At 70.5% G+C, this 54,683-nt stretch carries 54 protein-coding genes and 2 pseudogenes (2 of these 56 only partly in view); 30 read left to right on the top strand and 26 right to left on the bottom strand.

What is annotated here, in order from left to right; all coding sequences use genetic code 11:
- Window positions 1–98 carry the start of a response regulator transcription factor gene (locus tag ABFX55_RS40390; RefSeq protein ID WP_346128623.1) on the bottom strand. 586 nt of this gene lie to the left of the window's left edge, so 98 of the gene's 684 nt are visible here — the first part of the coding sequence; the start codon lies at window positions 96–98; its stop codon lies off the left edge, out of view.
- A 145-nt stretch (window positions 99–243) separates the two neighbouring features.
- Here ABFX55_RS40390 and ABFX55_RS40385 point away from each other — a divergent pair, with 145 nt between their 5' ends.
- From ABFX55_RS40385 to ABFX55_RS40375, 3 genes are read left to right on the top strand one after another with little or no spacing between them, the layout of a single operon-like run.
- A complete protein-coding gene (locus tag ABFX55_RS40385; protein ID WP_346128621.1) occupies window positions 244–1,281 on the top strand; it encodes a tripartite tricarboxylate transporter substrate-binding protein in 1,038 nt (345 codons plus the stop codon).
- Between the two features lie 19 nt (window positions 1,282–1,300).
- Complete coding sequence (locus ABFX55_RS40380) at window positions 1,301–1,744, top strand: tripartite tricarboxylate transporter TctB family protein (RefSeq protein ID WP_346128620.1); 444 nt, start codon at window positions 1,301–1,303, stop codon at window positions 1,742–1,744.
- 20 nt (window positions 1,745–1,764) lie between these two features.
- Window positions 1,765–3,270: a tripartite tricarboxylate transporter permease gene (locus ABFX55_RS40375; protein ID WP_346128618.1), complete on the top strand. Its 1,506-nt coding sequence runs from the start codon at window positions 1,765–1,767 to the stop codon at window positions 3,268–3,270.
- 3 nt (window positions 3,271–3,273) lie between these two features.
- Here the strand turns inward: ABFX55_RS40375 and ABFX55_RS40370 are convergent, their stop codons facing one another.
- From ABFX55_RS40370 to ABFX55_RS40355, 4 genes are read right to left on the bottom strand one after another with little or no spacing between them, the layout of a single operon-like run.
- The gene (locus ABFX55_RS40370; RefSeq protein ID WP_346131388.1) at window positions 3,274–3,750 is read right to left on the bottom strand and encodes an SRPBCC family protein; all 477 of its coding nucleotides are present in this window, start codon (window positions 3,748–3,750) and stop codon (window positions 3,274–3,276) included.
- Entirely contained in the window at window positions 3,747–4,340 is a 594-nt protein-coding gene (locus tag ABFX55_RS40365) for a TIGR03086 family metal-binding protein (protein ID WP_346128616.1), read from the bottom strand. Before ABFX55_RS40365 ends, ABFX55_RS40370 begins: the two co-directional genes overlap by 4 nt.
- Window positions 4,333–4,674 (bottom strand): ArsR/SmtB family transcription factor, encoded by a 342-nt coding sequence (locus ABFX55_RS40360; protein WP_346128615.1) that lies wholly within the window; start codon window positions 4,672–4,674, stop codon window positions 4,333–4,335. Before ABFX55_RS40360 ends, ABFX55_RS40365 begins: the two co-directional genes overlap by 8 nt.
- A 32-nt stretch (window positions 4,675–4,706) precedes the next feature.
- Window positions 4,707–5,804 carry a hypothetical protein gene (locus ABFX55_RS40355; protein ID WP_346128613.1) on the bottom strand — a complete coding sequence of 366 codons (1,098 nt, stop codon included), beginning with the start codon at window positions 5,802–5,804 and terminating at the stop codon, window positions 4,707–4,709.
- A gap of 319 nt (window positions 5,805–6,123) precedes the next feature.
- Here ABFX55_RS40355 and ABFX55_RS40350 point away from each other — a divergent pair, with 319 nt between their 5' ends.
- Window positions 6,124–6,750 (top strand): PepSY domain-containing protein, encoded by a 627-nt coding sequence (locus ABFX55_RS40350; protein WP_346128611.1) that lies wholly within the window; start codon window positions 6,124–6,126, stop codon window positions 6,748–6,750.
- Window positions 6,751–6,798: 48 nt separating this feature from the next.
- Here ABFX55_RS40350 and ABFX55_RS40345 read toward each other — a convergent pair whose 3' ends face one another.
- From ABFX55_RS40345 to ABFX55_RS40325, 5 genes are all read right to left on the bottom strand, one after another.
- Window positions 6,799–7,575, bottom strand: coding sequence for a MauE/DoxX family redox-associated membrane protein (locus ABFX55_RS40345; protein WP_346128610.1), 777 nt, complete (start codon window positions 7,573–7,575; stop codon window positions 6,799–6,801).
- 9 nt (window positions 7,576–7,584) lie between these two features.
- Window positions 7,585–8,181, bottom strand: a complete 597-nt coding sequence (locus ABFX55_RS40340; RefSeq protein WP_346128608.1) for a cell wall protein — start codon at window positions 8,179–8,181, stop codon at window positions 7,585–7,587.
- Window positions 8,182–8,191: 10 nt separating this feature from the next.
- Window positions 8,192–8,497, bottom strand: a complete 306-nt coding sequence (locus ABFX55_RS40335) for an RlpA-like double-psi beta-barrel domain-containing protein (protein ID WP_346128606.1) — start codon at window positions 8,495–8,497, stop codon at window positions 8,192–8,194.
- A gap of 258 nt (window positions 8,498–8,755) precedes the next feature.
- Window positions 8,756–9,970, bottom strand: a complete 1,215-nt coding sequence (locus ABFX55_RS40330) for a hypothetical protein (protein WP_346128605.1) — start codon at window positions 9,968–9,970, stop codon at window positions 8,756–8,758.
- A gap of 7 nt (window positions 9,971–9,977) precedes the next feature.
- The gene (locus ABFX55_RS40325) at window positions 9,978–13,586 is read right to left on the bottom strand and encodes an outer membrane protein assembly factor BamB family protein (protein WP_346128603.1); all 3,609 of its coding nucleotides are present in this window, start codon (window positions 13,584–13,586) and stop codon (window positions 9,978–9,980) included.
- Window positions 13,587–13,826: 240 nt separating this feature from the next.
- On the opposite strand from ABFX55_RS40325, the gene ABFX55_RS40320 reads away from it, so the two are divergent.
- Entirely contained in the window at window positions 13,827–16,076 is a 2,250-nt protein-coding gene (locus ABFX55_RS40320; RefSeq protein ID WP_379479064.1) for an MMPL family transporter, read from the top strand.
- On the opposite strand, the pseudogene ABFX55_RS40315 reads toward ABFX55_RS40320, so the two are convergent.
- A pseudogene (locus ABFX55_RS40315) lies at window positions 16,054–16,770 on the bottom strand (SRPBCC family protein); the annotation flags it as partial. The gene ABFX55_RS40320 and the pseudogene ABFX55_RS40315 overlap by 23 nt on opposite strands.
- 4 nt (window positions 16,771–16,774) lie before the next feature.
- Window positions 16,775–17,332 carry a helix-turn-helix domain-containing protein gene (locus ABFX55_RS40310; protein WP_346128599.1) on the bottom strand — a complete coding sequence of 186 codons (558 nt, stop codon included), beginning with the start codon at window positions 17,330–17,332 and terminating at the stop codon, window positions 16,775–16,777.
- A 51-nt stretch (window positions 17,333–17,383) separates the two neighbouring features.
- On the opposite strand from ABFX55_RS40310, the gene ABFX55_RS40305 reads away from it, so the two are divergent.
- Window positions 17,384–18,160 (top strand): NAD-dependent epimerase/dehydratase family protein, encoded by a 777-nt coding sequence (locus tag ABFX55_RS40305; protein WP_346128597.1) that lies wholly within the window; start codon window positions 17,384–17,386, stop codon window positions 18,158–18,160.
- A 63-nt stretch (window positions 18,161–18,223) separates the two neighbouring features.
- Window positions 18,224–18,415 (top strand): hypothetical protein, encoded by a 192-nt coding sequence (locus ABFX55_RS40300; RefSeq protein WP_346128595.1) that lies wholly within the window; start codon window positions 18,224–18,226, stop codon window positions 18,413–18,415.
- Between the two features lie 9 nt (window positions 18,416–18,424).
- Here the strand turns inward: ABFX55_RS40300 and ABFX55_RS40295 are convergent, their stop codons facing one another.
- Window positions 18,425–19,468: a serine hydrolase domain-containing protein gene (locus ABFX55_RS40295; RefSeq protein ID WP_346128593.1), complete on the bottom strand. Its 1,044-nt coding sequence runs from the start codon at window positions 19,466–19,468 to the stop codon at window positions 18,425–18,427.
- A gap of 214 nt (window positions 19,469–19,682) precedes the next feature.
- Between ABFX55_RS40295 and ABFX55_RS40290 the strand changes: the two genes are divergently transcribed.
- Together ABFX55_RS40290 and ABFX55_RS40285 are read left to right on the top strand one after the other, a co-directional pair.
- The gene (locus ABFX55_RS40290; RefSeq protein ID WP_346128592.1) at window positions 19,683–20,432 is read left to right on the top strand and encodes a bestrophin-like domain; all 750 of its coding nucleotides are present in this window, start codon (window positions 19,683–19,685) and stop codon (window positions 20,430–20,432) included.
- The gene (locus ABFX55_RS40285; protein ID WP_346128591.1) at window positions 20,429–21,361 is read left to right on the top strand and encodes a hypothetical protein; all 933 of its coding nucleotides are present in this window, start codon (window positions 20,429–20,431) and stop codon (window positions 21,359–21,361) included. The genes ABFX55_RS40290 and ABFX55_RS40285 overlap by 4 nt, the downstream gene beginning before the upstream one ends.
- Here the strand turns inward: ABFX55_RS40285 and ABFX55_RS40280 are convergent.
- Complete coding sequence (locus tag ABFX55_RS40280; RefSeq protein WP_346128590.1) at window positions 21,354–22,271, bottom strand: zinc-binding dehydrogenase; 918 nt, start codon at window positions 22,269–22,271, stop codon at window positions 21,354–21,356. The two genes, ABFX55_RS40285 and ABFX55_RS40280, sit on opposite strands and share 8 nt — an antisense overlap.
- 80 nt (window positions 22,272–22,351) lie before the next feature.
- Here ABFX55_RS40280 and ABFX55_RS40275 point away from each other — a divergent pair, with 80 nt between their 5' ends.
- The 5 genes from ABFX55_RS40275 to ABFX55_RS40255 all read left to right on the top strand — a co-directional run bounded on the left by ABFX55_RS40275 (window position 22,352) and on the right by ABFX55_RS40255 (window position 27,337).
- Window positions 22,352–23,428, top strand: a complete 1,077-nt coding sequence (locus ABFX55_RS40275; RefSeq protein ID WP_346128589.1) for a winged helix DNA-binding domain-containing protein — start codon at window positions 22,352–22,354, stop codon at window positions 23,426–23,428.
- A 154-nt stretch (window positions 23,429–23,582) separates the two neighbouring features.
- Window positions 23,583–24,725: an amidohydrolase family protein gene (locus tag ABFX55_RS40270; protein ID WP_346128588.1), complete on the top strand. Its 1,143-nt coding sequence runs from the start codon at window positions 23,583–23,585 to the stop codon at window positions 24,723–24,725.
- A gap of 26 nt (window positions 24,726–24,751) precedes the next feature.
- Window positions 24,752–25,249 carry an isochorismatase family protein gene (locus ABFX55_RS40265; RefSeq protein WP_346128587.1) on the top strand — a complete coding sequence of 166 codons (498 nt, stop codon included), beginning with the start codon at window positions 24,752–24,754 and terminating at the stop codon, window positions 25,247–25,249.
- Between the two features lie 29 nt (window positions 25,250–25,278).
- Window positions 25,279–26,076: an alpha/beta fold hydrolase gene (locus ABFX55_RS40260; RefSeq protein ID WP_346128586.1), complete on the top strand. Its 798-nt coding sequence runs from the start codon at window positions 25,279–25,281 to the stop codon at window positions 26,074–26,076.
- Window positions 26,077–26,176: 100 nt separating this feature from the next.
- Window positions 26,177–27,337 carry a low temperature requirement protein A gene (locus tag ABFX55_RS40255; RefSeq protein WP_346128585.1) on the top strand — a complete coding sequence of 387 codons (1,161 nt, stop codon included), beginning with the start codon at window positions 26,177–26,179 and terminating at the stop codon, window positions 27,335–27,337.
- An 8-nt stretch (window positions 27,338–27,345) separates the two neighbouring features.
- Here the strand turns inward: ABFX55_RS40255 and ABFX55_RS40250 are convergent, their stop codons facing one another.
- Entirely contained in the window at window positions 27,346–28,233 is an 888-nt protein-coding gene (locus tag ABFX55_RS40250) for a phosphotransferase enzyme family protein (protein WP_346128584.1), read from the bottom strand.
- A gap of 164 nt (window positions 28,234–28,397) precedes the next feature.
- On the opposite strand from ABFX55_RS40250, the gene ABFX55_RS40245 reads away from it, so the two are divergent.
- Window positions 28,398–29,432: a fatty acid desaturase family protein gene (locus tag ABFX55_RS40245; protein ID WP_346128583.1), complete on the top strand. Its 1,035-nt coding sequence runs from the start codon at window positions 28,398–28,400 to the stop codon at window positions 29,430–29,432.
- Here ABFX55_RS40245 and ABFX55_RS40240 read toward each other — a convergent pair.
- Both ABFX55_RS40240 and ABFX55_RS40235 read right to left on the bottom strand, forming a co-directional pair.
- On the bottom strand, window positions 29,406–29,618 hold the full coding sequence (locus tag ABFX55_RS40240) for a hypothetical protein (RefSeq protein WP_183654814.1): 213 nt from the start codon (window positions 29,616–29,618) through the stop codon (window positions 29,406–29,408). The two genes, ABFX55_RS40245 and ABFX55_RS40240, sit on opposite strands and share 27 nt — an antisense overlap.
- Window positions 29,615–30,784: an MFS transporter gene (locus ABFX55_RS40235; RefSeq protein WP_346128581.1), complete on the bottom strand. Its 1,170-nt coding sequence runs from the start codon at window positions 30,782–30,784 to the stop codon at window positions 29,615–29,617. The genes ABFX55_RS40240 and ABFX55_RS40235 overlap by 4 nt, the downstream gene beginning before the upstream one ends.
- A gap of 45 nt (window positions 30,785–30,829) precedes the next feature.
- On the opposite strand from ABFX55_RS40235, the gene ABFX55_RS40230 reads away from it, so the two are divergent.
- From ABFX55_RS40230 to ABFX55_RS40195, 8 genes are all read left to right on the top strand, one after another.
- Complete coding sequence (locus ABFX55_RS40230) at window positions 30,830–34,357, top strand: nitrate reductase subunit alpha (protein WP_346128580.1); 3,528 nt, start codon at window positions 30,830–30,832, stop codon at window positions 34,355–34,357.
- Window positions 34,357–35,937, top strand: coding sequence for a nitrate reductase subunit beta (gene narH / locus ABFX55_RS40225; RefSeq protein WP_346128578.1), 1,581 nt, complete (start codon window positions 34,357–34,359; stop codon window positions 35,935–35,937). Before ABFX55_RS40230 ends, narH begins: the two co-directional genes overlap by 1 nt.
- Window positions 35,934–36,488 (top strand): nitrate reductase molybdenum cofactor assembly chaperone, encoded by a 555-nt coding sequence (gene narJ, locus ABFX55_RS40220; RefSeq protein ID WP_346128576.1) that lies wholly within the window; start codon window positions 35,934–35,936, stop codon window positions 36,486–36,488. The genes narH and narJ overlap by 4 nt, the downstream gene beginning before the upstream one ends.
- On the top strand, window positions 36,485–37,174 hold the full coding sequence (narI, locus tag ABFX55_RS40215) for a respiratory nitrate reductase subunit gamma (RefSeq protein ID WP_346128575.1): 690 nt from the start codon (window positions 36,485–36,487) through the stop codon (window positions 37,172–37,174). Before narJ ends, narI begins: the two co-directional genes overlap by 4 nt.
- Window positions 37,171–38,259, top strand: a complete 1,089-nt coding sequence (locus tag ABFX55_RS40210) for a sensor histidine kinase (RefSeq protein WP_346128573.1) — start codon at window positions 37,171–37,173, stop codon at window positions 38,257–38,259. The genes narI and ABFX55_RS40210 overlap by 4 nt, the downstream gene beginning before the upstream one ends.
- Entirely contained in the window at window positions 38,256–38,924 is a 669-nt protein-coding gene (locus ABFX55_RS40205) for a response regulator (RefSeq protein WP_346128572.1), read from the top strand. The genes ABFX55_RS40210 and ABFX55_RS40205 overlap by 4 nt, the downstream gene beginning before the upstream one ends.
- A 65-nt stretch (window positions 38,925–38,989) precedes the next feature.
- The gene (locus ABFX55_RS40200) at window positions 38,990–40,240 is read left to right on the top strand and encodes a cytochrome ubiquinol oxidase subunit I (protein WP_346128570.1); all 1,251 of its coding nucleotides are present in this window, start codon (window positions 38,990–38,992) and stop codon (window positions 40,238–40,240) included.
- A gap of 9 nt (window positions 40,241–40,249) precedes the next feature.
- On the top strand, window positions 40,250–40,987 hold the full coding sequence (locus ABFX55_RS40195) for a cytochrome d ubiquinol oxidase subunit II (protein WP_346128568.1): 738 nt from the start codon (window positions 40,250–40,252) through the stop codon (window positions 40,985–40,987).
- A gap of 172 nt (window positions 40,988–41,159) precedes the next feature.
- Here the strand turns inward: ABFX55_RS40195 and ABFX55_RS40190 are convergent, their stop codons facing one another.
- Window positions 41,160–41,840 carry an alpha/beta fold hydrolase gene (locus ABFX55_RS40190; RefSeq protein ID WP_346128567.1) on the bottom strand — a complete coding sequence of 227 codons (681 nt, stop codon included), beginning with the start codon at window positions 41,838–41,840 and terminating at the stop codon, window positions 41,160–41,162.
- Window positions 41,837–42,553, bottom strand: coding sequence for an SDR family NAD(P)-dependent oxidoreductase (locus ABFX55_RS40185; RefSeq protein ID WP_346128566.1), 717 nt, complete (start codon window positions 42,551–42,553; stop codon window positions 41,837–41,839). Before ABFX55_RS40185 ends, ABFX55_RS40190 begins: the two co-directional genes overlap by 4 nt.
- A 64-nt stretch (window positions 42,554–42,617) precedes the next feature.
- Between ABFX55_RS40185 and ABFX55_RS40180 the strand changes: the two genes are divergently transcribed.
- Entirely contained in the window at window positions 42,618–43,181 is a 564-nt protein-coding gene (locus ABFX55_RS40180; protein WP_346128564.1) for a TetR/AcrR family transcriptional regulator, read from the top strand.
- Here ABFX55_RS40180 and ABFX55_RS40175 read toward each other — a convergent pair.
- Window positions 43,168–44,829: an alpha-amylase family protein gene (locus tag ABFX55_RS40175; protein ID WP_346128562.1), complete on the bottom strand. Its 1,662-nt coding sequence runs from the start codon at window positions 44,827–44,829 to the stop codon at window positions 43,168–43,170. The genes ABFX55_RS40180 and ABFX55_RS40175 overlap by 14 nt on opposite strands.
- 37 nt (window positions 44,830–44,866) lie before the next feature.
- Between ABFX55_RS40175 and ABFX55_RS40170 the strand changes: the two genes are divergently transcribed.
- Genes ABFX55_RS40170 through ABFX55_RS40160 form a run of 3 tightly spaced genes read left to right on the top strand, consistent with a single transcriptional unit; the run spans window position 44,867 to window position 48,285 of the window.
- A complete protein-coding gene (locus ABFX55_RS40170) occupies window positions 44,867–45,217 on the top strand; it encodes a hypothetical protein (RefSeq protein ID WP_346128560.1) in 351 nt (116 codons plus the stop codon).
- 18 nt (window positions 45,218–45,235) lie between these two features.
- Complete coding sequence (secD, locus tag ABFX55_RS40165) at window positions 45,236–47,461, top strand: protein translocase subunit SecD (protein WP_346128558.1); 2,226 nt, start codon at window positions 45,236–45,238, stop codon at window positions 47,459–47,461.
- A gap of 56 nt (window positions 47,462–47,517) precedes the next feature.
- Entirely contained in the window at window positions 47,518–48,285 is a 768-nt protein-coding gene (locus tag ABFX55_RS40160) for an MEDS domain-containing protein (protein WP_346128557.1), read from the top strand.
- On the opposite strand, the gene ABFX55_RS40155 is transcribed toward ABFX55_RS40160, so the two are convergent.
- The 5 genes from ABFX55_RS40155 to ABFX55_RS40135 all read right to left on the bottom strand — a co-directional run bounded on the left by ABFX55_RS40155 (window position 48,282) and on the right by ABFX55_RS40135 (window position 52,396).
- Window positions 48,282–48,656 (bottom strand): response regulator, encoded by a 375-nt coding sequence (locus tag ABFX55_RS40155; RefSeq protein ID WP_346128555.1) that lies wholly within the window; start codon window positions 48,654–48,656, stop codon window positions 48,282–48,284. The genes ABFX55_RS40160 and ABFX55_RS40155 overlap by 4 nt on opposite strands.
- Entirely contained in the window at window positions 48,653–50,089 is a 1,437-nt protein-coding gene (locus ABFX55_RS40150) for a PAS domain-containing sensor histidine kinase (protein WP_346128553.1), read from the bottom strand. Before ABFX55_RS40150 ends, ABFX55_RS40155 begins: the two co-directional genes overlap by 4 nt.
- A 46-nt stretch (window positions 50,090–50,135) precedes the next feature.
- Window positions 50,136–50,543 carry an ATP-binding protein gene (locus ABFX55_RS40145; RefSeq protein ID WP_346128551.1) on the bottom strand — a complete coding sequence of 136 codons (408 nt, stop codon included), beginning with the start codon at window positions 50,541–50,543 and terminating at the stop codon, window positions 50,136–50,138.
- A gap of 71 nt (window positions 50,544–50,614) precedes the next feature.
- On the bottom strand, window positions 50,615–51,253 hold the full coding sequence (locus ABFX55_RS40140; RefSeq protein ID WP_346128549.1) for a response regulator: 639 nt from the start codon (window positions 51,251–51,253) through the stop codon (window positions 50,615–50,617).
- Between the two features lie 381 nt (window positions 51,254–51,634).
- Complete coding sequence (locus ABFX55_RS40135; RefSeq protein WP_346128547.1) at window positions 51,635–52,396, bottom strand: tyrosine-protein phosphatase; 762 nt, start codon at window positions 52,394–52,396, stop codon at window positions 51,635–51,637.
- A 111-nt stretch (window positions 52,397–52,507) separates the two neighbouring features.
- Here ABFX55_RS40135 and ABFX55_RS40130 point away from each other — a divergent pair, with 111 nt between their 5' ends.
- The 3 genes and pseudogenes from ABFX55_RS40130 (at window position 52,508) to ABFX55_RS40120 (ending at window position 53,975) form a co-directional block, all read left to right on the top strand.
- On the top strand, window positions 52,508–52,705 hold the full coding sequence (locus ABFX55_RS40130) for an EF-hand domain-containing protein (RefSeq protein WP_346128545.1): 198 nt from the start codon (window positions 52,508–52,510) through the stop codon (window positions 52,703–52,705).
- 72 nt (window positions 52,706–52,777) lie between these two features.
- Window positions 52,778–53,242: pseudogene (locus ABFX55_RS50155) on the top strand (PucR-like N-terminal domain-containing protein); the annotation flags it as partial.
- Window positions 53,243–53,660: 418 nt separating this feature from the next.
- Window positions 53,661–53,975, top strand: a complete 315-nt coding sequence (locus ABFX55_RS40120) for a helix-turn-helix domain-containing protein (protein ID WP_346128541.1) — start codon at window positions 53,661–53,663, stop codon at window positions 53,973–53,975.
- Here ABFX55_RS40120 and ccrA read toward each other — a convergent pair.
- Window positions 53,970–54,683 carry the 3' portion of a crotonyl-CoA carboxylase/reductase gene (gene ccrA / locus ABFX55_RS40115; RefSeq protein WP_346128539.1) on the bottom strand. Its footprint extends 597 nt past the window's final position, so 714 of the gene's 1,311 nt are visible here — the last part of the coding sequence; the start codon falls outside the window, past its right edge; the stop codon is at window positions 53,970–53,972. The two genes, ABFX55_RS40120 and ccrA, sit on opposite strands and share 6 nt — an antisense overlap.

The raw sequence follows: 54,683 nt of genomic DNA, 5'->3' as shown, positions 1-54,683 counted from the left end.
GCCGTGGCGATGCGGTGGACCTCGAAGCCCGCCTGCGCCAGGACGGTCACCAGACCCCGCGCCACGCGGTCGTCATCCTCGATGATGGTGATCCGCATACCGGCGGATTGTACGGCCCGGTTCCACGCTCGCGGCAGTCCTTCAGTTCTTGGGATTACTCTGACACTATCCGCGTCCCTTCCGGCCGAGACTGAGATCGAGCACTCACCGACGCAGCGCATGCGCTGACGAGGAGGCCGCGATATGAGAACGACCAGCAGGTACCGGGCCGCCGCGGGGATGATCGCCGCGATCGGCGTCGTTTCGCTCCTCGCCGCCTGTTCCGGCAACGGAGGCACCACCGGCACAGGCGCCACCGGGGGGAGCGACGCCGGAGGCTACCCGGACCAGAACATCACGATCGTCGTGCCGTTCAGCGCGGGCGGCCCGACGGACACCGTCACCCGAATGATCGCCGAGCCGATGGCCGCCAAGCTGGGCGGCAAGATCGTCGTCCAGAACGTCGAGGGAGCCGGCGGCACGGTCGGCGCCGGCGAGGTCGCGCGGGCCAAGCCCGATGGCTACACCGTGCTCATGCACCACATCGGCATGTCGACGGCGCCCGCCCTGTACAAGGACCTGGGCTACAAGCCGCTCGAGAGTTTCCAGACGGTCGGGCTCGTCACCGAGGTGCCGATGACGGTCGTCGCCCGCAAGGACTTCGCGCCCGCGACGCTCCAGGATCTCGTGACCTACGTGAAGGCGAACGCCGACAAGGTCACGCTGGCCAACGCCGGCATCGGCGCCGCGTCCCACCTGTGCGGCCTGCTGTTCCAGACGGCTGCCGGTGTCAAGCTCCAGGAGGTCCCGTACGAGGGCACCGGCCCCGCGCTGACCGACCTCGTCGGCGGCCAGGTCGACTTCATGTGCGACCAGACGACCAACACCAGCGGCCAGATCTCCGCAGGTGAGGTGAAGGCGTACGCGGTCACCACGCCGGAGCGGGTGAAGAGCCTGCCTGATGTACCCACCACGACCGAGGCCGGGCTGCCCAAGCTCCAGGTCAGCGTGTGGCACGGTCTCTACGTTCCGGCCGGCACGCCGCAGGAGGTCGTCCAGAAGCTGTCCGAGGCGCTGAAGGTCGCACTGGCCGACCAGAAGGTCATCGACCAGATGGCCAAGCTCGGCACCGCGCCGGTCCCGGCCGAGGACGCGACCCCGCAGGCGCACCGGGCCAAGCTCGAAGAGCAGCTCGGCACCTGGGCGAAGGTCATCGCCGACTCCGGTGTCAAGGTTTCCTGAGGTGGAGCGCCGCCGGTCCTTGCCTGACGTCCTCGCTGGAGCGATCTTCGTCCTGATCGGTGGCGCGTTCGTGGTGGGGTCGCTCGGCTACGAGCTGGGCACCCCACTGCGGATGGGCCCCGGCGCCTTCCCGCTGCTGGTCGGCGCGATCGTGGCCGTGCTGGGCCTGGCGATCGTCGTCAAGGGACTCATCGCCGGCGAGGTGGTCGCGTTCGGGCCGATCCCCTGGCGCGCGGTCGTCTTCATCGTGCTCGCGCTCCTGTTCTTCGGATTCACCGTCCGGGGCCTCGGATTCGTGCCGACGTCGGCGGTGACCGCCCTGCTCACCACCCTGGCCAGCTCGCGCGTACGGCCTCTCATGGCCGTGGCCGTGACCGCAGGGCTGACCGTGGCCAGCACGCTCATCTTCGTCGTCGGACTACAGCTGCGGATCCCTCTCTGGGGCCCGTGGCTGGGGTTCTGACGCGGCATCCGGAATGAGGCATGGAACTTCTCGACAACCTCGCGCTGGGCTTCTCCACCGCCCTCATGGTCCAGAACGTCCTCTACTGCTTCGTGGGAGTGCTGCTCGGGACGGCGGTCGGGGTGCTGCCCGGCATCGGTCCGACGGCGACGGTGGCGATGCTGCTGCCGATCACGTTCAGCTTCGAGCCGGTGACGGCGCTGATCATGCTGGCCGGCATCTATTACGGCGCACAGTACGGCGGCTCGACCACCGCCATCCTGATCAACCTGCCCGGTGAGTCGTCGGCGGCGGTCACCGCGCTGGACGGGCACGAGATGGCCCGGCAGGGCCGGGCCGGCGCGGCGCTGGCGACCGCCGCGGTCGGGTCCTTCATCGCCGGTACGGTGGCCACCGTCGTCCTGGCCGTCGCGGCCCCACCGCTGGCCCGCGTCGCGTTGAAGTTCGGCCCTGCCGAATACTTCTCGCTGGTGCTGCTCGGCCTGATCGTGTCGATCGCGCTGGCGCGTGGCTCGGCGCTCAAGGCGCTGGCGATGATCGTGCTCGGCGTCCTGCTCGGCACGGTCGGCCAGGACATCTACACCGGCACGCCCCGGTTCGTGTTCGACCAGCGGGAGCTGTACGGCGGCATCGACTTCGTGTCGGTCGCCGTCGGCATGTTCGGGGTGGCCGAGATCCTGCGCAACCTGGAGAACGAGCAGACCCGCACGGCGATCGTCAGCAGAGTCAAGAACCTCTGGCCGACCCGCGAGGACCGGCGCCGGATCGTCGGCCCGATCCTGCGGGGCACCGGTCTCGGCGCCGCCCTCGGCGTCCTGCCCGGCGGTGGCCACGTGCTGGCCTCGTTCACCTCGTACGCCGTGGAGAAGCGGATCTCGAAGCGGCCGCAGGAGTTCGGACGCGGCGCGATCGAGGGCGTCGCGGGCCCCGAGTCGGCGAACAACGCCGCCGCGCAGACGTCGTTCATCCCGCTGCTCACCCTTGGCCTGCCCGCCCACCCGGTCATGGCGTTGATGGTCGGCGCGTTCATCGTCCACGGCATCACCCCAGGCCCGAACGTCATCACCGACGAACCGGCGCTGTTCTGGGGGCTGATCGCGTCGATGTGGATCGGCAACGTGCTGCTCGTGCTGCTGAACCTGCCGCTGATCGGCGTCTGGGTGCGCATGCTGCGCATCCCGTACCAGGTGCTGTTCCCGATGATCATCCTGTTCGCCGCGATCGGCACGTACTCCCTGGGGTTCAACGCGTACGACGTCTACGCGATCGTGTTCTTCGGGCTCCTGGGCTACATCCTGATCAAGTGCGGCTGCGAGCCGGCGCCACTGCTGCTCGGCTTCGTCCTCGGACCCCTGCTCGAGGAGAACCTGCGGCGGGCGCTCATCATCTCCCGCGGCGACCCGTCGGTCTTCCTGACCCGGCCGATCTCCGCGGTGCTCCTGACCCTGGCCGTGGCGGCGCTCGTCGCCGCCGCCCTCCCGACGATTCGCAGGCGTCGCGAGGTCGTGTTCTCGGAGGAGGACTAGGAATCAGGCAAGGGTCAGGAGGAACTCGTCGAGGCGTTCGTATCCCTCGCGGACCCCGCGCTCCATGGGGGACGCGATCACCAGGTCACGCACCTGCTTCGAGGGGAACAGCTGCGTCGTGGTGAGGGTCGTCGTGCCGTCCTGCTCGGCGAAGTCGTGGCTGACCGACGCCTCGCCCGGATACCAGTGGTCGTCGAAGGACTCGGTGTAGGACAGCATGGAGGGTGTGACGATGTCGCGGTAGACGCCGCCTGAGGCCATGACCGCTCCGCCGGGCCCATGCCAGACGAACCGCCAGGCGCCGCCCACCCGCAGGTCGATCCGCGCTTCGACGAGGTCCCAGCCGCGCGCGCCGTACCACCGTCTGATCAGCTCCGGCCTGGTCCAGGCGGCGAAGACCAGGTGGCGTGGGGCGTCGAACGACCGGGTCATGACGATGGCGCGGTCCGACGGCGTGGCGACGGTCAGCGCCGCGGTCATGGGCGCCACCGCGGATCCCTGCCGATGAAGGCGAGCAGCTTGTCCTGCGGGGAGGCGTCCTCCTCGGCCTTCACCTCGGGGCCGAACACCTCGACGTCCGGCCCGAACGCGCCCGGCGTGCGGAACTTCTCCACCAGCTCGGCGGGCAGCGCCTTCATGGCCGCCCAGGCTCGCTCGACGTCTTCGGGGTCGATCGTGTCGTCCTGGCCCGTGGCGCGGGCGAGGTCCCAGCCGTGCAGCGGGAGGTCCTCACTGACGACCTGGTCGATGTGCTGCTCGGCGGTCACCCGGCCGGAGGGTGTGTCGCACTCCTGGCCCGCGAGCGCGGGGTCGTCCAGGATCGCCTCCACGTCCGCGCGGGCGGCCCGGAATGCGGCCAGCGGGTCCTCGTCCACCGATGGCGCGGGGCTGAGGGAGCGACCGAGCGGGCGCAGCATGACGGCGTGCATGTCGAGGATGTGCCGCACCACCTGCCTGGCCGTCCACTTCTCACAGGGGGACGGGTTCGCCCACTGGTCCGGGCGCACGGCCACGACCTTGCGCTCGAACGCGTCGGCTCGCCGCCGGTAGCGGTCGGCTGTCTCACTCATGACGGGTGTCCTCTTCCTTGAGCTCGCTCAGGAGCGTGTCGAGGTTGTCGTAACGGTCAGCCCAGAAGCTCCGGTAGCCCTCCAGCCAGTCGGTGGCCTCCTTGAGCGCGGCGGTCTCCAGCCTGCAGGGCCGTCGTTGCCTGTCCCGACCGCGAGAGATGAGCCCGGCGCGCTCCAGGACCTTGAGATGTTTGGAGATCGCCGGCTGCGTCATGTCGAACGGCGCCGCCAGCTCCGTCACCGTGGCCTCGCCGGCCTTGAGCCGCGCCAGGATCGCGCGGCGCGTCGGGTCCGCGAGGGCGGCGAAGGTGACGTCAAGGGCATCCACACTCACATAACCGATTGTTAATATAACCAGCCGGCATGTCAAGCGTCCCGGGCCGGCCGCCACAGATGCAGGGACGTACGGTCCTCGGAGACCGTGTACCAGGTGCCGTCCCCCGCTGAGCGGGGAGGCCCCGAGACGGCGAGGGGGTAGGAGATCTCGCCGCGCAAGGCCATCCCCTGCACGTCGACGAGCCAGTGGCGGGCCGTGCCGGACCCGGCGTCGCACTCGGAGGTGCCGACGACGACGGTGTCCTCGTCCACGAAGGCCGCCTCGTGGTCCCAGTAGATCCTGTCGCCGCCGGTGTCCCCCGGGTGCGGCGTCACCGTGCCCTGGGCGTCCAGTTCCCGCAGGGCCACCCCGTCGTCCACCCGGTGCAGCGAGAGGGTCTCCTGCTCGAGGGGGACGGTCAGGAGGTGTCGGCCGGAGGGGCTCACGGCCAGCAGGATCCGCTCGATGTCGAGCTGTTCGGTGGTCAGTCGCTGCCCGTCCCAGCGACCCCACAGCACGGGCGAGCCTTCCTCGCCCTCGCCGACGCTCAGTCCCATCTGCGCGGGGTCCGGGTGCGGAGTGTGCTCGGAGCTGGAGGCCACGGTCATGGTGTTCGCGCGTCCCAGGACCCTGCCGTCGGCGGCGTCCAGGACGAGCCATAGTTCCTGGTCGTCCTCCGTCTCCCCGTTGTCAGCCAACGGGCCGCGGACGTGCGCCCAGACGAGCTTGCCGTCCGCGGAGAAGGCGGCCGATCCGTTGTCGGCGGACCAGTGGCCCTCGTCGTCAGCGTATTCGGCGAACGACGTGTGCGTGTGGGGGTGCTCGCCCTCCCAGCAGCCGTGCCGTACCCCCCAGCGCGTCGCCCCGGTCGCCTCCACGCAGCGCACCGCGTGCACGCCGGCGAACACCGCGGCCTCACCCTCCGGCGAGACGGTCACCGATCCGAAGCGGCGCGGCCATGGGGCAGGGAAGCGCGCCTCCGTGAGCCGCCTGCCTGCGGTGGCGACGTCCAGATCGAGGGCGACCAGTTCGGTGTCACCGCGCTGGACGAGCAGCCTGCGTCCGGGCCAGTGCAGCACCTGGGGAGCGTCCGCGGCCGCCAGGTCCAGCGGTGCGGCGACGGTGGCGACAAGACGAGCGACGGTCACGAAACCCTCCGGCGCGTGGAGCGCGAGACAGGGAGCTTGAACGCGTCCACCATACGGAGGAAGATCGGCGGCACCGGGTGCGACGACGCGACCCCGGCTTCACTCCAGTGCGGGACATGCCGGACCACATATCGTCCTGGATCCCTTGGATGCGAATGTCGCAGGAATTGATCAGGCGTCGCACATTCGCCCCCGCCCAGGCTCGCCAGAAGTCCCGGAGTGAAGTGAACGGTCAGCCATGTCATGCGGACAGTGATTCTGGATCGTGTTGCCCCGGCTCAGGGCGTGTCTTTATAGAGTTCCGGGCAGCGTCATCAGTATGAATGGTGGAAAACGGATAAAGGCCATCATTGGCGCTATCTTCGCCGGCTCGGCCCTGCTTGCGGCCTCGGCCTGTGGAAGCGCCGACACCCAGTCCAGCGCCGTCAAGGTCGCCCCCGCGGAGGGCGCCATCGCCGCTCTCCGGTCGCCGTCCGGCCCGCCGGGCGATCCCAGCGGCGATCCCAGTCAGTCACCCGGCGGCATGGAGAGCCTCGGGAAGGTGGGTACCGCCGCCATGGACGCCGTCGAGGACTCCACGCTCCTCTCGCTCCAGTCGGAGAACGAAGGCAAGCTCTGGGAGGTCCAGCTGGCCGGGCCCGACGGCACCGAGCAGGTGCTGGAAGTGGACGCGTCAGGCAAGGTGGTCTCGGAACCCAGGGTCAAGGACACCGGCAAGGAGGAGAAGGCCAGGGTCATGGCCATAGTCAAGGACGCCGAGATCACCTTCGAGGACGCGGTGGAGAAGCTGTCCTCCTCGGTGAAGCACGGCAAGATCATCCACTTGAGCCTGGACAGGTACGGTGACAACCTCCTCGTCTGGGACGCCGATGTCGTCGGCCCGGACGGCACCTGGCACGGGGTCAAGGTCGACGCCAAGGACGGCACCGTGACCAAGAACGGCTAGAGCGCCGAGGCGCGTCCTTCGTCCGGGTGGATGCGGCCCAGGCGAGGGTCAGGCCGGAGTGGGTTCTTCGACGAGGGCGACGCGGACCGCCCTGGGGTCAACGCCCCACAGCGGGATGGCGAAGATCGCTGTTCGGGGCCCTGCCGCGTAGCTCGCGAACCGCAGGCCGTCCTCGTCCCACACGTCCTGGACGTCCGAGGTGAGCCGCGCGGACGCCGTGCAGTACGCGGGGCTGAGGTAGAGCACGCGCAACGAGGCCTCCAGCGGGACATCCCGCGAAGGCCGTACCGCGAGCGGCTTGCGGAGCCGTACGGAAAGGCGGCGGAGAGGGATCAGCCAATGGCGGTCCAGCTCCGGCGACAGCCCGAGCAGGGCGAGGGCTTCGGCCAGGCCCAGCAGCAGGAGCGGGGCGCTCGGGTGGAGTGGCCGCGCCCAGACGGCGGTGACGCTCATGGCGAGCAGGAGCCCCGCACGGGCGAAGGCCCGCCAGTTCACGGGCTGGGAGTGGGCGCCCAGGCAGCCGCATGACGAAGCGGGTGTGGCGAGGTAGGAGTAGGCGAGATAGACGAGGAAGCCGGTGGAGAGCGCGGCGGCGGCCGTCCCCTCCCACGGTGAGACCGGAGGGAGGAAGAGCACCGCCGCCACCAGCAGCTCCACCAGTCCGATGAGGCGGAGCGTGGGGATCGCGCGCGCCGTGCCGACCAGCCGGGCCAGGGCGGTTCGCCCGGCTTGCGATCGCATCCGTCGGGTGAACAGTTTCAGTACGGCCGCCCAGATGAGGAAGGCAGCGATCACGTACGGCTGCAGCGCGGCGATCCCTTGCATGTGTCGCTCCTAGTGAGGGGAGAAGACGGTGGCGATGTCGACCTCGTTGGTCCCCGGTCGCCAGGCGCCCAGGATCTGCACGTGCTGGCTCACGCGCAGCGACGACAGGTCCGCCGAGGCGGGCGCGTCGGAGTGGACGGCGACCGACCTGCCGGGCACGACATGGCAGAGGATCTCCTTGCCGTTGTGGTCGAGGTGCAGCTTGTCGCTGGTGATGTTCCTGATGTGGCCCTTGATGTTGACGATGTTGAGCCACACCGACTCGGCGGCGAGTACGCCGTCCGGCATGCGCACGCCCCTGGCGTAGAGGCCGTCACCGGGCTGGGCCTGTTCGAAGCCGACGGGGCCGAGTTTCCACAGGCTCGTGCCGTCGACGACCCGGATGTTGTGGAAGACCATGTCGGAGCCCAGGACGAGGAGCGTGTTGCCCTTGATGGAACGGATCCGGCCCTCGGCGAAGTCGGGGTCGGGGGTTCCTGGCTCGACCTGTGGCGAGGTGGTGCCGAAGGCCGCCTCGGCGCCGAGCGATCCGAGCGCGGTCGCGCCCACGATTCCGGCTCCGCCCGCGAGCACGGCGGACTTGAGCATGTTTCGTCTGCTGGTCACTGCCGGCCCCCTAGGCGGTCGAGATCTCGCACGGTCGCAGGCCGGTGGAGAGGCTGGCGATCTTGCTGTACGCCGCGGGCGTCAGGTCGATGAGGCGGTTGCTCGCGCAGGTCGAACCACAGCAGCTGCGCTCCCCGCAGAACAGGTCGGTCTGCGGGCCGCAGTCGGCGATGGCGGTGATGACGCTGGCGCCGCTGCACAGCGCCGTGGTCTTGTGGCGGAAACCGCAGGTCCGCCTCGAGAGCGAGTCTCCGCATCGGTCCGGACGGGTGATCGACCAGCAGGCGTCGGAGGTGTTGGGCCATGCGTGCTGCATGTTCCCCGAGTTGCAGGTGCCACAGGCTCCTCTGCCGGTGCTGCTGCACGGCCCCCAGGCCGTTCCGCAGCAGAACCAGGACACTTCTCCCAGAACGGGGCCGAGTAAGTCGATGGGCGGCGGGTCAGTGGGCTGGCTGCGCGCCATGCGCGTCCTCCTAGGTGGGCTCTGGCGGTCCCCCGATGAAGGTGCAGCGGTACTGAAACTTTCTGACTTGCTTCATGAATAGCATGTAAGAAGTTTTCGTCAATGCCCCAGTCATGCGCGCAGCAACTCGGCTACCGCCAGGCCCGTGGTGACCAGGCCGCCCGCCACCACCATGAGGGCGGCCAGCAGAGGGACTCTGCCGGCCAGCGCGCGCAGGCGGGGCGTGCGGGTCGCCGCCGCCAGCAGGTCGTGGCCTCGCAGGACGGCCAGGCCCACCCCAGTCAGCGTGAGCGCCATGCCGAGTCCGAACGCCGCGACCAGAACCAACGCGGCGAACGCTCTGCCGGTCAGCAGACCCGTCAGCAGCAGCAGGAACGCCGAGGGCGAGGGAAGCAGCCCGCCCGAGATCCCCAGCGTCACCACACCCCTGCGGGTCAAGAGATCGTGCCCGTGGCCGTGGCCGTGCCCGTGCCCGTGCCCATGGCCGTGCCCGTGGCCGTGCCCGTGGCTCGCAGTGGGGCGGAGGTGGCGGTGGAGGAGGCCCGCGCCTACCGCGAGCACCGCCAGGGCCGCGGCGAGCTGGAGCCATCGCGTGATCGCCCCGAGGTCGGGCGCGTGCTCCATCGCCACCCACCACACCACCGCCAGCACCGCCACCGACGCCGTGTGCATCAGGGCGACGATCGCGCCCAGCCGGACCGCGTCCCTGGCGCGGGCCTGTCCGCCCAGGAGGTATCCGGCCGTGAGGGTCTTGCCGTGGCCGGGTGCGCACGCGTGGGCCGCGCCCGCGACCAGGGCGGCGAGCAGCGCCAGCGGGAAGAACCTGTCGAGGTCGGCGTGCGCGGACGCCGCGGCGCCGTACAGGCTGATGGTCTGGGTGGGCGCGACGGCTGTGTGGAGGGCGCCCGAGCCCGAGGGCGTGACGGAGACGGTGCGGTACGCGCGGTCGAGGTCGGTGAGCAGGCTCACGCGCAGCCGCAGCTCGCCGACCTCGCCCGGGCAGCGGTAGCGCAGCACCGCTCCCGTGCTGGCCAGGGCCTGCGCGCTGACCTCGGCCAGCGCACAGTCCCTTCCCTCCTGCTGGACGCCGACGCCTCTGCTCAGGTAGTCGGCGACCGAGCCGCCACCGGCGGTGGCGGCCTGCTTGAGGGCGGCCACGTCGTCGGCGGCGGCCGACCAGGTGACCTCCACCGTCGAGCCTTCGGCGCGGACCTTCGCCACGGGCGGCGGGCCGAAGGGGTGTGCCCACCCCGTGCCCGCCGCCCCCAGCAGGACCAGCGCCACCGTGCCCGCGACCGCGAGCACGCGTGCGAGGACCTTGGTCATCTCGAGGTCACCTGGTCGCCAGCGCGTGGATCGAGCCGTCGTCGGTCAGGGCGTACAGCACGTCGCCACTGATCGACAGGGAGGAGGCGACGCCGCCGCCCAGGTCGTGCTGGGCGAGCACCCTGCCGCTCGCGCGCTCCATCGCCACGACCCTGCCGTCCCACGTGCCGGCATAGACCGTGCTCCGGGTGACCAGCGCGTGCATGGCGGGCGAGCCGAGGCCGTTGGCCGTGCACATCGTTCCCGCGCGCCACCGGTCCTCCATCGGGCTCTCCCCCGGCAGGTAGCCCAGCGGCGTCTCCCATACTGGCTTGGCAGGGTCCGACCCCGCGGTGTCGAAGGCACGGACCACGCCGTCCTGGCCTGCCACGTAGGCCATGGAGTCCCAGGTGGCGGGGCCGGTGACGGGCGGGGGGCCGTACTCGCAGGTGGCGGAGGTGCCGAGCTTGGCGTGCCAGAGCACCTTGCCGCCCGCGCTCACGTCGTGTCCCCGCGTCCCCGTCCAGGTCGAGGTGACCAGGCCCTTGTCAGTGAAAGCGGGCGACGACTGCGAGAAGAGATCGCCTCCGGTGTCCACGGTGGACACCTGCCGACAGGTGGTGAGGTCCATGGAGATCAGCGACTGGCTCGATCCCGACTGCAGCCACGCGGTGGTCGAGCCCGGTCGCCTGATCGCCGTGCTGTGGAACTCGCCCCACCCCCCGGGGGCGGAGAAGCCGCCGGGCAGCCGTTCACCGGTCGCGGCGTCCCGGCAGCGCACGCCCTCCCACTCGTGGTAGACGGCGACCGCGCGGCCCTCAGGGAGGTCGAAGACGCTGACAGGGCCGCCCGCCCGGCCGTAGCGGCGCACGTTGGTGGGGTTGACCTGCTCGGCGTCGATGCTCTCCCACGCCACCTTGCCCGTGGCCGCGTCGAGGGCGTAGACCCTGCCCACGCCGGTGGTCAGGTAGACCCTGCCACCGTGAACGGTGGGGTGGGACTCGGCGTCGCCGTCGAGGTAGGTGCGCCAGATCTCCTTACCGGTGAGCGCGTCGTAGGCGAGCATCATGCTGTACGGCGAGTCGAACGCCTGCGAGGCGACGATCACCCTGCCGTCGGACACGGCCGCGCCGTTGAGGTGGAACTGCTCGCCGGTGTTGGCCGCCCAGCGCAGGTCGAGCGTCGAACCCGGGTCGTCCGCCGCGGCCGACCTGCCCTGCTCGTCGCCGCCCTGACGGGTCCACTCCTGGCCGAGCCGCGGCTTCGAGACGCGAGCGTCGGCCAGCACCTGGAAGGCGGCCCGTACCGTGGGGAAGGCCTTGCCCCTGGTGTCGGCGACGACCAGTTCGGCGGTGTAGGCGCCGGGGTGCAGACCGGTGATCCTGCCGCCCGCCCGCGTCCACGACACGTGCGCCTGGGGACAGGTCTCGCCCTGATGGCAGTTGACGATCCCTTCGGGGTTCCGCTGGGCGCCGAACGGCATCGCCTCACGCTGCCAGACGATCCTGCCGTTCTTGAACCTGACCGTGAGCGTCGCTTGCGCGGGCGTACGACCGTCGTCCTCGGCGTAGATCTCCAGCGGGACACCGGCCTTGGCCCCGTGGACGCTGCCGGGCGCGGGACTGACCAGCGCCACGTCGTCGTTCACGCCGAACTGGCGGTGGGTGCTGACCACGTGTCCCTTGTCCTCGCCGGTGATGCCGGTGAAGTCGAGGATCTTGTAGTCGGGCCTGGCGGCGTCGATGCCGTACATTCCCATGTTGTTGACCTCGACCGAGCGGGCGAAGGCGCCCCTGCGGTACTCGGCCTGTTGGTTGTGGCCCGCGGCGAACATCCGCACGTCGTACTTGGCCAGTTCGTCGACGGTCGGCTGCATGCCGGCGCCCGGCCCCCAGCGGGTGAACAGCGAGCGGTGCGCGAACACGAGCACCTGCTTGCCCACGGCGTGCCTGCGCAGGTCCTCGCGCAGCCACTCCAGCTGGGCGTTCAGCCCGCGGGAGTCGTTGTCCTCGAGGACGACCACGTGCCTGCCGTCCCGGTCGAAGCTGTACCACTCGGGGCCGACGTTGCGCCGCCAGTACTCCAGGGTGCCCGCGTAGCCGGTGCTGGTGGGCGTGCCGCCGAGGTCGTGGTTGCCGATCACCGGATAGAACGGGTGTCCGAGCCTGCCCTGCCGTAGACCTTCGCGCAGCAGGTCGTAGCCGCCCTGCCGGCGCGCGACGTCGGCGTAGTCGGTGACGGTCAGGTCTCCCGTGGAGATGGTCAGGGTGGCGCCGTCCACCTCGGCCATCGCTTCCACCTGCCCCTTCCACCGAGGCAGCGAGCTCTTGTACTCGGCGTCGGTGCGGTTGCCCACCTCGACGTCGGAGATCATCAGCCACTTCTCCTTGGGGTCGGCCGCCGCGGCGCTCCGCACCAGCGCGAAGTCGAGGCCGGTCAGCGGCCCCTGGCCAGGGGGCACCTCGCGGAAGAAGGCGGGGATGTAGTCGTCGCGCAGCACGGGGGTGTACCCGTTCGGCGAGACGACGTTGACCAGGTCGGTCTCCCTTCGTGCCCGATCCGTCCTCAGGGTGTAGGCGCCGTCCGCCCCGGTGGTCGCCCACGCCGCGCCGTCGGTCACCGAGACCCCTTCGAGCCCCTTCTCACCCTGCTCCCTGACGCCGTCGCCGTCGGTGTCGTCGAACACCGTGCCCTGGACGGTCACCACATCGGCGCCCGTTCCCGACAGGGTGAACGTGACGGGAGCGCTCAGCATCTCGTAGCCGTCGTTCAGCATGAAGTAGGCGATCCAGGCGCCCTCGCCGAGCGCGGTCGTGTTCAGCGACACGGTGCCCGACGCCTGGGGGGCACGGACCCAGACCCTGGACTGGGCCACTCCCGGCTTCTCGCCCGGACCGTAGAGGCCGACCCAGTTCAGCGTTCCCGGGCGGTCGGTCTGGTAGCTGAAGGAGACCGGCCGGCCTGCCTGGGGGTTGGGCGTGGTGAGCGTGAGGGTCCCGGTGGCGGCGGCCGTACGGGCGCCGGGCTCCGGTGTCACATCGGCCAGCGCCGCCTGCGGCGCCAGGACGGCGACCGTGAGCACGCTCACCACCGCCACCCTCGTACGGCGCCGCGTCACCAGCACCAGCACCGCCAGCAGTCCAAGGCCTCCGAGGGCGAACGGCGCCCACGGAGCCGTCGACCTCGACGCGCCAGGCGTATGCGCACCGGTCACGTCGAGGACCGGCCGTACGGCGGTGACGTCGGCAGCGGTGCCGTCGAACTCGGCGATCACCTCCGTCAGGCCGGCCTCGCGGAGCAGGGCGCTCAGATCAAGGCTGTCGACCTCGCACGCCCAGGCCAGCTCCACGACCACGCCGTTGGGGACGCCGCCGTCGTCACCTGCCACTCCGTGGGCGCTCACCGGGCAGGGTCCGGCCAGCAGGTCGCTCGCCCATGCCCCCGCCCGCTCCGCGGTCACCACGTCGCGGTGGACGATCAACCGGCCACCGGTCACACCGTCGGAGGTGGTGACGACGAGCTCGCCGTGCTCCCTCGTCAGATGTGCGGAGGCTGGTCCTGCGCACAACACAACCCCTGCCATCACCGCCGCGAGCAGCGTCGCGGTGCGCACGATATGCGCCAACTGTCTATACATGTACGGCACAGTAGGGCGGCACAAAGCCGATCATCCGGTGCGATCGAATGTCTTCACGTGCAGCCCGCCGAGAATTCACCGGGCGGCCACAGCCCACGGTCAGCGGAGACCGGCGACCGTCGACGACCCGGGGGGCGCGTACGGCGACCGTCCTGGCCGAACGTTGACAAATACGAGCAATCACTTGTATTCATAACTCTCAGAAACACGAGTAGATTGCCGAGTTTTGGGGAGCGAGTCGTGGGGTCCTTTCTGGTGCGGCACCGCCGTCTCGTCATGCTGTTGGCCCTGCTGGCCACGCTGGTCATGGGGGTGCTCGGCACGGGAACAGTGAACGCCCTCTCCCTGGCCAGGTTCGAGGCGCCAGGCTCAGAGTCCGACAGGGCGGGGGCCGAGCTGGCCGAGCGGTTCGGCACGGGCAGCGTCGACCTGATCCTGCTGGTCACCGTGCGCGACGGCACGGTCGACGACGCCGACGTCGAGGCCGAGGGCAGGGAGCTGACCCGCCAGGTGGCCGCGTTCGAGGGCGTGGCGGAGGCGGCGTCGTATTGGACGAGGGGAAGGCCCGCCACCCTGCGCAGCGAGGACGGCAGGCGGGCCCTGGTCGTGGCGCGCATCCCCGGTGACGCGAACGTGGTGCGCTCGCGGATCCTGCCGGCGCTGGTGCCGCAGGTCACCAAGGGCAGCGAGACGATCTCGGTGCGGTCGGGCGGCGGCGAGGAGGTGTTCAGGCAGACCGTCCCCCAGGCGAGGCAGGACTTCCTGCGGGCCGAGATGATCATCTTCCCGCTGGTGTTCGTGCTGCTGTGGGTCTACTCGCGCAGGGTGCTGGGAGCGTTGCTGCCGATCCTCGTCGGGGTGTTCGCGATGATCGCGACGCTGGCGATGCTGCGCGGCGTGCTGCTCTTCGTCGACATCTCCACCTTCGCGCTGAACATCACGCTGGCCATGGGACTGGCGCTGGGCATCGACTACTCGTTGTTCGTGATCGCCCGTTTCCGGGAGGAGGTCAGGCGCGGCGCCACCCACGAGCAGGCGGTCGTGACGGCCGTGGCCACGGCGGGCCGTACCGTCGTCTTCAGCGGGATGACGGTGGCGGCGTCGCTGGCCGTCCTGCTGGCTCTGCCCTTCGACTTCCTGCGCTCCTTCGCCTACGCCGGGATCGCGGTCGTGGTGGGAGGGGTGGCGGGAGCGGTCGTGGTGCTGCCGGCCGTCCTGGCCTCGGTGGGCAGCAGGGTGATCCCCAAGGCAGACCGGGGCCGGCGCGACCGGGGGTTCTGGCACGCGGTGGCCGTCCGCGTGATGCGCAGGCCGGTGCTGTACGGCGGCGCGGCGACCGCCCTGCTGCTCCTGCTCGGCTCGCCGTTCCTCGGGCTGAACTTCGGCGTGGCCGACGACCGCGTCCTGCCCGCCTCGGCGCCCGCAAGGCAGACCCAGGAGATCATCAGGGCCGAGTTCCCCGCCGAGGAGACGGACGCGCTGCAGGTGGTGTCCGTCTCCCCCACCACCGGCGTCGCCGGGTACGCCGCCACGCTCTCGCGGCTCGAGGGCGTCGCGCAGGTGGACTCGTCCGAGGGCTCCTACGTGGCGGGCACCCGCGTGAGCGGGGGCGACACCGCCAGGTTCCAGAGCGGGCAGGGCACCTGGCTGTCGGTCGTGCCCACGGCCGCGCAGATGGAGGGCGATCCGATCGAGCTGGTCTCCCGGGTGCGCGCCGCGCCCGCACCGTTCGAGGTGCTGGTCGGCGGTTACATGGCGGAGCTGGCCGACTACCGCTCGTCCGTGGTGGACAGGCTGCCGCTCCTGATCGGGCTGATGTTCGCGGTCACGTTCGTGATCCTCTTCCTGATGACCGGCAGCGTGCTGATCCCGCTCAAGGCCACGGTGCTGAACCTGCTGAGCATGGCGGTGATGTTCGGCGCCCTGGTGTGGGTCTACCAGGAGGGCAACCTGTCGGGCCTGCTCGGGTTCACCTCGACGGGAAGCATCGACCCGAGCATCCCGATCCTGATGTTCTGCATCGCCTACGGGCTGTCGATGGACTACGAGGTCTTCCTGATCGAGCGGATCAGGGAGGAGTACGTCAGGACGGGCGACACGACCGCGGCCGTCGCGGGCGGACTGCAGAGGGGCGCCCCGCTCATCACGGCGGCCGGCGCGATCCTCGCCCTGTCCTTCGCCGTCTACGCCACGGCGGGGGTGCTGTTCGTGCAGATGATCGGGGTGGGGATGGCGGTGGCGATCCTCGTGGACGCCACGGTCATCAGGGCCGTGCTGGTGCCGGCGTTCATGCGCCTGGCCGGGGCGGCCAACTGGTGGGCGCCCCGGCCACTGCGCCGGCTGCACGAGCAGGTCACGAGACCGCGACCCAGATCGGCTTCCAGTCGGGCAGCTCGTGGAAGCGACGCAGCTCCGCCAGACCCGACAGCCAGCCTGCCCACCCCGCGTGCGGAGGACGGGCCTCGTCGAAGCCCGACTGGACGAAGGTGAGCTTGGTCCTGCCCCCGGACTCGGCCAGCTCCCAGCTGGTGATGCCTATGGGTCCCCAGTCGACGGCCATCGCGCGGCCCTCGTCGAGGTCGACGACCTTCGCGGGGTTGGGGTTGTCCTCGAACCCGCCCATCGCCCAGCGACCGCCGACGCGGGGCTCGATCTCGATCTTGTAGCCGAACCAGCGGGTGGCCTTCTCCGAGTCCACCAGTGAGTCGTAGATCTCGTCCATCGGCGCGTCGATGAGCACCTCCTCCCTCATGGTGGCGGAGGTGTAGTCGACCTTCGGGGTCAGCGGGCGGCCCTCGACGTGGTCGGTCAGGTTGGCCAGGGCCAGGCACCAGAACGTCTGCAGGTTGCCCCTGACGCTCGCGCCGGTGATGACGTCCTGGAAGTCGAAGTGGCTCTGGTTCAGCGTGACGATCGTCGACTCGGGGCCCTCCTCCTCCAGGGAGATCTCGCTGGTCGTCGCCACGCCGCCGAGGGTCCACTCCAGGCTGAGGGTGTGGTCGCCGACGCTCAGGACCCGCTGGCGCGGCGCGTCGCCGTCGGGCGTGAAGCGGCCCCAGAACTCGAAGCGGCCAGGGAGGTCGGCCTCGGCGTGCTCGGCCAGCCAGGTGCGCAGCGCGGCGGGGTCGGTGAGGGCATGCCAGACCTCCTTGACGGGGGCGGCGACGCGGGCGCGAAGGATCATCGGCTCAGACATGGGTCTCTCCCTTGGGGTAGCAGGCGACGGCCAGCTTGAAGGCATCGCCCTCGGCTCCGCCGTAGCGGGTGAACAGGTCCTGCAGAACCTCACGTAGGTCGTTCACGAACTCCTGGCGCCGCTCGGGCGGCACCCTGATCTCCCCCGAGACGCCGATCGAGGGCAGCTCGGGCGCGGTGCGGTCAAGCGCCGCGATGTCCGACTGCACCTCCTCCATCAGGTCGAGGAGGTGGCCGAGCGACAGCTCGTCCTGCGTCCTGCGAAGGCCGAGGCGCCCGACCAGCCGCGGAGAGAGCCAGTAGGAGCGGGCACGAGCCTGGTAGATGCCCTCACTGATGCCCCGCACCCTGCGCTCGGACACCTGCTCGACCAGGCCCGCCTCCACCAGCTTCTTGATGTGGTAGTAGACGCGTTGCGCGGTCTGGCCGAGCCGCCCGCCCACCTCGGTGCAGGTGCGCGGCTCGGCGAGCTGCCGCAGCACCTCGATGCGCTGCGGCTTGAGCAGAGCCTCTGCCTGCTCGATCTCTTCTATGTGCAGAACGTCTCTCATTGCAAAAACAATGTTGTATGTAAAAAATGTGCTTGTCAATAACATGGGCGAGTGAGCATAGGAAAGGTTGTGGTGACAGGAGCGGCCGGGCTGGTCGGCGGTGTGGTGCGCGAGGCGCTTCGTGAGAGGGCCGAGCAGCTGGTGCTGGTCGATCGGAGGGAGCTGGCCGCGCAGTCCCCCAACGAGCGGGTACGGCAGGCCGAGCTCGACAGCCCCGAGGCCGTGGCCGCGCTCGTCGAGGGCGCCGACGCGATCGTCCACCTGGCGGGGGTCCCCGACGAGGCCCCGCTGCCCGACCTGCTGGAGGGCAACGTCCTCGGCACCCACCATGTCCTGGAGGCGGCCAGGCGCACGGGCGTACGTCGCGTGGTCCTGGCCAGCAGCAACCGCCTCACCGGCTGCTATCCGGCCGCGCAGGAGATCTCGCCCGAGCTGCCACCCCGTCCCGACGGCCTGTACGGCGTCAGCAAGGTCGCGGTGGAGGCGCTGGGCAGGCTCTACGCCGACAAGTTCGGCCTGGAGGTGCTGTGCTTGCGCATCGGCAGCCTCGAGAGCGAGCCGACCGAGGAACGTCACCTGTCGACGTGGCTGAGCCCGCGCGACTGCGGCGGGTTCTTCCTCGACGCCCTGACCAGAAAGGACGTCACCTTCCTGGCCCTCTACGCGGTCTCTGCCAACACCCGCCGCTTCTGGCGGCTGAGCGACGGCTACCAGCCGCAGGACGACGCCGAGCGTTACGCGGGGCGCATCCCCCAGACCGGCGGCCTCGACCTCCAGGGCGGCGACTTCGCCTCACCCGCCTACACCCTGCGCCACCTGTCTTCATAGGGGCCGGGGCTACGCGAAACGGCGTATTCCACGGGTCTCCGGTGACACGACATACTGCACCGGGTGTCCGGACTCGGCAGGAACTTCACCAGGCTGTGGGCGGCGGCCACCGTCTCCAACATCGGCGACGGCTGGCCGTCGGCGGTGGCGATGACAGTGTTCACGGTCCTGGCCTGGCGCCCGTTCGGCAGGTGGCTGGCCCCCTCAGGGAAGCGGACCGCCGAGTCCGAGGTGACGCCGGCGGCCGGGCGTTGAGCGAGCGGCTCAGCCGAGGAGGGGCAGGAGCTGCTGGACGGTGCTGATGTCGCCCATCGAGAACCTCGTCTTGGTCAGCGCGAAGGCCAGGCCCGAGGAGGTGTCGGCGAAGGCGGCGCTGCCGTTGATGCCGACCATGCCGAAGGAGCTGTCGGGGAAGGAGCCGTCGGGCCTGCCCTTGGCGTAGCCGAGCGCCCACGTGACGGGGTTTCCCATGAGCTGGTCGATGCCGGTGAACGCGGGAGCGGTCACCGCGTCGAGCTGCTCCTGCGAGAGCAGGCGCACGCCGTCGACCTCGCCGAGCAGTGCGGCGTACATCCTGGCGACGGCCCGCGCGGAGAACGTGCCGCCCGCGGGGATGTCGGCGGCGAGCACGTCGCGCCTGTTGCCGTAGGCGGCGTCGGGCAGCAGGCCGCGGGGGGTGCCGGGGAAGTCGCCCATGGCGGCGAGCATGGCGGCGTTGCCGGGCGCGTCGTCGAGCGTGGCGACCCTGTCCAGCTCCGAGGCAGGGACACCGAGGTAGAGCTCGTCGGCGATGCCGAGCGGCTCGGCGATCTCCTCGCGCAGCACCTGGGAGATGGGCTTGCCGGTGGCGCGCCTGACGACCTCGCCGAGGATCCAGCCGAAGGTCTGGGAGTGGTAGCCGGTCTTGGTGCCGGGCTCCCACCAGGGGGTGGAGTCGGCGATGGCGCGGCACATGCCGTCCCAGTCGCACAGGTCCTCGATCGTGGTGCCGTCCGGTACGGCGGGCACGCCGACCGTGTGCGTCAGCGCGTGCCGTACGGTCGCGGCCGACTTGCCGTGCGCGCCGAACTCCGGCCACAGGGAGGCGATGGGCGTGTCGTAGGAGAGCGCCCCACGCGCCACCAGCACGTGGACGACGGTGGAGGTGACGGCCTTGCCGGTGGAGGCGCTGTAGACGGGCGCGGACGCGGCGAGGGGACCTGCGGTGGCGTCCACGACCAGCTCGCCGTGACGGTAGACGGCGACCTGGACGCCGCTCTCGGCGCCCGACTCGACGAGCGTGTCAATGGTCTTCTGGATGGTGTTCACGCCTGGTGCTCCTCTTGACGGTCGTCGCTGATCATCTCGCTGAGTCGCTCACGCTGTTCGTCGGTGAGCGCGGAGCACGTCTCCGGGTTCGCGTAGATCATCAGCAGGTAGTTCATGCCCTTTGGTCGGAGTGGTCGCCTCCTTCTCGACACGACACGCACAATTTCTTTGCGTGTCCACGACGTGACCGTAAGTAGTCACTAGTGTTTGTGCCATGCTTGCCCTCCTTGCCGCCGTGGCGGCCGCAGTCGGCGTGGTAGCGCTCACCGCCTTCCTGTTCAGGAAGCTCGGCACCGAAGACCGCGACCCTGGGGGCCCTTCCACGGGTCACGCGGGCGCGATGCTCTCGGCGCTGTTCCTGCTGGTGTTCGCGATCGCCATCATCGTGCCGTGGACCACGGCCGACGCCGCCCGCCAGAACACCTTCGCCGAGGGTCAGGCCGCGGTGGAGACCTACTGGGCCGCCGGCGACCTGCCCGACGAGGACCAGTCGTGGGTACGGCAGAGCCTGCGCGACTACGTCGGCTTCGTGGTGCGCGACGAGTGGCCGCTGATGGCCGAGGGCAAGATGTCGCCCGAGGGCGGCGCCAGGCTCGACGCCCTGCGGTCCAGGGTCGACCAGTCGAAGCTCGACGACGACACCAAGGCGACCGTCCTCGACAAGGTGGAGGAGATGTCGGCGGCGCGCAGCAGGAGAGCGGCCGACGCGGGCACCGTTCCGCCCTCGGGCCTGCTGCCCCTGACGATCCTCACCGGCGTGGTCGTGATCATCTTCCCCTTCCTCGCGGGCGCGCGACCGCGAGGGCTGACGCTGGCGCCGCTGATGGTGATGGCGGGCATGCTCGGCGTCGGCGTCTACCTCACCTGGAACATCTCCTACGCCTTCGCCGGAGCGCTGGCGGTGGGCCCCGACGCCCTGCAGGCGGCGCTGCAGGAGTTCCAGAGGATCGCGGAGGGCGCGTGAGGGCGGCGGCGGCGCTGCTGGCGGGCGCGCTCCTCTGCCTCGGGGCCGGACTGCCCGCCACCCCCGAACCCGCCCTCGCCCCCGCCTCGGACCCCGTCCCCGGCCCTCACCCGAGCCCCGCCCCCCAGCCGAACGCCGCCCCTCAACCCCATCCGGATTCGGAGACGAGCCTCGGCGCAAGGCCGGATCTGCTCTCGAAGACGAGCTTCGCGCCGAACCCGGCCACGAAGGCGAGCCTCACGCAGGACCCCGGCCCGAAGGGGAGCCTCGCGCCGAACCCTGTCTCGAAGGCGAGCCTCACGCAGGACCCCGGCCCGAAGGGGAGCCTCGCGCCGAACCCGGCGACGAAAGCGAGCGCGCCGAGCCAGGTCGAAGCCGACCCCCTTCTGAAGGCGAGCCTCCTTCCGCATCCGGCTCCCGTGGCGCACCTCGACCCGATCACGGTGCCCGTCACCGTCGAGGTGTCGGTCTGCGTCGGCCTGCTGGTCGTGGTCGTCGAGGTGGGTGAGTGCCACCCTCCGGCATCCCCGCCCAGCCCCACGCCGCCACCCGCCGCGATGCCACCGGTTCCGCCGGTCCCCCCTGTGCCGGTACCCCCGGTTCCGCCGATGCCGCCAGTGCCGCCGGTTCCCCCGGTGCCACCGATGCCCCCAGTTCCGCCGATGCCGCCGAGCCAGCCGCCCAGGGTTGTCAGCCCGAGGCCCGTACCCCAGCCGGCCGTGGCGCCGCGCCCCCTGGTCGTGCCGCCCAAGCCTCCGCGGGTCACGCCGTCACCGCCGAGGACGCCCGTCCCGCAGGCGCGCACCTATGTCAGGGCCGAGAGGCCGAAGCCGGCTCGGCGCAACCCGATGCGCTCGGTGCTGGTCATGGTCGTGCTGACCACGGTGATCGCCTCGACCACCGCGGTCGCGTTCGGCGCGATCAGATGACCAGGAGCGTCTTGCCCGTGGTCTGGCGGGCCTCGATCGCCCTGTGCGCCGAGGCCGCCTCCTCCAGCGGGTAGGTCTGCCCGATCGTCGGGCGCAGACGTCCCTGCGCGGCCAGCTCGAGCGCCGTGGCCACCAGCCCTCTCAGCTCCTCGGGGCTGGGCGGCCCCGAGCGCTCGAGCACGGTGATCGGCAGGCCGTCCGTCTCCGACCACGAGCCGCCGGCCATGCCGTACATGCTGGCCCTGCCGCCGGGGCGCAGGGCGGTCATGGCCTCGGTTCCCACGGCCCCGCCCACCCCGTCGAAGACCACGTCGGCCTCGACTGAGCGCGCCCACCCCTGCTCGGAGTAGTCGACGTAGGAGCCGAAGCGCTCCACCCGCTCCCGCTTGCCGCGCGCGGCGCCGACCACCTCGGCGCCCGCGGCGGCGGCCAGCTGCATGAGCAGCCCGCCGACCCCGCCACCCGCCGCCAGCACCAGCACCCGCTCACCCGGCTGGATCTTCGCCTGCTCGTGGAGCATCACCGCGGTCCGCCCGTCGGCCAGCAGCGCCACCGCGTCGCGCAACGACACACCCTCGGGGACGGGCACCACGTCCGCGGCGGAGGCCCTCGCCAGCGACGCGTAGCCGCCCGTGCCACCCGTGGTGGTCACGACGGCGGTGCCGACCAGGCCCTCGTCGACCCCTTCGCCGACCGCCACGATCGTGCCGCCCACGCCGTTGCCAGGGATGCGGGGCAGCGACGGCGGCGCGAACGGCCCCTTGCCCGCCCGCACCTGGGTCTCCACGAAGGTGATGCTCGCGAACTCCACCCGCACCAGCACCTGGCCCTCACCCGGCACCGGGTCCTCCACCGTGCGCGCCCTCAGCACCTCAGGGCCGCCGAACTCGTCCATCACGATCGCTCTCATACCCCTTACCATAACGGAGCATTTCGCTCCGCGAAGCAATGCGGAACGGAATGTGCCGCATTGGCTCCTACGCTGCAACCATGAACTGGAACGCCCGCCGTCTGGCCCGCCACTTCCCCGACGACCCCGCGACCGCCGCCGACGTGGTGGCCGCGATGTGCGGCGCGCACGCGCAGGTGATGTCGGCGGCCGAGCTGTCGATCGGCCTGCGGATGCCGGGCGTCACCAGGGTGGAGGTCCGCGAGGCGCTGTGGGAGGAGCGCAGCCTGGTGAAGACCTACGGCCCGCGCGGCACCGTGCACGTGCTGCCCGCCCGCGACCTGGCCATGTGGACCGGCGCCCTGTCCAGCCTGCCCGCCGGCAGGATCGACCTGCTCACCCCTGACCAGATCGAGCAGGTGGTGGAGGCGGTCGGCGTCGCGCTGAAGGGCGGCGCGCTCGTCATCGACGAGCTGGACGAGGCCGTCACCGCCATCGCGGGACCGTGGGCGGGCGACAGGGTCATGGACGCGTTCCAGACGAAGTGGCCGCGCTGGCGGCAGGCCGTCCACCTGGCCGCGCACAGGGGCGTGCTCGCTTTCGGCCCCACCAGGGGCCGCAAGGTCACCTACATCAACCCGGGCGTCAAGCCCGCGGACGGCGACAGCGCGAAGGCCGAGCTGCTCAGGCACTACCTGCACTCCTACGGCCCCTCCACTCCCCAGCACTTCGCCCGCTGGCTGTCGGCCCCCGTCACCTGGGCCTCCAGGCTGTTCGAGGAGATCGCGCCGGAGAAGGTCGAGGGCGGCTGGGTGAACCGGGGCGACACCCGGGCGCCGGACGAGCCGGTGAGGGGCGTGCGGCTGCTGCCGTACTTCGACGCCTTCGTCGTCGGCTCGCACCCGCGCGAGCAACTCTTCCCCGGCCAGGCGTGGGAGCGGGCGCTGGCGCGCGGTCAGGCGGGCAACTACCCGGTGCTGCTGGTCGACGGCGTCGTGGCGGGGGTCTGGCACCAGCGCCGCTCGGGCCGGAAGATCGACATCACCGTCGAGCCGCTCGCCGAGCTGGACGCGCGGCAGATGGCGCAGCTCGGCGAGCAGGTCGAGCGGGTCGGAGAGATCATGGAGGGCGTCCCACGGCTCACGATCGACAAGATCACCGTGGGACCGCACGCCTAGGTCACGTCGCGGGCCAGGCCAGCCCCGGCCATCCGTGGCGCCAGGCCGCGAGGGAGGCGTCGCCGGTCATCGCCGCGTCTTTCTCCCGCCCTGGCGTCAGGGGTGAGTACGGGCTACTCATGACGCCCGCCTGGGCCGCTGCGACAGTCAGGCCATGCCAGCCATACGCGCACGACGCCTGTTCGACGGCAGGGAACTGCTCGGCGAGCGGGTCGTCCACGTCACCGACGGAAAGATCACTGCCGTCACCGGGGACGGCCCCGCCGACCTCGACCTCGGCGACGTCACCCTCCTTCCCGGGCTCATCGACTGCCACGTCCACCTCGTCTTCGACGCCAGCGCCGACCCCGTCGGCCACCTGAGGGACTCGAGCGACGAGGAGGTGCTCGACAGGATGCGCGAGGAGGCGGCCAGGACGGTCGCCGCGGGCGTCACGACCGTCAGAGACCTCGGTGACCGTGGCTACCTGGCTCTCAGGCTCGCCGAGAAGCTCGGTGTCACCGAAGGACCCGAGATCCTCGCCTCGGGGCCTCCGATCACCACGACAGGGGGCCACTGCTGGTTCCTCGGCGGGCAGGCCGACGGCGTGGAGAGGGTGCGCGCGGCCGTGCGCGAGCGGGCGGAGCGCGGCGTCCACGTGGTGAAGATGATGGTGACCGGCGGTGAGATGACCCCTGGCACCTTCTCCCACCTGAGGCAGTACGGCCTGGCCGAGCTGTGCGCGGCGGTGGAGGAGGCCCACGCGCACGGCCTGCCGATCGCCGCGCACGCGCACGCAGGCGAGGGCATCGCCGACGCGCTGGCGGCGGGGTTCGACACGATCGAGCACTGCTCGTTCATGACCGAGCACGCGGCCGAGCACGACGAGGCGATCATCGCCAGGCTGGCCGCCTCCGACGTGATCGTCTCGCTCACCGCGGGGCTCGTGCCCACGGGCGAGCCGCCGCCGCCCGGCATCGCGAAGCGCATGCCCGGGATCATGGCGGCGTTCAGGGCGCTCCAGGCGGCAGGCGCGGCCTTCGTGATCGGCAGCGACGCGGGGATCGGGCCTGGCAAGCCGCACGGTGTCCTGCCGTACGGGGCGCGGATGCTGGTCGACCTCGGATACGCGCCGCTCGACGTGCTTCGCTCGGTCACCTCGAGGGCGGCAAGGGCGTGCAGGGTGGCCGACAGGAAGGGGCGGATCATGCAGGGGTACGACGCCGACCTCGTGGCCGTGGGCGGCGACCCGCTGGCCGACATCAGCGTGCTCCAGCGTCCCTCCGCGGTTTTCAGGATGGGCAGGCGGCTGCGATGATCTCCTCCATTCGATAGAATGTTCGCATGCTTCTCCTCATCGACGTCCAGCGGAACATGCTCGAGCCTCCCCAGCCCGTGCCCGCGTGGAAGGACGTGTCCGCGGCGATCGCCACCCTGCTCGAACGCGCCCGTGCGGCGGGCGAGCCTGTGGTGTGGGTCCGCAACAACGGTGGGCCCGACGATCCCGACGTCCGCGGCACGCGGGGCTGGGAGCTGGTCCACGAACCCGCGGCGGGCGAGGTGGTCATCGACAAGTCGGTCCCCGACGCCTTCGCCAACACCGACCTCGGCGACCTGCTGCCACCCTCCAGCCAGGTGGTCGTGGCCGGCATGCAGAGCGAGTGGTGCGTGCGCGAGACCTCGCTCACCGCGCTGGCGCTCGGCCATGAGGTCACGCTGGTGCGCGGGGCCCACGCCACCTACGACGACCCGCGCCCCGCCCACGAGGTCTCGCTCGCCGTCGAGAAGGAGCTGTCAGAGGCGGGCGGGCGCGTCGTCGAGGTCGACGAGGTCGCCTTCTAGACCCCGCTCCCGCGTGCGAGCATCGGGTCATGCCCCACTTTCGCATCGAGCAGAGCACGCTCCCCCACGGCCTGCCCCGCTTCTCGCTCGGGTCGGGCGAACCGCTGATCGTCCTGCGCGGGTTCGCCGCCAACCACGCCAACCCCAAGGGGATGGAGCGGCCAATGGAGTTGAAGATCGTCAAGCCACTCGCCGAGCGCTTCAGGGTCCACGCCGTCACCAGGGCGCCCGGCATGCGCCAGGGCACCACGATGGCCCAGATCGCGACGCAGCACGCCGAGGCGCTCATGGAGGAGTTCGGCGAGCCGGTCAACGTCCTGGGCCTGTCCTCGGGCGGCTCGCTGGCGCTCCAACTGGCCGCCGACCACCCGCACACCATCCGCAAGCTGGTCGTGGCCGGCGCGGGGCACCGGCTCACCGACCTGACGCGGCGGGTGCAGCGCCGCTACACCGAGGTGGCGGCGACGGGCAGGCGCAGCCTGCACCTGCTCGCGCCCCTGATGACCGGGTCGAGGCTCGGGCAGTTCGCCCTGACGCCCGCGCTCTGGCTCATGGACCCGATGATGCGCGCGAGCGACCCCGCAGACCCGCTGGCCTTCGCCAGGGCCGAAGACTCCTTCTCCATCCGCGACCGCCTGTCGGAGATCACCGCGCCCACCCTGGTCATCAACGGCGACAGGGACCTCGCCTACACCCCCGAGATCTTCCGCGAGACGGCCGAGGGCATCCCGGACTGCCGCCACATCGTCTACCCCGGAGCCGGCCACATGGGCAGCTTCACCCATCCGCGCTTCGCCCCTGACATCGCCGACTTCGTTCTGAGCTGAACGCTTCGGCCGAGCTGGAGGTCCAACTCGGTAGACGGGCATACCGCCATGGAAGTAGAAATACCCCGCTAGGTTTCCCATGCGGGTGAGGAGCAACACTGTGGCGATCGAGATCCTGAGGTCCCGGAGCAACGTGGGCGGCAGGGTCGCGCCGATCGAGCTGTTCTTCGACCTCGTCTACGTCTTCGCGATCACCCAGCTCTCCCACCTGCTGCTCGAGCATCTCGACCTGCAGGGCGTGGGCCTGACGCTGATCCTGGCGCTGGCCGTGTGGTGGGCGTGGATGTACACCGCGTGGAGCACCAACTACCTGCAGCCCGACCACCCGGGGATGCGGTTCACGCTCGTCGGCGTGATGGTCGGCGGGCTGGTGATGGCGGCGGCGCTGCCGGACGCCTTCGGCGAGCACGCCCTGTGGTTCGCCAGTGGTTACGTGATGATCCAGGTGGGGCGGACGATCGCGGTCACGGTCCTGTCCAGGGGCACCACTCTGCAGGCCGTCTTCATCAGGGTCCTGGTCTGGCTCCTGCTGTCGGCCGTGCTCTGGATCGCAGGGGCCCTGGTCGGCGGCACCGCTCAGGTCCTGCTGTGGCTGGCCGCCCTGGCGGTCGAGTACGCCGCGCCGGCGATCGGCTACCCCACCCCGTTCATGCCCAGGTCGGTCACGACCGACTGGACGATCGACGGCTCGCACATGGCCGAGCGCTGCCAGCTGTTCGTCATCATCGCGCTCGGTGAGTCCGTGCTGGTCACCGGGGCGACGCTGGCGGGACACGACTTCAGCGCCGGCGCGGTGGCCGCCTTCGTCGTCTCCTTCCTCGGCAGCGTGGCCCTGTGGTGGGTGTACTTCGACCGCACCGCCGAGGCCGCCGCCGAGGCCATCGCCGCCTCCGACGACCCGGGACGGCTCGGCCGCTCCGCCTACACCTACATCCACATCCCGATGGTGCTGGGCATCATCGTCTCGGCGGTCGGCGACGAGCTGGTGATCGCCCATCCCGGCGGGCACACCTCGCTCGCCACGGCGCTGACCGTGCTGGGCGGTCCCGCCCTGTTCCTGGTCGGGCACGCGATGTTCAAGCGGGCGGTGTTCGGCTACGTGCCCGTCAACCGCGTGGCGGCCGTGGTCGCGCTGGCGGCGCTGGGGCTGCTGGCCCTGGTCGCGCCGCCGCTGGTGATCAGCACGGCGGGGATGCTGGTGGTCTGGGCGGTCGCGATCTGGGACTCGGTCCTGTTCCGCAGGCTCCAGCTCGCCGCCTGACGGCGAGGCTAGCCGGCCAGCTCGTGGAAGAGCGCCACGCGGCGCTCGTGGTAGTCGAGGTCGTCCTCGTCGTGGACGACACCGGCGGCGACGGCCTTGTGGAAGTAGGCGTACTCCCTGCGCAGCTTGTGCCTGACCAGCTGGGCCAGCTCCTCCTCCGTCAGCGGTGCCGCGGTGCCGCCCTCCTCGAGGTAGGCGTCGACGAACTCCTTGCTCGGGCCGAGCTCGTCGTCGCCCCATTCGAGGGCGGCGGCGGCCAGCTCGAGCTCGGGTGCGCCGACGAACGTCTCGTCCCAGTCGAGCACGGCGACGATCGTGCCGTTCCTCGCGAGGGTGTTGCCGGTGTAGAAGTCGCCGTGCAGGGGGTGGCGGCGCGGGCGCTCCCTGTGGAAGGCGGCCAGCCAGCGGTCAAGCGTGGGGTCGGCCAGGTCGGAGGCGTCGGAGGGCGGCGTGCCGTCCAGGCCCTCCTCCTGGAAGGCGGGCCTCGGGCGCGGGGGCGGGCGAACGCCGGCCAGCGCGGTGTGCAGCCTGGCCAGCAGGCGCGCGCCCTGGACGCGCTGCTCCGGCAGGTCGGAGTCGGGCCAGGAACCCTCGACGTACGGCCACAGCGAGATCGGACGGCCCTCGACACGGATGACGGTGTCGCCCGAGGGAGTGGGAAGGGGAGCCACCGCCTCGGGGAGCCGTTCGGCGGCCGCGCGACCGATGGCGTGGCACCACTCGGCCTCCGCGGTGGTGCGCCAGGTGGGGCCCACGCGCACCACATGCTCGCCGAGCAGGTAGGCGGCCGACTCCTCCCCTCCGTGCAGGCGCACGCCCTCGCCGTCGGACATGCCCCAGGTGGCGGCGACAGCCTGGCGGATCGCGAAGGTCAGCGGAATGCTTGCGTAGATCACTCCAACAGTCTGCAGGACGGCAAGAGCACGTCGGCGGGACAGAGCACATGCCAAGAAGTGCGATGATTCGGGGGAGACATCAGTCACCGAACTGACGATCTATTGCCCCCCTATGGTGTGGCACGTCAGTGTGGGGCCATTGCCCAACGCTCATGAGGAGCCCCGTGACCGACGTACCCGTCACCGTCGAAGCCCGAGGCAGCGACTTCGCCCGACTGGCACGCAAGATCAACCAAGCCGGACTGCTTGACAGACGGCCCCTCTACTACACACTCCGCCTGAGCCTGGTGGCCGTCGCCTTCGTCGGCGGCTGGGTGGCGTTCGTCCTGGTGGGTGATTCGTGGTGGACATTGCTCGTCGCCTTCGCGTCGGCTGTCGCCTTCGCGCAGCTCGCCCTGGTCGCCCATGACCTGGCGCACCGGCAGGTGTTCCGCAACCGCAGGCCGAGCGAGATAGCCGGCAGGATCGCGGGCAACCTGTTCATCGGCATGGGCTACGGATGGTGGACCGACAAGCACACCAGGCATCACGCCAACCCCAACCACGAAGACCATGATCCCGACGTGTCGCCCGCGGTGATCGTCTGGTCGGTGGAGCAGGCGGAGCGGGTGAAGGGACTGCCCAGGTTCGTCGCCCGCAGGCAGGCGTGGCTGTTCTTCCCGCTGCTGACGCTGGAGGGCTGGCACCTGCACGTGGCCAGCTTCAAGGCGCTGGCCAAGGAGTCGATGCGGCAGAGGGGACTGGAGGCCGCGCTGCTGGTGCTGCACTTCGTCTGGTTCTTCGGCCTCATCTTCACCGTGCTGCCGTTCGGCAAGGCTGTGGTGTTCACCCTGGTGCACCAGGCCGTCTTCGGCGTCTATCTCGGCTGCACGTTCGCGCCGAACCACAAGGGCATGCCCATCCTCACCAAGGAGGACGAGCTCGACTTCCTGCGCAAGCAGGTGCTCACCTCACGCAACGTGCGGGGCGGCTGGATCGTGGACGTGGCGCTGGGCGGGCTCAACTACCAGATCGAGCACCACCTGTTCCCGAACATGCCCACGCCCAACCTGCGCAAGGCGAAGCCGATCGTCATGGCGCACTGCGCCGAGCTGGGCGTGGACTACCTGGAGTCGGGGCTGATCAGCTCCTACGGTCAGGCACTGCGCCACCTTCACGAGGTCGGCGAGCCTCTACGAAAGGTCAAGGCGCGAGCGTAGCTCGTCGCGTCTCGACTCCAGCTCGGCGATCAGACCGTCCTGCTCGTCGGCCATGCTCAGCATGGCCGACCTCTCCACCGCGTCCGTGGCGCCCATGTCACTGATCTGGCTGCGCAGGTCCGCGGTCGATGCTTTCAGCCTCGCCAGGTCCTCTTCGAGCTGGCGAAGCTCGTCCTGTGTGCTCATCCCCCTCCTCTACCCGAGCGAAATGCCTTCAATGTGTAGAGCAGCGCCGCCAGGGCGGTGAGGGCGAGCAGCAGGTAGCCGATCGTGTAGGCGCCGGTGGCGGTGTAGACGGCGCCCATGACCAGGGGCGGGAAGTAGCCGCCCAGCCCGCCCGCCGCGCCGACCAGCCCGGTCACGGTGCCGACCCTCGAGGGCTCGACGAGCTTGGCGACCAGGGCGAAGACACCGCCCGTTCCGAGCCCGAGGAAGAAGGCGACGGCGACGAAGCTGACGCCCGCGGGGATCTCGACGGGCGGCTTGAAGGACAGCACGACGGCCATCAGCGCCGTGCCCGCGAAGGACAGCATCAGCACCCGTACCGGCCCCACCCTGTCGGACAGGATGCCGCCCAACGGCCTCGCGACCACCGCCGCGACGGAGAATCCGGCCGTACGCAGGCCCGCCTCGGTCTGGGCGAAGGCGTAGACGTTCTGCAGCAGGGTCGGCAGGTAGGTGGAGAAGGCGACGAACCCGCCGAAGGCCACGGCGTAGAGGAAGGCGCACTGCCAGGTCGCCCTGACCTTCATGGCGTCCCGCATGCGCGGCATCGCCGGCTCCTTCGAGGGAGACCATGCGGGCGCGTTCCTGCCGGCGGCCAGCACGACGACGCCCATCAGCGCGAGCAGGGCGGCCATCAGCACGTGGGTCTGCGCGCGGCCCATGGACTCCACCAGACGCGGGGTCAGGAACGCCGACAGCGCGGTGCCGCCCATGCCCGCGCCGAACACGCCGGTGGCGAAGCCGCGCCGCGCGGGTTCGTACCAGGCGTTGACGAAGGGGATGCCGACCGCGAACGAGGTGCCGCCTACGCCCAGCACGAACCCCCAGAACAGCAGCGCCCCGTAGGAGTCCGACCAGCCCACGAACAGGACGGGCACGATAGTGATGAAGCAGATCGCCGCGAACATCAGCCGCCCGCCGAGCTTGTCGGCCAGCACACCCACGGGGATCCTGCCCAGCGAGCCGACCAGCACGGGGATGGCGACCAGCATCGAGGTCTGGGTCGGTGAGAGCTCCAGCAGCCTGCTGTAGGTGCCCGACAACGGCCCGATCAGATTCCATGCCCAGAAGGTGACGGCGAAGGCGATCGTGGCGAGAACCAGATTGACCGTTTGACCTTTGTACATGCACCCTGTGTAACAGATCATTACTCAATGTGATGAAGTGGGTCCATGAGTCAGGCGGAGGAGCTCCTACTGAAGACGGGCAGATTCTTCCGCAGGTCGGTCACCAGCGACGATCTGCGGACGGTCCACCTGTCGGGCGGCAGGAAGGGCGACGCCTTCTACCGCGACAGGTGGAGCCACGACAAGGTCGTCCGCTCGACGCACGGGGTCAACTGCACGGGCTCGTGCTCCTGGCAGGTCTACGTCAAGGACGGGATCATCACCTGGGAGACCCAGCAGACCGACTACCCGAGCGTGGGTCCCGACCGCCCCGAGTACGAGCCGCGCGGCTGTCCGCGCGGCGCCGCCTTCTCCTGGTACACCTACTCCCCGACCAGGATCCGCTACCCGTACGCCAGAGGCGTCCTCGTCGAGCTGTACGGCCAGGCCAGGGCCGCGGGACTGGACCCGGTGGCGGCCTGGGCCGAGGTCACCACGAACCAGGACAAGCGCGACCGCTACCAGCGGGCTCGCGGCAAGGGCGGCCTGGTCAGGATCACCTGGGACCTCGCCACCGAGCTGATCGCCGCCGCGCACGTCCACACCATCAAGACCTACGGCCCCGACCGCGTCGCCGGGTTCTCCCCCATCCCGGCCATGTCGATGGTCTCCCACGCGATCGGCTCACGGTTCGTCTCGCTGATCGGCGGGACCATGCTCTCCTTCTACGACTGGTACGCCGACCTGCCCGTCGCCTCCCCTCAGGTGTTCGGCGACCAGACCGACGTGCCGGAGTCCGCCGACTGGTGGGACGCCGCCTACCTGATGATGTGGGGCGCGAACGTTCCTGTCACCCGCACCCCCGACGCCCACTGGATGGCCGAGGCGCGCTACAGGGGCCAGAAGGTCGTCGTGGTCGCTCCCGACTACAACGACGCGGCCAAGTTCGCCGACGAGTTCCTGGCGGTCAACCCCGGCACCGACGGCGCGCTGGCCATGGCGATGGGCCACGTGCTGCTCAGGGAGTTCTTCGTCGAGCGGCAGGTGCCGTACTTCACCGACTACGTCAGCCGCTTCACCGACCTGCCCTTCCTCGTCCGGCTGGCCGAGCGCGACGGCGCCCACGTGCCCGACAAGTTCCTCACCGCCGCCGACCTGGGCTCCACCGACGAGGCCGCCGAGTGGAAGACCGTCTTCCTCGACGCGGCGGGCGAGCCCGTGGCGCCCAACGGCTCGGTCGGCTTCCGCTGGACCGACTCGGGCAAGGGTCGATGGAACCTCAGGCTGGACAGCCTGCCCAGGCTCACCCTTCTCGGCGGGGAGACGGCCGAGGTCCAGCTCCCGCGCTTCGACCAGGAGGGCGTGCTCCGCAGAGGCGTGCCGGTCACGCGGGTCGGCGGGCACCTGGTCACGACCGTCTTCGACCTCATGCTCGCGCAGTACGGCGTCGGGCGCCCCGGGCTGCCGGGCAGCTGGCCCCAGGGCTACGACGACGCGGAGGAGCCGTACACGCCTGCCTGGCAGGAGCCGATCACCGGGGTGCCCGCGCGGAGGGCGGAGAAGATCGTCAGAGAGCTGGCGAGGACCGCCGAGGCGACGCGCGGGCGGTGCATGATCGTGCTGGGCGCGGGCACCACGCAGTGGTTCCACGGCGACACGATCTACCGCTCGTTCCTGACGCTGCTGCTGCTGACCGGCTGCCAGGGCGTCAACGGCGGCGGCTGGGCGCACTACGTCGGGCAGGAGAAGTGCCGCACGCAGACGGGGTGGGCGCAGCTGGCGGGGGCGCTCGACTGGTCGAGGCCGGCGAGGCAGACGCCTGCCACGCCGTTCTGGTACCTGCACACCGACCAGTGGCGTTACGACAGGTTCGACGCGGACGAGTTGTGCTCGCCGCTCAGGACCGGCAGGTTCGCGGGGCTGCGCACGGCCGACCTCGTGGCGCAGGCGGTGCGCAACGGCTGGATGCCGATGGCGCCGACCTTCGACCGCAACCCCCTGGAGCTGGGCGAGGCCGCCGACCCCGTGGCGTTCACGCTGGAGGAGCTGCGCTCGGGCAGGCTGCGCTACGCGGCCGAGCAGCCCGACGACCCGCGCAACTGGCCGCGGGTGGTGACGATCTGGCGTTCCAACCTGCTCGGCTCGTCGGCCAAGGGCAACGAGTACTTCCTGCACCACCTGCTCGGCGCCGACTCCAACCTGCCCGAGCCCGACGGGCAGGCCCCGCGCGGCAAGCTCGACCTGCTGGTCACGCTCGACTTCAGGATGACCTCCACGACGTTGTTCTCCGACATCGTGCTGCCCGCGGCGACCTGGTACGAGAAGCACGACCTGTCCTCCACGGACATGCACCCCTTCGTGCACGCCTTCAACCCCGCGATCAGCCCGCCGTGGGAGACGAAGACCGACTTCTCGGCCTTCCACGCGATCGCCAGGGCCTTCAGCGGGCTGGCCCGCGACCATCTCGGGACGCGCAGGGACGTGGTGGCGGTGCCGTACCAGCACGACACGCCTGGGGAGACCGCCCAGCCCGGCGGGCGCGCGCCCGCGGAGGTGGCGCCGAAGCTGGTGGTGGTCGAGCGCGACTACGGGGCGGTCGCGGCGAAGCTGGCCGCGCTCGGGCCGCTGACCGAACGGCTCGGCCTTCCGGTGAAGGGCGTGACCTTCCATCCCGACCACGAGGTCGCCTGGCTCGGGCAGCGCAACGGGCTGGCCGCCCACGGCCCCGGCAAGGGCAGGCCGCTGCTCGACACCGACGCCAAGGCGTGCGAGGCCATCCTGGCCCTGTCGGGCACCTCGAACGGACGGCTGGCCGTCCAGGGGTTCGCGCAGCTGGCCGAGCGGACGGGTACCGACCTCGGCGGCCTGGCGCACGAGGGTCACCGGATCGAGTTCTCCGACACCCAGGCCAGGCCGCAGCACGTCGCGGCCAGCCCCGAATGGTCGGGCAAGGAGTCGCACGACAGGCGCTACTCCCCCTTCACCATCAACGTGGAGCACGACAAGCCGTGGCACACGCTGACCGGGCGGATGCACTTCTTCCTCGATCACGACTGGATGCACGAGTACGGCGAGGCCCTGCCCGTCTACCGTCCGCCACTCGACATGGCGGCGTTGTTCGGCGAGGACGGCGCCGGTCAGCTCGTCGTGCGCTACCTGACGCCGCACTCCAAGTGGTCGATCCACTCGGAGTACCAGGACAACCTGATCATGCTCACGCTGTCGCGCGGAGGGCCGACGATCTGGATGTCGGTGCGGGACGCGGAGCGGATCGGGGTGGCCGACAACGACTGGATCGAGGCCGTCAACCGCAACGGCGTGGTGGTGGCCAGGGCCGTCGTCTCCCACCGGATGCCCGACGGAACCGTGTACATGTACCACGCGCAGGAGCGGGTCATCGACGTGCCGAAGTCCGAGGCGACGGGGCGCAGGGGCGGCATCCACAACTCGCTGACCAGGGTGCTGATCAAACCGACCCACATGATCGGCGGCTACGCGCAGCTGTCCTACGGCTTCAACTACCTCGGCCCCACGGGCAACCAGCGCGACGAGATCACCGTGATCCGCCGCCGATCGCAGGAGGTCGAGTACTGATGAGCCCGCGGGTGATGGCGCAGATCGCCATGGTCATGAATCTGGACAAGTGCATCGGCTGCCACACCTGCTCGGTCACCTGCAAGCAGACCTGGACCAACAGGCCGGGCGTCGAGTACGTCTGGTTCAACAACGTCGAGACCCGCCCAGGACAGGGCTATCCCCGGCGCTACGAGGACCAGGAGCGCTGGCGCGGCGGCTGGCAGGTCGACGCCAAGGGACGGCTGAAGCTGCGCGCGGGCGGCAGGCTCCGCAAGCTGCTCGGCATCTTCGCCAACCCGCTCATGCCCTCGATCGACGACTACTACGAGCCGTGGACCTACGACTACGAGAACCTGACCAGGGCTCCGCTGTCGGACGACGTCCCCGTGGCCAGGCCCCGCTCGCTGATCACGGGTGAGCCGACCACCGTGCGCTGGAGCGCCAACTGGGACGACAACCTGGGCGGAGACCCGTCGCCCGACCCCCTGCTCGGCAGGATCCAGGACCAGGTGAAGCTCGACTTCGAGAACGCCTTCATGTTCTACCTGCCGCGCATCTGCGAGCACTGCCTCAACCCGTCCTGCGTCGCCTCGTGCCCCTCCGGCGCGATGTACAAGCGCAGCGAGGACGGGATCGTCCTGGTCGACCAGGACAGGTGCAGGGGCTGGCGGATGTGCGTGACCGGCTGCCCGTACAAGAAGGTCTACTTCAACCACAAGACCGGCAAGGCCGAGAAGTGCACGTTCTGCTATCCGCGCGTGGAGGTGGGCCTGCCGACCGTCTGCTCGGAGACGTGCGTCGGACGGCTGCGCTACCTCGGGGTGATGCTCTACGACGCCGACCGTGTGTCGGAGGTGGCCGCCACCCCCGACGACAAGGATCTCTACGAGGCGCAGCTGTCGCTCTTCGTCGACCCCGACGACCCGGCCGTCGCCGGGTCCGGCCTGCCTGCAGACTGGATCGAGGCGGCCCGCAGGTCGCCGGTCCGCGACCTGATCGTGAAGTACCGCCTGGCGCTCCCCCTGCATCCCGAGTACCGGACGCTGCCGATGGTCTGGTACGTCCCGCCGCTCTCCCCCGTCGTGGACGCGCTGGCCACCTCGGGCCACGACGGCGAGGACGCCGACAACCTGTTCGCCGCCATCGAGTCGCTGCGCATCCCCGTCGGCTACCTCGCCGAGCTCTTCACGGCGGGCGACCCCGCCCCGGTGACGGCCTCGCTGCGCCGCCTGGCCGCGATGCGCTCGTACATGCGCGCGGTCAACCTCGGCACGCGGCCACCCGAGGTCGGCATTTCCGACGAGGAGCTGCGCGCGATGTACCGGCTGCTCGCGCTGGCCAAGTACGAGGAGCGCTACGTCATCCCCACCGCGGCGGGCGTGACGCCCGGCTCGGTCGACGAGATCGGCTGCAGCCTCGACTACGACGGCGGACCGGGCGCCCAGGGCCCCTTCGGGGAGGCGTCGGGCGGTCCCGTGCCCGTCTCGATCGAGAGCTTCCACGGTCTCAAACAGCGCCAGACCAGCGAGGAGATCAGCCACGACCGCCCTCAGCTCCTCAACTGGGACGGCAAGGGCACACCTCCGGAGAAACTATGAACCATCCCGTCGTACGGCAGGCCGCCGCGCACCTGCTCGCCTACCCCGACGAGCGCTTCTGGGCCAGGCTCCCGCTCATCCGCGAGGCCGCCCAGCCGCACTTCCCCGCCTTCCTCGACCGGGTGGCCCGCATGGACCACGGCGAGCTGGCCGCGCACTACGTCGAGGTCTTCGACCTCAAGCGCAGGTGCTGCCTCTACCTGACCTACTACGCCGACGGCGACACCCGGCGGCGCGGCGTGTCGCTGGCGCGGCTGAAGGCGCGCTACAGGGCGGCCGGCTGGGAGCTGTGCGACGACGAGCTGCCCGACTTCCTGCCGGTGGTGCTGGAGTTCGCCGTGCTCGATCCCTCGGGCGAGCAGGTGCTGAAGGAGCACAGGGCGGGGCTCGAGCTGCTGCGCGCGGCGCTGGCCGAGGAGGGCTCGCCGTACGAGTCGGTGGTCTCGAAGGTGTGCGCCACTCTGCCCCCCGCGAGCGCCGGTGACCTGCGGGCCGCCGAACGGCTCGCCGCCGCGGGGCCGCCCGCCGAGTCGGTGGGGGACTACCGATGAGCTGGGGCGAGACGGCAGTCTGGATCGTCGGGCCGTACCTGACGCTGCTGCTCCTGGTCGGCGGGCTGATCTGGCGCTACCGCTACGACAGGTTCGGCTGGACCACGCGCTCCTCACAGCTCTACGAGAGCAGGCTGCTGCGCGTCGGCAGCCCCCTGTTCCACTTCGGGCTGCTCTTCGTCATCCTCGGTCACGTGGTCGGCCTGCTGATCCCCGAGAGCTGGACCGAGGCGGTGGGGATCTCCGACCGGCTCTACCACCTCAACGCGCTGGTGGTGGGGGCCATCGCGGGCTTCTGCACGCTGGCGGGCATCGCCCTGCTGATCTACCGCCGCAGGCGGACGGGCCCCGTCTTCCTGTCCACGACGAAGAACGACAAGACGATGTACGTCGTGCTGGTGGCCGCGATCGTCGCCGGGCTGTTCACGACCGTCGCCAGCCAGTTCGAGCACGGCCATGACTACCGGCAGACGGTCTCGCCCTGGTTCCGCGGCGTCTTCGCGCTGCAGCCCGACGCGGCGGCGATGTCGCTGGCGAGCTGGCCCTTCAAGCTCCACGCGCTGATCGGGATGCTGCTGTTCGCGCTGTTCCCCTTCACCCGCCTGGTGCACGCCTTCTCCGCCCCGATCGGTTATCTGTTCAGGCCGTACATCGTCTACAGGAGCCGCGACAGAATGGACCTGTGAAGGTGACGATCGGCGTCGTGGCGGTCATGGTGGCGGGCTGTGTCATGGCCGTCCTGATGAGGCCGCAGGCGAGCCCCAACGCACTCGACGTCGTCCTGCCGCTGGTCATCTGCGGGGCGCTGTTCCTGCGGCGCAGGCATCCGATCGCCGTGCTGCTGGTCGTGGTGATCGCCTGCGCGGCCTACTACCCCTTCGCCGGCTACGACGGCCCCATGATGCTGGGCGCCCTGCTCGCCCTCTACACCGCCGCCGACCTCGGCCACCTCGTGGCGGCCGGCACGGTGGCCGCGGCGCTGCTCCTGGGCATGGGGGTGGGCGAGACCGGCGGCGTCAGGCACGTCGACGACGGCCTGTTCCTCATGATCGCGGGCTGGCTGGCGGCCGCCGTCGCGGCGGGAGGCGTCACCCGCAACAGGCGCGCCTACCTGCGGGAGGTCGAACGGCGGGCCGCCGAGGCCGAGCACTCCAAGGAGGAGGAGGCCAAGCGCAGGGCGACCGAGGAGCGGCTGCGCATCGCCCGCGAGCTGCACGACGTGCTCGGCCACAACATCTCCATGATCAACGTGCAGGCGGGGGCCGCGCTGCACGGCATCAGGAAGCGTCCGGAGGATGCCGAGACCGCGCTCCAGGCGATCAAGGAGACCAGCAAGGAGACGCTGCGGGAGCTGCGCGCCACGCTGGGCGTGCTGCGCCAGGTGGACGAAGGCGCCCCGACCAGCCCCACCGCGAGCCTCGGGCAGCTCGACGAGGTGGTGCGCAGGAGCGGCCTCGCCGTCGACAGCGACATCAGCGTCGGGGAACCGCCGCCCGTCGAGGTCGATCTCGCGGCGGCCAGGATCATCCAGGAGGCGCTGACGAACGTCTCCCGCCACTCCTCGGCGGGCAGGGCGCGGCTGTCAGTCGCCGAAATATCCGGAAAGATGGTCATCACGGTTGAAGACGACGGCCCCTCCGTCGTCTTCGCGGGAGGAAGCGGGTACGGCGTGCAGGGAATGAAGGAACGGGCCGCCGCGCTGGGCGGCACCCTCGTGGCGGGCCCCCGTCCCGAGGGCGGCTACCGTGTCGTCGCCGAGCTGCCGCTGTGATCCGCGTCCTGCTGGCCGACGACCAGACTCTGGTGCGGGCGGGGTTCCGGTCCATCCTGTCCGACGAGGACGACCTCGACGTGGTCGGCGAGGCCGCCAACGGCCGTGAGGCCGTCTCCAAGGCCCGCGAGCTGCGCCCCGACGTGGTGCTGATGGACATCAGGATGCCCGAGCTCGACGGGCTGGAGGCCAGCCGCCAGATCGCCGCCGACCCCCGGCTGACCGGCACGAGGGTCGTCATCCTGACCACCTTCGACCTCGACGACTACGTCTACGGCGCGCTCAAGGCGGGAGCGAGCGGCTTCCTGGTCAAGGACACCGAGCCCGCCGAGCTCATCCACGCCGTCAGGGTCGTGGCGCGCGGCGACGCGCTCATCGCGCCCTCCATCACCCGCCGCCTGATCGCCGAGTTCGCCGGCAGGGTGAAGCGGCCCACGCCAGGGCCCCGGATGAACGCCCTGACCGAGCGCGAGAGGGAGGTCATGGAGCTGGTCGCGCAGGGCCTGTCGAACGACGAGATCGCGGCCAGGCTCGTGCTCAGCCCCGCGACCGCGAAGACGCACGTCAGCCGCATCATGACCAAGCTCGACGTGCGCGACAGGGCGCAGCTGGTCGTGCTCGCCTACGAGGCGGGCGTCATCACCCCCGGATGGCTTACACCCTAGGGTGTACGGCCCGCACAACCGTGGGCTGACGCGGCGGGGCATGCCGTACCCGGATCGTCTGAGGTATGGAAACGGTAGACCTGGCCCGCCTGCAGTTCGCGCTGACCGCGGGGGCGCACTTCCTCTTCGTCGCGCTGACGCTCGGCCTCGCCACCCTGGTCGCGGTCCTGCAGACCAGGGCGACACTGACCCGCAGCCCGATCCACCTGCGGATGACGAGGTTCTGGGGCCAGCTCTACATCATCAACTACGCCATGGGCATCGTGACGGGGCTGGTGATGGAGTTCCAGTTCGGCATGTCGTGGAGCGGCCTGACCCACTTCGCGGGCAACGTCTTCGGCGCCGCCCTGGCGATCGAGACGCTGGTGGCCTTCTTCATCGAGTCGACCTTCCTCGGCCTGTGGATCTTCGGCTGGGACCGGCTGAACCGGTGGGCGCACCTCGCGCTGATCTGGATCGTCACGCTGACCGCATACGCCAGCGCCTTCTGGATCCTGATCGCCAACGGCTTCCTGCAGAACCCCGTCGGCCACGAGGTCGTGAACGGCGTGCTCCAGCTGAACGACTTCGGCGCGCTGACGGCCAACCCCGCCTCGCTGGTCGCCTTCGGCCACGTCCTGAGCGGCGCCATGGTCGTCGGCGGCTTCTTCATGGCGGGGGTGAGCGCCTACCACCTGCGCAGGCGCACCCGAGAGCAGGAGTTCTTCCGCAAGTCGCTGCGGATCGGCCTCGCCCTCGCGCTGCCCGCCACGCTGGTCGCCGGGGTCTTCGGCGGCCTCGGCTTCGCCACGATGCAGCCGACCAAGACGGCGGCCTGGTCGGGCAGCGCGCAGGAGCTCGCCCAGGTGCAGGCCGACATGGTCGCGCGCTTCGGCCCCGGCGACTACCTGCCGCCCGTCGAGCTGGTGCGGACCGCGGGCGTCGTGATGATGCTGCTGTTCGTGGTCATGCTCGTCTTCTCCGCTGTCAGCTTCCTGCTCATGCTGTTCAGGCCCGCCGTGCGCGGGCTGCGGATCTGGCACTGGCTGCTGACCGCGATGATCCCCGTCCCGTTTGTCACCATGCTGGCGGGCTGGGTCTTCCGCGAGGTCGGCCGCCAGCCCTGGGTCGTGTACGGCCTGCTGACCACGCAGGACGCGATGTCGCACGTCACCCCGCTGGAGATGCGCGTCTCGCTGATCGCCTTCAGCGCCGTCTTCGGCCTGCTCATCGTCGTCAACTACTGGCTGCTGGCCAGGCACGCCAGGCGCGGGCCCGACGCCGTGGCCCTGGGCAGCCGCCCCGCCGAGACCCCCGCCCCCGCCCTGACCTTCTGAGGAGACATCGTGGAGATCTTCATCCTGGGCTTCTTCGCGCTCGGATACCTGATCCTCGCGGGGGCCGACATCGGGGTGGGCATGCTGCTGCCGTACCTCGGGAGGACCGCGGCCGAGCGCAGGACGGTCATCGCCGCCATCGCCCCCTTCTTCCTAGGCAACGAGGTGTGGCTGGTCGCCGCGGCAGGGGTGCTGGCGGGGCTGTTCCCCCTGCTGGAGGGCGAGTTGCTGAGCGGCAACTACCTGGCGGTGGTGGCGCTGCTGGTCGGCTGGGTCATCCGTGACATGGGGCTGTGGCTGCGCGGCAGGGTGCCGGGGGCGCGCTGGCAGGCCTTCTGGGACGGGGCCGTCGTCGGCGGTTCGTGGACGCTGGCGCTGGCCTGGGGTGTGATCTTCACCCAGATCCTGCCGGTGCCCATCGTGGCGGCGGTGATGGTGGCGCTGCTGTTCGCCATGCACGGGCTGGCGTTCGCGGGGCTGCGGCTGACGGGAGAGCTGCGGGAGCGGGCCGTACGGCTGACCGGCGGGTCCGGCGAGGGCCGCACGTACGCGCTGACGGCGGCGGCCCTGACGGGGCTCGGGGTGCTGGCGGGCGCCGAACTGGACCTCGCCGCCTCGGCCGCCGACGCCACCACGCTGTCGCTCCTGGTGCCGGTGACGCTGGCGCTGATCCCGTTCCTGGTGGCGGCGCAGGCGTGGGTCTGGTGGACCTTCCGGGCCCGCGTCACGGGCCCGTCCTACCTCTGACCCCCACCCCTAGCCCCCGGAGAACCTCACCCCACACCCACCTGCACCGCACGAGCGGGCGGTCACGGGCTGAGGCTCCTTGGGGGACGGCGGGACGCACCGCGACGGCCGCGATCCCCAGCGAGGCGGGCGGTCACGGGTTGAGGTCCCGGGGGCTTCGTCGAAGGTGGGGTCAGGAGAGGATGAAGTCGCGGATCAGGGTGGTGATCTCGGCGGGGCGCTCGAGGAGGACGACGTGACCGCTGTCCAGCTCGGCGTACGAGCTGCCCGCGATCCCCTCGTGCAGCGCCCTGGCGTTCGACACGGGCACCAGATGGTCCTGCGAGCACCCCACGACCAGCGTCGGCGCGGTGATCAGCGGGAGGCGGTCGCGGATGTCCACCCGCGCGTCCAGCTCGATCTGCGACACCGTCCCTGGAGGCGGGGTGCCCTTCGTCGCGTCCTCCCCCATCGCGCTGACGAACGCCGGGCTGAAGGCCACCAGAGGCCCGAAGGCCGCGAAGGACGTGGGGTCGGTGGCCGCGAGCCGTGCCCAGGTGGAGAAGCCCAGGTGCAGCCGGAAGTCGGAGTTGTCGACCCATCCCGCGATGAGCACAAGCCTGCGCACCCTGGCGGGGTCGCCTGCCGCGATCGCCGCCGCCACGACCGCGCCCAGCGAGAAGCCGACGAGGTCGTACGGCTCGTCAGGCAGGTCGGCGGTCACGTGGGAGGCGAGCTGGTCCACGCTGAGTTCGCCGGTGAGCTGCGAGTAGTCGGGCGTGATCACGTGACGGACGTCGGCGAAGCCGTCCACCAGGTGCCCGTAGTTGGTGGCGGGGTCGCCGCCGGTGCCGTGGACGAGGACGAGGTTCACAGGTTGCCTCCGCCGGTCGCGTCGATGGTGGTGCCGGTGATGAACGAGGCCTGCGGAGAGGCCAGGAAGCCGATCGCGTCGGCGATCTCGTGCGGCTCTCCCACCCTGTTCACCGCGTGGCGTGAGGCGGCGTAGGCCCTGCCGCCCTCGTCGAGCCATGAGGCGTTGGCGTCGGTGTCGATGATGCCGGGAGCGACGTTGTTGACCGTGATGCCGCGCGGCCCGAGCTCCTTGGCCAGGGCGAGCGTGAAGGTCTGGACGGCGCCCTTCGTCATCGCGTAGGCGATGCCCTCGGGGTAGGAGATCCTGGTCACCCCCGAGGTCACGTTGATGATCCGGCCCCCTGAGGGGATCAGGGGGAGCAGCCGCTGGGTGAGGAAGAACAGCTCCCGCACGTTCACCCCGAACACCCGGTCGTACTCCTCGGGCGTCACCTCCGACAGCGGCTTCGGCAGCCCCACCCCCGCGTTGTTGACCAGCACGTCGAGGGAGGTCAGTCCGGAGGCGAGCGCGGTGACGGCTCCGGGCGTGCCGAGGGCCGCCCGTACGGCGACCGCGCTGCCGCCCTCCCGCTCGATCGACGACACCACTTCCGAGGCCGCCACCTCGTCCTCGGCGTAGTTCACGACCACGTGGAATCCGTCACGCGCCAGCCGTACGGCGGCGGCTCTTCCGATCCCCCTGCTCGCACCTGTCACCAGGGCAGTTCTCATCTCGAACACCTTTCTTTAGCGATCGATACAGAACATAGCATAGCGATCGCTATAGAATGAACCCATGGCGAGACAGCGGTCCTTCGACAGGGACCAGGCGCTGGAGAGCGCGGTGCAGGAGTTCTGGCGGCACGGCTACGAGGCGACCTCGGTGGCGAGCCTCACGCAGGCGATGGGCATCCGCCCGCCCAGCCTGTACGCCGCCTTCGGCGACAAGCGCGCGCTCTTCCAGGAGGCCGTCCTGCGATACCGGGAGACGCACGGCGCGTTCAGCACGCGGGCGCTCGCCGAAGAGACCACAGGGCGCGAGGCGATCCGGCGGCTGTTGATGGAGACGGCGGCGGAGTACACCGACCCCGCGCACCCGCCCGGCTGCCTGATCGTCTCGGGGGCCGTGAACTGCGGGCCCGAGTCCGCCGAGGTGGAGGAGTGGCTACGCGGGTTCAGGGAGGCGGCCAAGGCGGCGTTGGAGGCCAGGATCGACCACCCCGACGCGCCCGCCCTGGCCACCTTCTACGCCTCGGTGATCCAGGGCATGTCCACCCAGGCCCGCGACGGCGCCACCCGCGAGGAGCTGGAAAGGGTGGCCGAGCTGGCCATGCTGGCCTACCCCGCTAGTGAGCGATGATCGAGGCGTCCTCAGGAGGCATGTCCCCGCGCGGGGCCGCACGCAGCCAGCGGCAGCCGTGGGGCGACATCGGCAGCCGCACGGTGCCGTCGGCGACCTCCATCGTCTCGTCGGCGAGCAGGTCGGTGAGCACGCAGCCGTCCAGCCCCTCCAGCGCCAGGTCGATCTCCGCCGCGATGTCGGACAGGTTGTGGACGGCCACCACGGTCGCGCCGTCGGCGTCGCAGCGGTGCGCGAAGACCGAGGGGTGGCCGGTCTCCAGCACCGTGTTGTCGCCCCACGCCAGCTCAGGACACTCCCGGTAGCGCTCGATCAGCAGCTGGAACCAGCGCAGCAGCGAGTCGGGGTCCCGCTTCTGGTCGGCCACGTTCACCCGCTCGGGTGCGAACGAGCCGCCGGGGATCCCGCGCACCGGTGGAGCGTCGCTGAAACCGCCGCTCTGCGACCACTGCATCGGGGTCCTGACGGCCATCCTGCCTTCCTCGTCGAGGTTGTCCCCCATCCCGATCTCCTCGCCGTAGAAGATCACCGGGGTGCCCGGCATGGAGAACAGCAGGCTGTAGGCCATCTTGATCCTGCGCAGGTCGCCGCCGAACATCGCTGGCAGCCTGCGGCGCAGGCCCCTGCCGTAGATCTGCATGTCCTTGTCGGGGCCGAAGGCGTCGAACACCTCCTGCCGCTCCTCGTCGGTGAGCTTGTCGAGGGTCAGCTCGTCATGGTTGCGCAGGAAGGTCGCCCACTGGCAGTCCTTGGGCGGCTTCGGCCTGTCGCCCAGTGTCTGGCTGATCGGCCCCGCCTCGCTCCTGGCGAAGGCCAGCCAGGCGCGCTGCATGCCGATGAAGTCGAAGCACATCGTGAGCTGGTCGCCGTTGCCGTCGCCGAAGTAGCTGACGAGGTCCTTGTAGGGCATGTTGACCTCGCCCAGCAGAACCGCCCCTCCCTCGCGCCTGCTCATGAAGGCGCGCAGATCGGCCAGGAAGGCGTGCGGGTCCGGCAGCTTGTCGCCGACGTTCTCGATGAGGAACGGCACCGCGTCCACCCTGAACCCCGAGAGGCCCAGCTCCATCCAGAAGCCCAGCACCCGGGCGATCTCGTCGCGGACCTCGGGGTTGGCGACGTTGAGGTCGGGCTGGTGCCGGTAGAAGCTGTGGAGGTAGTACTGGCCCGTCTTCTTGTCGAGCTGCCAGATCGAGTTCTCCTTGTCGGGGAAGACGATCTGGCTGGGGTCGTCGGGTTCGGGCTTGTCGCTCCACACGTACCAGTCGCGGAGCGGCGAATCCTTGCTCGAGCGCGACTCCTTGAACCAGGGGTGCTGGTCGGAGGTGTGGTTGACCACCAGGTCGGCGATCACCCTGATGCCCCGGTCCTTCGCGGTGCGCATGAACTCCACGAAGTCACCGAGCGTGCCGAGGCGCGGGTCGATGCTGTAGAAGTCGGTGATGTCGTAGCCGTCGTCCTTGTTGGGCGTCGGGAAGAAGGGCATGAGCCACAGGCAGGTGATGCCCAGGCTGTGCAGATAGTCGATCTGCTGGGTGAGGCCGCGGAAGTCGCCCACCCCGTCGCCGTTGCCGTCCTTGTAGGTCTCGACGTCAAGACAGTAGATGACCGCGTTCTTGTACCAAAGGTCGCTTGTGTACGTGAGCCGCATGACGCCCCAGCTACCCGATCAGGCGTATGGTGAACGCGTGCGGACCAGGTTGCCTGCTGCGCTGCTGCTCCTGCTGTCCACGCTCTTCCTGGCCGGCGGGACGACTCCGCCCGCCTCCGGTGCGCCCGCCGTCCACGCCAAGACGTTCAGGGCCGCCGATCACCACCAGATCCTGCCCGACCCCTCCAGGCCCCAGGCCCACGCGGGCAAGGGCGTGCACGCGGCCACGGGCGGCGTCGCCGTCCTCACCGCCAGGCTCTCGTACGGCACGCGCGCCCGCCTGTCGGCCGCCCCCGACGCCCTCCGCCGCGCGCAGGGCGGCGAGCACCACAGAAGGGCCCCCGCCCGCGCGCCTCCCACCTCCACCGCTCTCACCACATCCCTGTAAGAGCCCTGTGGAGGACCCATGTCCCGTGCGCCCGTGTGGCGTGCGGTGGCGGCGCTTGCCGTCATCGCGACTTCCTTGTACCTAGCCCTGACCATGTCGCCGCGCCTCGGCCTCGACCTGCGCGGCGGCACCCAGCTCGTCTTCGAGACGAAGGACTCGCCCACCGTGAAGGCCGACGCCGCGGCCACCGACAGAACGCTGGAGGTGCTCCAGCGCAGGACGGACGCGCTGGGCGTCGTCGACCCGACCCTGGTCCGCTCCGGCGAGAAGCGGATCATCGTCGAACTGCCTGGCGTGCTCGACCCGCGCAAGGCCGCCGACGTGATCGGCAGGACCGCCCAGCTCTCCTTCCACGCCGTCCTCGGCGCCGACGACCCCAAGGGGCTGCCCGACGAGAGCGGTCAGCCGCTCCGTCTCGGCCCCGCGGTGATCAGTGGCGACGGCGTGACCGACGCGGCCGCCCGCACCGATCCGCAGCGCGGCGTCTCGTGGTTCGTCACCGTGGACTTCCGAGAGTCCGCCGCCTGGCAGAAGCTGACGGGCGCGGCGGCCTGTGAGCCCGTGGGCGACCCCAAGCGCAGGGTCGCGATCGTGCTCGACAACAAGATCATCTCTTCGCCGCAGGTGAACGAGGGGACGCCGTGCCGTACCGGCATGCCCGGCGGTTCCACGGAGATCACCGGCTCGTTCACCCCCGAGGAGGCGCAGAATCTCGCGGTCCTGATCAAGGGCGGCTCGCTCCCCGTGCCGCTGGAGATCGTCGAGCAGCGGACGGTCGGCCCGACGCTCGGCGCCGACGCCATCGCGGCCAGCGCCAAGGCCGGCGTGGTCGGCGTCCTGCTGACGGGCGCCTTCATCATCCTGGTCTACCGGGTGGTTGGCCTGCTCGCCGCCATCGCTCTGGCCTCCTACGGCCTCATCTCCTACGCCGCATTGGTCGCCCTCGGCGCCACCCTCACCCTGCCGGGCCTGGCCGGATTCGTGCTGGCCATCGGCATGGCCGTGGACGCCAATGTGCTGGTCTTCGAAAGGGCGAGGGAGGAGTACGGCGCCTCGCCGCAGAAGGGCCTGAAGGCGGCGCTCGACAGAGGCTTCAAGAACGCGTGGAGCGCCATCGCCGACTCCAACATCACCACGCTGCTCGCCGCGGGGCTGCTGTTCTGGCTGGCCTCCGGCCCCGTGAAGGGCTTCGGCGTGACGCTGTCCATCGGCGTGCTCGCCTCGCTCGTCTCGGCCATGCTCATCACCAGGGCGCTCACCCAGTGGATCATCGGCAGGGTGCCGCCTCGCCTCTCGGGTCTCGGCTCCATCGGCAGGGTGCGCACCTGGCTGACAGCGAAGAACCCCTTCGTGATGCGCCACGCGCGGCGCTGGCTGGCGGTCGGGGCGGTGATCGTCGTGGTCGCGGTCGGCGGCCTGCTCTCGCGCGGGCTGAACTTCGGTGTGGAGTTCACCGGAGGGCGCCTCGTGGAGTTCACGACGGCGACGCCGATGAGCGCCGACACCGCCAGGCAGGCGGTCGCGACCGCCGGTTTCCCCTCGGCCGTGGTGCAGAGTTCGGACGAGGGCATCTCGGTCCGCACGGGACAGATCAGCGCCGACGACGTGGTCCGCATCCAGCAGTCGCTCGGCGACGGGGTGAACAAGGTGCGCGACGAGCTCATCGGCCCTTCGCTCGGCGAGGAGCTGCGACGCAACGCGCTGATCGCGCTGGGCGTGGCGCTCGCGGCCCAGCTGCTCTACCTGGCCGTCAGGTTCAGGTGGACCTTCGGCGCCGCCGCGGTGCTGGCCCTGTTCGTGGACACGGCGGCGGTCGTCGGCGCCTTCGCGTGGCTCGGCAAGCCGATCGACGGCGTCTTCCTCGCGGCGATGCTGACGATCATCGGTTACTCGGTGAACGACAAGGTCGTGGTCTTCGACAGGGTGCGCGAGCTGTGGGTGGCGAACAGGAAGACGCCCTTCCCCCGGATCGTCAACCAGGCGATCCTGCAGACCGTACCGCGCACCGTCAACACCGGCCTCGGCGCGCTGTTCATCCTGGCAGCGCTGGCGGTCTTCGGCGGCGACTCGCTGCGTGACTTCGCGATCGCGCTGCTCATCGGCATCGTCGTGGGCACGCTGACCTCGTCGTTCGTGGCGGGTCCGCTGGCGATCGAGCTCGAGAGGCACAGCAAGCAGCCGCCGCCCGAGCCGGCCAAGCGGCGCGATCCCCGCACGCGCGAGGGCTCGGGAGCCGTCGTGTGACCTTCGCGGCAGGGTAGTCGGACCATCACTGCAAGTAAGGGCGTAATATCCGAAAGGTGACGAATCCGCAGCCCATCCAGCCGGGCGACCACGTCGGCGTCACCTTCGACGACGACGACTCGCTCGCCGCCACCACGCTCGCCTTCGCCGAGCGTGGTCGGCGGGCGGGCGCCCGCGTGCTCGTTCTCGCCGCCCCGCGCCTGGCGCGGGCGCTCCCGGGGGTCCAGCTCACCGAGCCCAGGGGCACGCTGGACGGCCTCAGGGACTTCTACGCCCAGGCGGTACGGCAGGCGGTGGCCGAGGGCATGTCGGGCCTGTGGGCCAGCGTCGAGATGAGCTGGGCGCGCGGAATCGACCCCGAGGAACTGGTGGCCGCGGAGTGCGGGCTGAACACGCTGTTCTCGGAAGGGCGGCTCACCGCGATCTGCCACTACGACAGCAGGCTCTTCTCCTCCGCCCAGCTCGCCCGCTTCCACCAGGCCCACCCCGTCGGCCAGCAGGGCGCCTGCCTGCGATACCGGCCCACAAGCAGGGGCGTGACCTTCACCGGCGAGGCGGACCACACCAACCTGCTCGCCTGGCAGGCGCTGACCCGCGCGCTGCCGAGCGGGGAGGCGGTCATCGACATCAGCGGCATGTCGTTCCTGGACGTGCGGTCGATGGCCCAGCTCGGCCTGGTGGCCGCGGCCAGGTGCGAGCCGCTGTCGATCCTCGCCTCCCCCGGGCAGAGCGCGCACCTGCGCATGCTCGGCGTGGACAGGGTCGCCACGCTGGTCACCGTGGAGGAGCCAGGTCTGCCGGTCGCGGCACAGGCCGCGCCTTAGGTGGCTCCTGCCGCCACCCTGCGCACCGCTGCCACGATGTCCCTGTTCGGCACCCCTTTGAGCACGTACTCCGTCACGCCTGCCCTGCCCATCTCCTCGACGGATCTGGCGTCGCCATAGGCGGAGAAGGCCATGATCCTGGTGCGCGGCGAGCGGTTGCGGATCTCGCGGGCGGCGTGCGCGCCACCGCCCGGCATCCGCATGTCGAGGATCGCGACGGCGGGCTCATGCCGTACGGCCAGCGCGATGGACTCCTCCGCGTCGCAGGCGACGGCGACGACGTCCAGGTCGGGCTCGGCGGCCAGCACCTCGGAGAGCGCCTCCCTGATCATCGGCTCGTCGTCTCCGATGAGGACGGTCAGCCTGGTCACGACGACCCGCCCTCTCCGTACATCAGTGCGGGCACCCAGAACATCACCGTGGTGCCCTCGCCCTGCCTGCCGCTGACGCTCCACCAGCCGCCGGCGGTCTCGGCGCGTTCGCGCATCTCCAGCAGGCCGAAGTGGTCGCGGCCCGCGAGCCGTTCCACGGACTGCGCGAGGCCGACGCCGTCGTCGACGACCCGCACCAGCACGCCGTGGTCGACCGCGTTCATCGACACCGACACCGACGTGGCCCTGGCGTGCTTGCGCACGTTGGTCAGGGCCTCCTGGAGGATGCGGAAGATCGTGATCGCGCTCTCCGGCGGTGGCTCGCGCTGCAGGTCGTGCGTGAACGTGTAGGTCAGTCCGGTGCCCGAGAGGGCCTGGGCGAGGTATCCGGAGACCGCCTGGACCAGGCCGTCGCCGTCGAGACCGGGCGGGCGCAGGCGGAAGGTGAGACCGCGCAGGCGGTGGACTGCGGTGCTGACCGCCTCGTCGAGCCTTTCCACGGTGGCGGCGTCCTCGGGGGGCAGCCGCGCCGCCAGCAGCTGCAGGCGCATGCCGACGGCGACCATGGACTGGATCGTGTCGTCGTGGACGTCCCACGCGATGCGGCGCCGCTCCACCTCCTGGGCCTGCACCAGGTGCGCGAGCAGCCGGCCGCGCTCGTCGAGCGTGCGCTCGGCCATGCGCCGCTCGGTCAGGTCGCGGGTGACCTTGCCGAAGCCGCGCAGCCGTCCGGTCTCGTCGAAGAGGGCGGTGATGATCACATTGGCCCAGAACCTCGTGCCGTCCTTGCGGACCCGCCAACCCTCGTCCTCCAGTCGTCCTTCGACGACGGCGATCTCCAGCTCCCGATCCGGCTTGCCCGAGGCGACGTCCTCGGGCGGGTAGAACACCGAGAAGTGCGAACCGATGATCTCGTCGGCGCGGTAGCCCTTGATCCGCTGCGCGCCCGCGTTCCAGCTGGCGATGTGGCCCTCGGTGTCGAGCATGAAGATCGCATAGTCGACGACGCTCTGCACCAGCAGGCGGAAGCGCTCCTCGCTCTCTCGAAGAGCCTGCTCAGCCAGGCGTTGCTGGGTCCTGTCGCGGGTGACCTTGCCGAAGCCGCGCAGCTCTCCTGACTCGTCGAAGAGGGCGGTGATGATCACATTGGCCCAGAACCTCGTGCCGTCCTTGCGGACCCGCCAGCCCTCGTCCTCCATCCGCCCCTCGGCGGTCGCCGTCATCAGCTCCCACTCCGGCTTGCCCGAGGCGACGTCCTCGGGCGGAAAGAACACCGAGAAGTGCGAGCCGATGATCTCCTTGGCGGTGTACCCGTTGATCCGCTGCGCGCCCTCGTTCCAGCTGACGATGCGCCCGTCGGGGTCCAGCATGAAGATGGAGTAGTCGACGACGCTCTGCACCAGCAGATGAAGGTCTCGGTCCGCATCGGCCATACCGCAGCTTCGCACGCCGGACCCCACTCGCGGTACGGCTTGACGTTCAGGCCAGCTCCACACCCGCCTTGGTCGCGGCCGGAGCAGGAGAGGAGACGAGCTCACACCACACCACCTTCCCGCCCTCGTGCGGGGAGGCGCCCCATGAGGAGCAGACTCGCTGGATCACCTGCAGACCCCAGCCGTCGCGGGGTCCTGGCTCACGGGGGACGGGCAGCTCCGCCGCCGAGTCGCCCACCTCCACACGCACCGTGGTGGCGCTCGCGCTCATGCGGAACAGCGGCTCCCCCGATCCGTGCAGCAACGCGTTTGTCACCAGCTCGGACACCACCAGCAGCACGTCGTCGTGCGCGCCGCCGTACCCGGCATCCTTCAGAAAACGCCCGGCGATCTCCCTCGCAGCGGTGATGCTGTCGAGCTCCTCTGTCAGCCGCTGCTCGGTCCGGTGTGCCATCCCTTTAATGTCCGGCAGGCTGGGAGCCACCACGAGATGCGACTGGCCCATTACGGCCTAGTGCAGATGCATCAGTCGAGCAGCCCGGTCCTGCGAGCGACGACCACGGCCTCCAGCTTCGATCGTGCTCCGAGCTTCTCCAGCACCCGCTGGACGTGGTTGCGCGCGGTGTTTCGGGCGACCCCGAGCCGCTGGCTGATCTCGACCGTGCTCGCCCCCTGACCCAGCAGTTCAAGCGTCTCCCTCTCCCTGGCCGTCAACTCGGCGCCGTGCGGCCCTGCCCTGCCCGCCAGCCTGTCGAGGACCTCGGGCAGCAGCTCCGGCGCGAACGACACGGCACCTGAGGCCACCTCGCGAACCGCCGACTCCAGCGCCCGCAGTCCCGACGACTTCACCACCAACCCCGCGCCACCGGCCTCGACCACCCTCGCGGCCACCGAGGCGTTCGCCTCCGCCGTCAGCACGAGAACTCGTACGCCCTCGGTCGCCGAGGTGAACCTGCCGATGGCCTCGACGCCGTCACCGTCGGGCAGGCGGCGGTCGAGCACCACGACATCGGGTTGCCAGCGGCCCAGGTCGGCGATCGCGCCCTCGAGTGACGCCGATCTGGCCACCACCTCGATGCCCTGAGCCATGTCGAGCGCCATGCCGAGAGCCTCGGCCACCATGTCGTGATCCTCGACGAGAAGTACCCTGATCGGCGTCGGCATGGGGCTCATTCTCCTTCAGACCTGGACCTGCCTCGCGGCCAGGGCGGCGCCGATGCGCTGGACGTGGTGGTCGTCCGCGGGATCGAGGCTCCGTACGGCACGCGCGCCCCACACGCGCCACCAGCTCGCGAACCCTGTCCCATGGCCCCTCCCAGGGAGGCAGGACGCTGCCGCCCGACCCGTCGAGCGGGGGCAGGGCCGCACCATCGACGAAGGAGTCGAGTTCCCGCAGCATCCTGTGGAGCCTGCGCCGTGTGGTCACGGCTGTCCTCTTCTCCATCGCCAGCCTCATGACCAGCTAGCGGGGGGCCAAACCTTCGACGGGCTCGCCACTCGTGAGAGCGGAGGTGAGATGGCGTCTCACCTGCTGTTCCTCACCGGTCAGTGGAGGTAGAGCCCGCGCAGGGCGGCCACGTCGGCGTCGGTGAGGCCGAGCGCCTGCCGGACGTAGGTGTCGAGATCGCCGTAGGTCGCGGTGACGGTGTCGAAGGCGACGTTCAGGTACGACTCGCGCACTTCCAGGAGGGGCCTGACGATCTCCTGACGGATGCCGGTGCCGTCGAGCAGCGCGTAGATCTTGGCGGCGGACTCCGCCAGGTGCTCGTTGCTGGCCAGGTAGTCGTCCATGACCGCGCGCCTGTCCACGCCGAGCAGGGTGAGCAGGAGCGCGGCGCCCCAGCCCGTGCGGTCCTTGCCCGCGGTGCAGTGCATCAGGGTGCCGGGACGGGCCAGCGCGCGCAGCAGGTCGCCGTACGCCTCGTGCGCGTCGGGCGTGGTGACCATGCCCCTGTAGACCTCGACGAGGAAGCCTTCGGAGATCTCGGGGGAGGTCAGCGACTCGATGAGCGTCGGGTCGTCGAACAGGGCCGCGATGTCGGCGCCGTGGCCGCCCTGTCGCTGCACGTCGAGCACCAGGTAGTCGACGCCGTCCGGCAGGCGGTCGGGCTGGGAGGCGCGCTCGCCGGCCGTACGGAGGTCGCACACCAGCCGCACCCCGCCTGCCAGCAGCGCCTCGTGGTCGGCGGGGGTGAGCCGGTCGAGCGCGCCCGCCCTGAAGGCGAGCCCGGTGCGGACCTTTCGGCCGTCGGCCGTGACGTGGCCGCCGATGTCACGCAGATTGGGGGCGGATGCGATGAACTCCATGAAATCCGACGATAGCCGCCCGCCTGGCCGTATCCACGCCATGAGGGCGCTGGGGCGCCGAGCTTGGGTGAGTGAGCGGCGATGGGCGACAAATCCGGCTAACCTCACGCCATGAGCGACTACGCGATCACGTTCGACCTCGTCGACGCCAACAAGGACGGCCTCATCTCCGCGGAGGAGCTGGTCCGCCTGATGGAGGTGCTCGGCCAGCCCATCACGCTGGAGGCCGCCCAGGCCGGCGTGGCGAAGCTCGACAGCAACGGCGACGGCCTCATCTCGCTGGAGGAGTTCGGCCGCTTCCTCCACTAGCATTTGACCAAGCACTTGCTTCCAGATCCCCTGTCAGATAAGCAACACTAAGCGGCGGGAGGGGAAAAGGGCATGAAGGGTGACTTGGGTGACGCGCGCAGGTTGTGGGACTCCGTGCCCTCCGGCATCGCGCACGCGCTGCGCCCTGGCATAGCCAAGGTCTCCGACGAGGTCATCGTGGAGATCCAGACCCGTATCCCCGAGTACGCCAGGCCCTCCGACGAGATCTACATCAAGGTCGTGCGACTGGCGGTCGAGGAGGCCATCGGCCGCTTCCTCGACCGTATCGAGGACCCCGACGCCCCATGGGACCCCGAACCGTTCCGCATGATCGGCAGGGGCGAGGCCGCCGAGGGCCGCAACCTCGAGCCGCTCCAGACCGCCATGCGCCTGGGTGCCAGGGTCGGATGGCGTCGTCTGACGGAGATCGCCGGGCCGCTCGGCCTGTCGCCCCAGTCGCTCTACGACCTCGGAGAGGCGATCTTCGTCTACCTCGACCAGCTGGCCGACGCGGCCGCTGAAGGCTTCGACGAGGCGAGGGCCCACGCGGCGGGCGAGATGGAGCGCCGCCGCCACCGCCTGCTCGACCTGCTGCTGTCGCAGCCCCCCGCCGCCGCCGAGGCGATCTCCGACCTGGCCAAGGCGGCGGGCTGGCGGCTGCCGCGCACCGTCGCGGGCGTCGCCCTCGACGACCAGAACGGCACGCCGTCCCTGCCTCCCGACATCCTGGTCGGCCTGGAGCGGCCGCAGCCCTGCCTCCTCGTCCCCGACCCCAACGGTCCAGGCCAGCCGCAGATGCTGGACAAGGGCCTGCGCGGATGGCGCGCGGCGATCGGGCCCGCCGTACCGCTGGAGCGGGCGGCCACCTCGCTGCGCTGGGCCACCGAGGCGCTGGAGCTGGCCCGCCGCGGCGTGCTTCCCGGCGGGCGGGGGGCCGCTGCGCTGCTCCGACCACATGGCCACGCTGATCGTCTTCAAGGACGAGGAGCTGGTCGGCGCGCTGGCCGCCAGCAGGCTCGCACCACTGGCGCACCTGCGCCCGTCCCAGCAGGACAGGCTGGCCGAGACCCTGCTCGCCTGGCTGAGGTACGGCAGGGGCGCGGGCGAGGTGGCCGCCAGGCTGCACGTCCACCCCCAGACCGTCCGCTACCGGCTGCGCCAGCTCGAGGAGCTGTACGGCGAGCAGCTCGGCGACCCCGACATCCGCTTCGAGCTGGAGATCGTCCTGCGGGCCAGGCAGGCCGCACGTGAGGGAGCGCGGCCCTCATGAGCGGAAGAGCCTGAGCCTGTCCTCGCCGATGCGCTCGCGCAGCGCGTGGTCCTCGATGCCCAGGTCCTCCTCCGGAGCCAGGCACAGCACGCCCACCTTGCCGACGTGCTCGTTGGTCTGGACGGCCCGCGCCGCGTCCGCCGCCCGCTCAAGGGGGTAGACCCGCGACAGCGTCGGGTGGATCGCGCCGAGCGCGATGAGCCTGTTGACCTCGGCGCACTCCTGGTAGTTGGCGCCGTGGGAGCCGATGACCCGCTTGAGCTTCATCCACAGGTGCCGGTTGTCGTAGGCGTGGTCGAAGCCGCTGGAGGACCCGCAGGTGACCACCGAACCGCCCTTCTTCGCGACGTAGACCGACGCGCCGAACGTCTCCCTGCCGGTGTGCTCGAAGACGATCGCGGGGTCCTCCCCCACCTGCCTGCGCACCTCGGCGCCGAAGCGCCGCCAGGCCTTCTCGTCGTCCAGGTGCTCGAACTCGGTGCGGTCCACGACGTACTCGCAGCCCATCCCGCGTAACAGCTCGGCCTTCTCCCTGGAGCTGACCACGCCCACGGGGATGCCGCCGCCGTTCCTGACGAGCTGCACGCCGTACGCGCCGAGGCCGCCCGTCGCGCCCCACAGCAGCACCACGTCACCCTGTTTCATCCGCGAGCCGTGCTCGCCGACCAGCATGCGGTAGGCGGTCGAGGCGCACAGCATGTTGCACGC

The organism is Nonomuraea roseola (genome assembly GCF_039535395.1).
GTDB classification, from domain to species: domain Bacteria; phylum Actinomycetota; class Actinomycetes; order Streptosporangiales; family Streptosporangiaceae; genus Nonomuraea; species Nonomuraea roseola.
This window is presented reverse-complemented; position numbering and strand designations above follow the sequence as displayed.

What these genes read in the sequence shown, in the direction of transcription:
- ABFX55_RS40310 (WP_346128599.1), bottom strand. Translation starts at nt 17,332, where the DNA reads ATGAGAGACGTTCTGCACATAGAAGAGATCGAGCAGGCAGAGGCTCTG.
- ABFX55_RS40280 (WP_346128590.1), bottom strand. Translation starts at nt 22,271, where the DNA reads ATGAGAGCGATCGTGATGGACGAGTTCGGCGGCCCTGAGGTGCTGAGG.
- ABFX55_RS40375 (WP_346128618.1), top strand. Translation starts at nt 1,765, where the DNA reads ATGGAACTTCTCGACAACCTCGCGCTGGGCTTCTCCACCGCCCTCATG.
- ABFX55_RS40265 (WP_346128587.1), top strand. Translation starts at nt 24,752, where the DNA reads ATGCTTCTCCTCATCGACGTCCAGCGGAACATGCTCGAGCCTCCCCAG.
- ABFX55_RS40200 (WP_346128570.1), top strand. Translation starts at nt 38,990, where the DNA reads ATGGAAACGGTAGACCTGGCCCGCCTGCAGTTCGCGCTGACCGCGGGG.
- ABFX55_RS40385 (WP_346128621.1), top strand. Translation starts at nt 244, where the DNA reads ATGAGAACGACCAGCAGGTACCGGGCCGCCGCGGGGATGATCGCCGCG.
- ABFX55_RS40140 (WP_346128549.1), bottom strand. Translation starts at nt 51,253, where the DNA reads ATGCCGACGCCGATCAGGGTACTTCTCGTCGAGGATCACGACATGGTG.
- ABFX55_RS40335 (WP_346128606.1), bottom strand. Translation starts at nt 8,497, where the DNA reads ATGCAGCACGCATGGCCCAACACCTCCGACGCCTGCTGGTCGATCACC.
- ABFX55_RS40350 (WP_346128611.1), top strand. Translation starts at nt 6,124, where the DNA reads ATGAATGGTGGAAAACGGATAAAGGCCATCATTGGCGCTATCTTCGCC.
- ABFX55_RS40175 (WP_346128562.1), bottom strand. Translation starts at nt 44,829, where the DNA reads ATGCGGCTCACGTACACAAGCGACCTTTGGTACAAGAACGCGGTCATC.
- ABFX55_RS40130 (WP_346128545.1), top strand. Translation starts at nt 52,508, where the DNA reads ATGAGCGACTACGCGATCACGTTCGACCTCGTCGACGCCAACAAGGAC.
- ABFX55_RS40330 (WP_346128605.1), bottom strand. Translation starts at nt 9,970, where the DNA reads ATGACCAAGGTCCTCGCACGCGTGCTCGCGGTCGCGGGCACGGTGGCG.
- ABFX55_RS40290 (WP_346128592.1), top strand. Translation starts at nt 19,683, where the DNA reads ATGCTTGCCCTCCTTGCCGCCGTGGCGGCCGCAGTCGGCGTGGTAGCG.
- ABFX55_RS40180 (WP_346128564.1), top strand. Translation starts at nt 42,618, where the DNA reads ATGGCGAGACAGCGGTCCTTCGACAGGGACCAGGCGCTGGAGAGCGCG.
- ABFX55_RS40270 (WP_346128588.1), top strand. Translation starts at nt 23,583, where the DNA reads ATGCCAGCCATACGCGCACGACGCCTGTTCGACGGCAGGGAACTGCTC.
- ABFX55_RS40150 (WP_346128553.1), bottom strand. Translation starts at nt 50,089, where the DNA reads ATGGCCGATGCGGACCGAGACCTTCATCTGCTGGTGCAGAGCGTCGTC.
- ABFX55_RS40370 (WP_346131388.1), bottom strand. Translation starts at nt 3,750, where the DNA reads ATGACCGCGGCGCTGACCGTCGCCACGCCGTCGGACCGCGCCATCGTC.
- ABFX55_RS40345 (WP_346128610.1), bottom strand. Translation starts at nt 7,575, where the DNA reads ATGCAAGGGATCGCCGCGCTGCAGCCGTACGTGATCGCTGCCTTCCTC.
- ABFX55_RS40325 (WP_346128603.1), bottom strand. Translation starts at nt 13,586, where the DNA reads ATGTATAGACAGTTGGCGCATATCGTGCGCACCGCGACGCTGCTCGCG.
- ABFX55_RS40135 (WP_346128547.1), bottom strand. Translation starts at nt 52,396, where the DNA reads ATGGAGTTCATCGCATCCGCCCCCAATCTGCGTGACATCGGCGGCCAC.
- ABFX55_RS40235 (WP_346128581.1), bottom strand. Translation starts at nt 30,784, where the DNA reads ATGTACAAAGGTCAAACGGTCAATCTGGTTCTCGCCACGATCGCCTTC.
- ABFX55_RS40260 (WP_346128586.1), top strand. Translation starts at nt 25,279, where the DNA reads ATGCCCCACTTTCGCATCGAGCAGAGCACGCTCCCCCACGGCCTGCCC.
- secD (WP_346128558.1), top strand. Translation starts at nt 45,236, where the DNA reads ATGTCCCGTGCGCCCGTGTGGCGTGCGGTGGCGGCGCTTGCCGTCATC.
- ABFX55_RS40185 (WP_346128566.1), bottom strand. Translation starts at nt 42,553, where the DNA reads ATGAGAACTGCCCTGGTGACAGGTGCGAGCAGGGGGATCGGAAGAGCC.
- narI (WP_346128575.1), top strand. Translation starts at nt 36,485, where the DNA reads ATGAGCTGGGGCGAGACGGCAGTCTGGATCGTCGGGCCGTACCTGACG.
- ABFX55_RS40240 (WP_183654814.1), bottom strand. Translation starts at nt 29,618, where the DNA reads ATGAGCACACAGGACGAGCTTCGCCAGCTCGAAGAGGACCTGGCGAGG.
- ABFX55_RS40230 (WP_346128580.1), top strand. Translation starts at nt 30,830, where the DNA reads ATGAGTCAGGCGGAGGAGCTCCTACTGAAGACGGGCAGATTCTTCCGC.
- ABFX55_RS40145 (WP_346128551.1), bottom strand. Translation starts at nt 50,543, where the DNA reads ATGGCACACCGGACCGAGCAGCGGCTGACAGAGGAGCTCGACAGCATC.
- ABFX55_RS40365 (WP_346128616.1), bottom strand. Translation starts at nt 4,340, where the DNA reads ATGAGTGAGACAGCCGACCGCTACCGGCGGCGAGCCGACGCGTTCGAG.
- narH (WP_346128578.1), top strand. Translation starts at nt 34,357, where the DNA reads ATGAGCCCGCGGGTGATGGCGCAGATCGCCATGGTCATGAATCTGGAC.
- ABFX55_RS40275 (WP_346128589.1), top strand. Translation starts at nt 22,352, where the DNA reads ATGAACTGGAACGCCCGCCGTCTGGCCCGCCACTTCCCCGACGACCCC.
- narJ (WP_346128576.1), top strand. Translation starts at nt 35,934, where the DNA reads ATGAACCATCCCGTCGTACGGCAGGCCGCCGCGCACCTGCTCGCCTAC.
- ABFX55_RS40120 (WP_346128541.1), top strand. Translation starts at nt 53,661, where the DNA reads ATGGCCACGCTGATCGTCTTCAAGGACGAGGAGCTGGTCGGCGCGCTG.